Raw genomic sequence first — 55,018 nt, 5'->3', positions numbered from 1 at the left:
TCGATCTCGCAGTCAACGTCCGAACCGGTACTCCGCCGGCCTGGCTGGTCGAGGAGATCGCCGGCAGCCTGACGGACCTCGCGTCGTACCCACGGCAGGAGCCGGCCCTGGCCGCGGTCGCCGCTCGGCACCACTGCGAGCCCGAGCAGGTGCTCCTCACCGCGGGCGCGGCCGAGGCGTTCGTACTGATCGCGCGGGCCTTCAAGACCAAGCACCCGGTCGTCGTTCATCCCCAGTTCACCGAACCCGAGGCCGCCCTGCGGTCGGCCGGGCACCTGGTCGACCGCGTGATCCTGCGGCCCGAGGACAGGTTCGTGCTCGACCCGCGGGCGGTGCCGGCCGACGCGGATCTCGTCGTGATCGGCAATCCGACCAACCCGACCTCGGTGCTGCACCGCGCGGACGACCTGCGGGAACTGGCCCGGCCGGACCGGATCCTGGTGGTCGACGAGGCGTTCATGGACGCGGTACCCGGCGAGCCGGAGTCACTGGTCGGTGCCTCGATCCCGGGGCTGATCGTGATCCGCAGCCTGACGAAGACCTGGGGTCTGGCCGGGTTGCGGGTCGGCTACGTCGTGGCCGCCGCGGGGCTGATCGAGCAACTGGCGGCAGTCCAGCCGCAGTGGCCGGTGTCCACTCCTGCACTCGCGGCGGCAATTGCTTGCAGCAACAAACGCGCGCTCGAGGAATCAGCCCAGGCGGCCCTGGAGATCGACCGGCACCGGGCCTATCTGCTCGACGGCCTCGGCTGCTCGGCGGGACCACCTGGCGGCGCGGCTTCGGAGTACGGCGTCGGGGGTTCGGAGTACGCGGGCGGCAGTTCGGCGTACGGCACCGGCGGCGGTTCGGAGTACGCGAGCGGTGCTTCGGAGTACGCGAGCGGTCCTTCGGAGTACAAGGGGGTGGAGACGTTCGGGGTGGCGCGGGGGCCGTTCGTGCTGGTGCGGGTGGAGGGGGCTGCGATGCTGCGGGAACGGTTGCGGGAGCGGGGATTTGCCGTGCGGAGGGGTGACACATTCCCTGGGCTGGGGCCAGACTGGCTGCGGATCGCTGTGCGGCCGGACAGTGTCACGGACGGCTTCCTCAAGGTCTGGCGCGACCTGCTCGGTTGACACCGGCGATCGCTGCTGAACCGAGTGCTCGCCGTAACCCGCGCAGAGGTTTAACCCCGATCTACTTTGCGCACAGGGAGTCCACTCAGGTACTCCAGGCATTCCCGAAGGGAGCAGCATCATGGGCATCAACGACGACGACATGACGACCTCGTCCGGCGGAGGCGAAGGCCTTGCCGACGGTGGCGCGACACCCGGTGCGCACGACGGGGGCGCCGACGGAGGTGCGGACGGCGGTGCCGGCGGTGGTGAAGGACCCGCGGACGGTGGCGCTGTGAGCGGTGCGACCGACGGTGGTGCCGACGGCGGCGCGGACGGTGGCGCCGACAGCGGCGCGGAGGGTCCTGCGGATGGCGGCGCCTCACCGGGTACGACTGACGGCGGCGCGGATGGTGGCGCCGAAGGACCCGCGGACGGTGGCGCCTCGCCAGGTGTCAGCGATGGCGGCGCCGACGGAGGAGCCGACAGCGGTGCCGAAGGACCTGCCGACGGTGGAGCTTCTCCGGGAGCCACTGACGGTGGGGCGGACGGTGGCGCCGGCGGAAACTCCGGGAGTTGGTGATTCCCGTGCCGGAAGCCGGGCCGCCGCCGGACAGGCACCCGGCTTCCGGTCGCCCGGCTGCTGATCGCCCCGCGCTCCGGCGCTGTGTCGCGGCTGACCTCGATGAGTTCAGTAGCTCGTACTGGGGTTCGCAGGCTCTGCTCTCACCTGCCGAGGAGCTAGCGGGTCCCTTCGACGACCTGTTCACCCTGCAGGCCGCTGACGAGTTGCTGTCCCAGCGCGGACTCCGTACGCCGTTCCTGCGGATCGCCAAGAACGGGGCGGTCGTCGGGGACGGGCAGTTCACCGGGGCTGGTGGAGTGGGCGCCGAGATCGCGGATCAGGTCCGGGACGACAAGGTGGCCGCACTGTTCGCCGGCGGGCACACCGTCGTACTGCAGGCGCTCCACCGCACCTGGCCGCCACTGGTCGACTTCGCCACGCAGTTGTCGTCCGAGGCCGGGCATCCGGTGCAGATCAACGCGTACATCACGCCGGCGGAGTCGCAGGGGTTCTCGGCGCACTACGACGTACACGATGTCTTCGTGCTGCAGGTGGCGGGCGAGAAGCACTGGACGGTGCATGAGCCCGTGCACGTGGATCCGCTGCGCAACCAGCCGTGGACGGACCACTCGTCGGCTGTTGCCGCAGCCGCTCGGGACAAGGCACCGGTGATTGACGCCGTACTGCGCCCGGGTGATGCGCTGTACGTGCCGCGGGGCTTCCTGCACTCGGCCAAGGCACTGGGTGGAGTCAGTGCGCACCTGACGGTCGGCCTGCACACGATGACGCGGTACCTCCTCGTGCAGGAGCTGGCCAACCTCGCTGCGGACGAGGCCGAGCTGCGGACTGCCTTGCCGCTCGGGTTCGACCCTGGCGACCCGGCGCAGGTCGCCCAGGTGCTCGGGAAGGTGTCGTCGCTCTTCGCCGAAAAGATCCAGACCGCCTCGGCCGACGAACTAGCCGCACGGCTCCGGCGCCGTACCTGGTCCGGCAACCGCCCAGCCCCACTGCCACCACTCGCCCACGCCGCAGCAATCGCCGCCCTCGCCCCCGGTACTGCGGTACGCCTGCGCGCGGGCCTTCGGTATCGCCTGGTCGAGGGCGATCCAGTCCGCCTGCAACTCCCGGACCGAACCATCTCGTTGCCAGCAGCAACTTATGCGGCGCTGGCGCGGCTCCTCGCGGGCGACGAGTTCAAGGTTGGCGAGCTACCCGGCCTGGACGAGGCCGACCAACTGGTGGTGGTCCGTCGCCTGATGACCGAAGCAGTGCTCATCGCGAGCACTCCGTGACCCACCCCTCCCCACCCACCCCGCGACCACCCGACCCGGTGTCGCCGTCTGAGGTGCTGAGGTGTGCCGCGTCTGCCGAACTCCGCGGTGACTCTCTGGTCGCCTCGGCTCCGCCGGCAGAACGCTGGTTGCTGATCGAATCCCGCACTCCCTGGCCCCGCCAAGCCCTCAACGCCCTCCGCCCCACTGACCCGACCACCGGCCTCGACCTCGCCGCCGAGGTCGCTCGTCTGTGTGTTGCTCAGCGACGCCGACCTGCTCTGATCAGGCGTTACGGCCGCATCGACCGCAAAGCTCCCCGTCGGTGGGCGATGGTCGACAGCCGGCCCGGCCACGAGTCGATCCGCTGGGGTTACCTCCCCGACGACGACCACGTGCTGAACGTCCTCTCCGGCGCCGATCCAGGAACATCCAGCACCGAACCCGTCTACCTCGTCTGCACCCACGGTCGCCACGACGCCTGCTGTGCCATCCGAGGTCGCCCTGCGGCAGCAGCCCTCTCAACCGCATACCCGGACAACACCTGGGAATGCAGTCACGTAGGCGGCGACCGCTTCGCCGCCAACCTCGTCTTCCTCCCCCACAGCCTCTTCTACGGCCACGTTCCTGCAACCCATGCCGCCACCCTGGCAGCCCAATACAACGAGGGCTTGATCGTCTCCGCCTACTTCCGAGGCTCGGCCGCGGTGTCTCCGCCCGTCCAGGCAGCCCAACACTTCGCCCGAGAAGCAGGCCTCTCCCTCTCGGTAGACGCCCTCCACCCCCTAGCTGTCCACCAACTAGCCCCCGCTCAGTGGCAAGTCCTCCTGGACGACGAGGGCCACTCGCTCGAGGTAGACGTCTCCGCCCACCTCACCACCATCAACGCCGCCCTGACCTGCGCCGCCACCGCCCCCGGCCAAGCCCGAACCTTCACCCTCACCACCCCCATCAAACTCCCCTAACCCGGCAAGCCCGACGCACGCACCACCAGCCTGCGGAGCAGCCCGAGCGGCGGATCAACCGGAGCAGGCCCAAGCAGCCGGAGCAGCCGCGGGCTGAGGAGCCAGCGGCGGCAGGTGGGTGTGCGGCGCCGGCGAGGAGGGGCACCGCAGCGCGGTTAGTCCCGGCTGGGGAGTTGGCGGTCGGAGGTGTGGGCGCCGTAGTACGTGGATTGGCGGGACATGATTTCGGACATAGGGGTGCCTCGGGGGACGCCGTAGACGGTGCCGGGGAAGTCCAGGTCGCGTTGGATCTGCCAGAGGTCGTCGTGGCGGTCGGGGGAGAAGAGTTGGGCTGGGTTGCCGGCGGCGATCCAGCCGATCGGCAGGACCGCGCCGGGGGCCAGGTGGGAGTTGACGTGGAGGACGCTGTTGATGCGGAGCTCGGCGCCTGTGCCAGCCACTGAGCCCGGGAAGAGAGAGGCGCCCGTGGCGATGAAGACTTCATCCTCGACCGTGGCGCCGTTCACGTGGGCATGCGGACCGACCAGGACCGAGTCGCCGATCAGCGCGGGATGGTCCGCCCGGCCGCGGACCAGGGCGTTCTCCATCACGACGCTGTTGACCCCGAGGCGGATCTCGCCGTTCTCCGCGGTCAGTACTGCGCCGTGCAGCACCCGGCTGCCTTCGCCCAGCACGACGGCTCCGCAGAGCACGGCCGAGGGCGCGACGTACGCGGACTCAGGGACGACCGGCTGCCGGCCGCGGTGTTCGAGCAGCATCAGGTAATCCTCTCGTCGGACATCACCTCAGCCATCCTGTCTCAGTTGTACGTTTCGTCGGGCGGATTCTCCACAGCCCGTGCCCCACGCCCTGGGGGCCATCGTCCGATCCCGGCCGTCCACATCGAAGGTGGGAGGTTCGGCCGTTCGAACGAAGGTCTGGGCTGGCAGATGGAGAACCAGCGAGCTACAAAGAGGACATTAGAACATCCGTTCGAACGACGCAAGCATGCCTGACAAGTCAGCGAGCCGCCGTCGCAAACATTGCCGAAGTCCTTACAAATAAGGTCTTACGGCCACTGTCAGGCGTCAGTCCGGACGGCGCACAGCGGCGTTGGGAAGCACTCGCTCCAACCCGACGATCGTCGCAGCAGCCAGCAAGGCAAGAAGAGAGATCGCCAGCCACGGAAACTCGCGCTGGACCTCGAACAACTGCGCGAAGAATGCCGGCACCAGCACGCTCGCGAACGCGAACGAGTACTGCCAGTACGACAGATACTTCCCATGCCCGACGTTAGGAGCTACCGCCGCAGCGAGCGCGTTGCCCGTCGCCGCATGCAAGACATCCGCCGCAGCGAAGACCACCGTCGCCAGAATCAACCCAGGCACCACCAGCTCAGTCGGAACATGCAGCAACCCGGCCATCAGCAAGCCCCAGACCGCCCACAGCACCGCGGCCAGTACAAGCACCTTCGTACGCCGCCGCCGCTCCGTATGCCGCACTACCAACGTCTGCCCAGTAGCTAGCACCACAGACACCGCCGCCAGCAGCACTCCCACGATCCACTTGGGCGCAGGCAGTGCCTCGGACACGTAGACCGGCAGCGCGACGCCCATCAGCATCGTGCACAACGCGAGTACGGTGTTCGCGCCGATCAGTACCAGGAACGCCTTGTCCTTCCGCAGCAACGGCGCAGGGCCGCTGTCGGCCGCCGCGGCCGCCCGGGCCTTGTGCGAGGCGCGCAGCCGCAGCAGCAGGAAACCCGCGACGAAGAAGGTGATGGCATTCACGGCCATCGCGAGCAGGAACGGCCCGTCGCCGCCGATGCTGAGCAGTATTCCGGCCGTCAGCGCGCCGAGCCCGAACCCACCGGCCTGCATCATCCCGGCGAGGCCGAACCAGCGATCCCGGTCGCCCGGATCCGAGATGTCCGACAGCAGGCTGAAGATCGCCGACCAGAACACTCGCTGCCCGGTCGTCGTCACCAGAGCGCAGAGGAAGAGCAGCCACAACGACCGCCCGAAGAAGAACCCGACGAAGGCCAGACCCTGCGCGAACTGAGCCCCGATCACCAGGTTCCGCGGCCCGACCCGGTCGATCACCACCCCGACGGCGGCTGGTGCGGCGATCGAGAACAGCGTGGCGACCGTCAGCATCAGCCCAGCTGTACCGAGCGGGATGTCCGCGACCCGGACGAAGAACAGCAGCAGCAGCGGCCCGGCGCAACCACCGCCGAAGGAGTCGATCGCCAGACCGAACAGCAGGGGCGATCGACCGCGGACGTTCGGCAGTCCGAAAGACGTGGCTGTAGGCATGGAAGGGACAACCTGCTCACAGTTGGGGGGCTTCCGGCCGACGACAGTAACAACGGCCGCCCGGAAGCCTCCACTCTATTTCACCCCTGCGGCGCCGCCTCCCGTACCGACACGTGCCGCAACGGCCGCCAGGCGATCGCGGTCGTCGCCACCATCCCCACGAACGCGAACAGGAACGGCGCAACCAGCCCGTAGTTCTGAGCCAGTACTCCGCCCAGCAGCGCCCCGATCGCGGCACCACCCACAGACGCCAGCGCGTACACGCTGTTCACCCGGCCCATCAGCGCCTCCGGAGTGGCGAGCTGCCGGGCAGTGGTCGACACGATCCCCCACACCACGGCGTGTACTCCGAACACGGTCATCGTCGCGCCGGCCACCCATGGATTCCGGGTCAGCGCCAGGATCAGGTGGACGGTGGTCTCGATGACGAGCCCTGCGCGCAGCAGGGTCAGGCTGCCGACCCGCGGCTCGAGGTAGTGGTACACCGGCATCCCGGCGAGCGCGCCGATCGAGGTCCCCGAGATCAGCAATCCGTACTGCGTATCGCTGAGCCCGAGCCGTTGCTTGGCGAACAACACCCACGTCGCGAAGGCCGCCATGAAGGTGATGTTCATGACGAGGATGGCCAGCGCCAGTGTCCGGACCCCCGCGTGGTTCCACAGCCAGTAAACCCCCTCGCGTACGTCGAGCCACAGCGCAGTACGGGCTGCTCCGTCGGAAACAGGCGGGCGGACGCTGACTCGGGATATCAAGGCCGCGGCGGCCGCGAAGGTGACCGCGTTGAGGAGCAACGGGACGCCGGCGGCCACGGCGAACAGCAGGGCACCGATCGACGGTCCGACCAACTGGTTGCCGATGGTGCCGGTCAGATAGAGCCGGGCGTTCGCCATCCCCAGGTGTTCCTTGGGAACAGCAGTGACAAGCAACGCGCCGGACGCATTGTCGGCCAGCGTCTCGGCGGTGCCCATCAGGAACAAGGCCGCATACACAGCCCACAACGGAGAAGCATCAAGCAGTACTGCGAACCCGAGCGCGCCCAGTACCACGGCACGAAAGGTGTCGGCGGCAACGACCATCAAGCGGCGGTCGAGCCGATCGGCGAGGGCGCCGCTGAACAACGCGAACAGCAGCCAGGGGAGTTGCTGGATGAAGGCGGCCGCACCGACGGCGGCGGGCTCATCGGTGGTGGAGGCGACCAGCAGCGGACCGGCGGCGAGCATGGCTCCGTCGCCGAGATTCGAGATGGCCGTGGCGGGCCAGATCTTGCGGAAGTCCCGCCCGAGTTCGGGTGGGAGAAGAGAAGGACGCATCGACGCTCCAGAGGACTGACGGCAGGCTGGACAGGCGACGCCACTCGACGTCGCGGGTCGCCCGGTCAGGAGGCCTGCGTCAGCGGAAGCTGATCAGTACGCCGACCGGACGGTGCGGGCCACGTCCTCCGATGACCTGGACATCGCTCCCACCTCCTGCCTTCGATGCGGGACGGGCGGTTGCTCCGCGCCATCTCGGCCCAGACCTTACCGCCGCCCACCACCCCACCGGCACCCATTTCTGCCCTCAGCAGCAAGGTCCCGTCCACCCCCGCCGACCAGGAGCGCTATCCTCGACGATCGGCAGCCCGCTCGGTTCCCCGACGGTCCGCCTGGAGGGTTCGCATAGTGGCCGAGTGCGCTGGTCTTGAAAACCGGTATGGCGGGTGACCGTCATCGTGGGTTCGAATCCCACACCCTCCGCCTTGAGCGCGCGAATCGCCTCGTGACCTGCGAAAAGACACAGCTGTAATTCATCGCGTGCCTGTCCGGCTGAGTCTGGATGTGTCCGATTGAGACCGGCTGACTTCGGCTCCTCGTGGAAGTGCTCGTGCATCACGTCGACCAGAACCGGCGGCAGCGCCACTGTTCGGAACCCAGCATCGGACTTCGGCCGGCCGGCGACGCGCTCACCGTTCTGCAGCTCGGCGAACTTCCGCCGCACGTGCACCAGCCGATTCGCCGGGTCGAGATGGGTCAGGCGCAGGGCCCACCAGCTCACCCCACAACGGTGCTGCGCCTTGCTCGATGTAGATCCCAACCCGCCGCTGGCCCAGCGGGCGCTGAAGGCCGAGCGGGACATCGGAATGGTGCTGCCTTGCAACGTGGTCGAGCGCGCCGAGGGTCTGGACACCACCCTGGTGCAGGCATTGGATCCGGAGGTCATGGCGCGCGTGAGCGGCCCGGCCGAGCTAACCGAGGTGGCGGACGACGCCGCCCGCCGGCTGCGGGGTGCGCTGGCAACCTCATCGGATGAGCGCGTGGGGCCCAACCGGTCGCTACCGTCTAATGTGAGTTGACCGGTAGCGCAGGTGCGTCTATATTTGTTTTTTATAAGGGAAACTCAAGACGAGAATGCCCTAGAGCTACCGTCATCACCCAAAACGACGGTGACCTGTCCGAGGGGGCAGCGTGCGAGAACGGTTCGGAAGCAGGTCCGCGATCATCACCCTGATCGCCCTGACCCTGGCGGTATTCAGCTACGTGACGACCGAGTCGCTGCCGATCGGCCTGCTCCCCTTGATCGCGAAGGACCTCGACATCACCGAGTCGGCGGTCGGGCTCCTGGTCACGGGGTATGGCCTGATCATCGTGGCAGTGTCTCTGCCACTCACCCGGCTGACTCGCCGGCTACCTCGACGGCGGCTGCTGTGCATCCTGCTCGCCGTCTTCGTCGTCGCGACCTGTCTGTCTGCTGCCGCCGGAAACTACTGGCTGCTCATGGGCGCCAGGATGGTGACCGCACTGAGCCAGGCGCTGTTCTGGTGTGTCGTGACACCCGCCGCCGCCGGCATGTTCCGGGCCGAGGTGCGCGGCCGGGCCGTGTCGATCCTGTACACCGGCGTCTCCCTCGCCGCGCTGGCTGGCATCCCGGCTGGCACGTGGCTCGGCCAGCAGACCAATTGGCGGGTGGCGTTCGTCGTGCTCAGCGGGCCGGGCCTGCTCGTACTCGTCGCGGTCGCGGCCCTCCTGCCCAACACGCCTGCCGGGCAGGGCGCAGCAGACCGGGGCAGCGCACCCGACCGCGGCCGGTACCTGTCCATCGTGGCCACTACGACCATGGCGGTCACCGGCGGGTTCACTGCCTTCACATACATCAGCCCGTTCCTGACCGGCTTCAGCGGCTTCGCCGCGTCGTCGGTCGGTCCGCTCCTGGTGGTACGCGGGATCGCGGGCCTGGCCGGAGTGGTCGTGGTCGGCTTCCTCGTGGACCGCCACGGCTGGCTCACCATGGTGGGGCTCATGGGCCTGCAGGTCGTTGCGCTCGCCGGGCAGTACGCGTTCGGCGCCTCCTTGGTCGCGAGCGTCATCACGATCTCCCTGTCCGGTTTCACGCTCGCAGGCCTCCCCGCCGTTCTCGGGTCACGGGTGCTCCGGTACGCCCCGGGCGCGTCGGACGTGGCGAGCGCCGGCACCTCCACGGCGTTCAACGCAGGAATCACCGCGGGAGCGTTATTCGGGAGCGTGCTGCTGGCCGGTCCGGGCGTGCGCAGTACGGCACTCGTCGGGGCGCTGCTCAGCGTGGTGGCGTTCGCTGTCGTGCTGGCCGAACCATTCTTCTCCAGCCGGCGGCAGGTCGCGCCGATCACCCGCCGACCATCCGCAGCGCGAGGTCGCCCGGGTCTGGTGGCCGGATGCTCGGCCAGCGGAATGCCGCAACCTCCATCAACGTCTTAGGTGGTGTAACCCGTATGCACCCCGATGTGTCCGAGCTGTCGCTGGTCGGCGGGCACCCCGCACTCGACCTGGTCAACACGCTCGAACGAGGGATACCGCTCCACGGCGAGCCGCCCTACGACCTCCTGTCCGACACTTCAGCATTACTGCTCTGGACGCTCAGGGCGGGCCTGATCAGCGACGCGGAGGCCAACCGAGTGGGTCGGGCCTGGCGCGAGGATCCCGCGGCCGCACACGCCGGGCTGGCCGCCGTGCGGGACCTCCGGGAGGGACTGCACCTCGCGATGCTCGCGGCGATCCCGCCCGCGCACGGCGGGGCGCCGGGTAACCCAGGCGGCCCCACCGAGGGCGAACCGATCGCGGCCGGGGCCGCCCTGGTCGGGCTGCACGAACGGTGGTCCGCGGCGGCCGCCCGAGCGACGCTCGTGCTCGACAAAGGCGACCCGCCACGGGTACGGCTCGCCTACGGCACGGTGCCGGCAATGCTGGTACCCGACAGGATCGCTGAGACCGCACTCGACGTACTGCTGACGGCCGACCTGACCCGGGTACGCCGCTGCCCTGTGGCCGAAGGCGGTTGCGGGTGGCTGTTCCTCGACCAGAGCCGCAACGGTTCCCGCCGCTGGTGCCGCATGGCCGATTGCGGTACCACGGCCAAGGCCCGGCGGCTCACCGAGCGGCGCCGCGCCGCACGGGTCGGCGCGCCATAGTTTCGCGCAATCGGAACTGGTCATGAAACGCTCGTAGGGACCTTCATCTGGATCTCCTCGTTGGCGAGGCGGGGGGAGCATCCGATGAAGACGAGGGCCGCGCCTGGCACGCCCCAGGCCAGGAAGGTCGCGGTGATGCTGGCGGTCAGGGCCTGGTTCTGTGCTTCGGTGGTGACCGTCCAGATCCCGGCCATGAGGTGAGCCGACTCGTTCAGCGCGATGCCGATCAGCACATAGCCGACGATGATCAGAATCCGTCCAGCTCGATCGTGGAAGCCATGCCGCCTCCCCGCGCGCCACAGGTACGCACCCACCGTGACGATGACCGCGCCCCAGACGACAGTGCTCGTGGCGTCGGCGCTGGCCGCCGGACCGCTGACGGCGACCTGGTTCGGCAGTTCCATGGTGTCGAGGACGCGGCGAACGCCCCGCACGATCGTGATCAGGCCAACGGCGATCGTCCCCGCTCCCATGCCCCAGTACAGGGTTTGGGGCTCGGTCGCCCGGCGCGAGCCATCCCCCACCATCTCGATCTACCTGCTCTCCACCAACTCACTGACCCTTCATCTGGCGGAGAAGCCACCACGCCAAGCTGATACAGCCCTATGGCTCGGGAGCGGTGGACTTTACGCCGGTCAGTAGGTGGTTGAGGACAAGGTTGTAGTGAGCGTCGCTGCCGTAGTTGCCCATCGAGGTGGCGACGCTGATCGTCAGGGGGAACTGGTCGGCGGGGAGGGCCGCCAAGGCGGTAGGGAGGGTTGGTTCGGCGGAGTCGTCGCGGGCGACGGTGAAGGCGGACCAGCCGTAGTTGAGGGCGATGATGCCGCTGAAGGTGGCGACAGCGGCGTCGTCCGTGATGCCTCCGCGGGCGAGGATGCGCAGCGCTTCCTCGCCGATCCGTACTGCGTTCAGCCCCGGGCTGGGGTGGCTGAACAGGGGTGCGACGGCCCACGGGTGCATCGTCAGGAGGCGCCTGTGTGAGCGGGCGAAGATTCGCAGGTCCTCGAGCCAGTCGTCGGTGGGCGACGCGCAGTCGAAGCGGCCGAGGACTGTGTCCAGGAGCGCGTCGACCAGCAGTTCCTTGGTGGCGAAATGCCGGTAGAGCGCCATCGCGGACGACTCCAGGTCGGCGGCCACGGCGCGGACGGTGAGCGCCTCGAAGCCTTCGGTCGTCGCCACGCGTTCGGCGGCCTCGACGATGCGGTCGGGGGTCAGCGACCCGCGCGGCCGGCGTTGGCGTTGCCGCGGCGCGGGTGACGTGGTCTGGGGGGTTGACGGCTTCATGTGTACAGCGTACGTTATCTCTCAAGCGTACAAAGTACACAAACTTAGGAGCATCTGATGATCGTTCGCTGGCTTCCCACCTTCCTTGGTTTCCCCGTCGGCGGCTGGCTCGCCGCCCAGGCCGTCGGATCCGTTCGCGGCCCCGGTAGCGCGGCGCTCGCCGGCTTGATCGCCGGCCTGGCCATCGGTGTCGCGCAGTGGCTCGTACTGCGCTCGCGCGGGGCTGATCTCCGCTGGGTGATCTACACCGCCCTCGGCATGACAGTCGGCGGTGCGGCCGCCGCTGTTCTGACCGGCGCAGAGACGGACGTGAAGTCGCTCGTACTCACAGGCATCGTCGCCGGAGCCGCAGTTGGTGCCGCGCAAGCCACCCTGCTCGCATCCAGTCTTCGGGCCGGGATTGCGTGGAGCGCATTGGTGAGCATCGCCTGGGGGCTTGGCTGGCTGACCACGGCCAACGTCATCGTCGACGCCGAGAGTGGCTTCATCATCTTCGGCTCCAGCGGCGCTCTCGTGGTGACCGTACTGACTGGGCTGGGCATGCGGTGGCTCCTGGCTGTCAAAACTCCCGCGAAGGTCGCTCCCGCCGCGCTACCCGTCGCTGAAGCCCACCGATGAGCAGCGCCACGGTGACGGGCGTGACGCTGGTGGCCCTGCCGCTGGCCTTCAACGCTGCCTTCGCCGCACTGGCTGCGAAGTTCGACTACCCCGACATCCTGCGCCGTCCGACCCATGAGGTCCTCGACCGCTTCCGCAGCGGCGGATCGCCCCTGGTCTTGCTGTGGTGGGCCTTCGCCATGACCGCCGTGGCTCTCGCACCTCTTGCTGTTCTCCTTGGCCGCACACTCGACGGAGCCAACGACGACCTGCGCTCCGTCGGCGCCACCATCGGCGTACTGGCCGCGGTCGTGCAGTTCCTCGGGCTGATTCGCTGGCCGTTCCTAGTTCCTTACCTGGCACGCGTTTCGGCCGAGCCCGATGCCGATCCGGCTCGGCGCGAAGCGGTCGACATCGTGTTCCAGTCCTTCAACCGCTACCTCGGTGTCGCAGTCGGGGAGCACCTCGGCTACCTGTTGACCGGCGCCTGGACCGTCCTGGTTGGTGTCGCGCTGACCCAGACGACGGTCGCGCCCGGCTGGCTCGGGATCCCCGGCATCGTCATCGGCGTACTCCTCGCTCTGTGCTCGCTCGAGTTCGTCGGCCCGTTCGAGCAGGCCGGCTGGAAGCTCGCAGGCATCCTCACACCCATCGTGTACATCGCCTGGTCCCTGTGGCTCATCGCCGCCGGCATCGCGCTGCTGCTCTGAAACCTGTGGTGAACTCGCCCATGACCTATGTCGGCTCCACACCTGGGACCTGAGACGCCACCTCGGCAACTGCCTGTTGCTACTCCCCGGAGCCCAGGTGCTGGTGATCGAGGAGACGGGCCTGCAGGTCGACCCGGACGCCCTTGTCCCGTTCGCATCCCTGTCCGAGCCGGAACTCCACGTAGTCGACTACCCGAACGGTGACCGCGTCCACTGCTTCGCCCTCTGCTTCGAGGCGCGCCACTGGACCGGCGAACTCACCCCAGGCGACGACGAGGTCCTGAAAACCCGCTTCTTCGACCCCACGGACGTCCCGGACCCACTCCACCCGCCAACCCTCACCGTCCTGGCCCTCCACCAGACCTTTCTCACCACCGGCGAATTCCAAGCCCGCTGAAGATCCGCGCGCAGTTTCAGTTGTCGAGTGAGGACCAGAAGGCGTTGAGCAAGGGCTCAGGTGGCGGGAGGCACTGGGTTAGGAGGATGGCGGCTGTGTGGCGGTCGGGATAGTTGAACCAGGTGGTGCCTAGGCCGCCGCCCCAGCCGTAGCGCGTGGGGGACACCTGTACTCCGTAGCCCCAGCCGGCGCCATCGAGGAAGATTTCGGCCGAGCTTCCACTGTGCTGGGCAGGTGTCAGCTGATCAGTGGTCATCGCCTGGAACGCCTCAACGGAAAGCAGCCGTTTCCCCTGACGCACCCCGCCGGCCAGCATGAACTCGGCGAAGCGCAGGTAGTCCGAGGCCGTCGACACCAGGCCGCCGCCGGCGTGCGGGAAGAGCGGGGCCGTGGACCAGTCGCTGCCCTTCGCAGGATCGAACACCGCCAGCCCGCCCGACCCATCCGGCGTATAACAAGGCACCAACCGCGCCTGATCCTGTACTGCGAACCCGGTGTCACCCATCCCCAGCGGCGAAAGCATCCGGTCAGCCAGGAGTTCGCCAAGCGGCTGCTTCCCGGCCCGAGCCAGCAGCACCCCGAGTACGGCGTACGCGAGGTCGTAGCGCCACGTCGACCCGGGGTGTTCCATCAACGGGAGTTCACCGAATCGCGCGATCCACTCGTCGGGTCCGACTGCGACAGCAGACGGCAGCGGCGGCCCCATCCCGAGACCGCGGGCGTCGGCGGCTTCGGCGACCGGGCATGACTCGACCTCGAACGCGAATCCGAAGCCCATCCGCATTGTCAGCAAGTCCTCGACAGTGATCGCGCGTTCGGCCCGAACCGTCTCGCTCACCGGCCCATCGAGCCGGCGCAGTACCCGGCGGTCGGCCAGTTCGGTCAGCCACCGGTCGACCGGATCGTTCAAGGCAAGATTGCCTTCGTCCGCGAGCATCAGCATCAGCACAGCCACCAGCGGCTTGGTCATCGAGCTGATCCGGAACACCGCGTCGGTGGTCATCGGCTCGCCTTCGAGCGACGCGCCCCCAACCGCCTCCAGCAGCACCTCGCCGTTGTCGCTCACAGCCAGCACCGCGCCGGGCGCAGTACCAGGGCCGAGCTGCTCACCGACCGCGGCCAGCAAGCGCTCTGAGGATGTGGATGCCATCGGGACCTCCTTGGGCGGCCCATCAAACACCACGCCCCGGACAAACGAGGCAGCGTTGGATCAGGAGCCAGGTAAGGAAAGATGCTGGTGGATCATCTTCCAGCCGTCGTCCAGCCGCTGGAACACCCGTGTCGCCCGCGACCAGTTCTCCTCCGAGCCGTCGACCACGATCCGCGTCAGCCCCCAAGCCACCGCGAGGTCATCCCGCGCCTTCACCGTCAGCTCGGGAATGCTCATCTCCACCTTGTCGGCGGACTCGAGCCCGGCCGCGCAGACCTCCCGGACCGCGTCCTTCCCCACGGACTGCAGTGGACCGCCGTACTCGTAGGACACGACGTCGTCACCGATCGCTTCCATCAGCCCGTCGAGATCCTTGGCGGCCGTACGTTCCGACCACTGGTCATGAATTTCCCGTACTTCGGACTCCGCGACCGCAGGCGGCGTCTCGGTCGACGGGAACGAGTGGTGCTCGTGGGTCACCACCCAGCGGCCGTCCTCCTTGCGGAGACCGAGCGTCAACCGCAGCCGGTTCGGCGAACCCTCCTCGAACACGTCCCGCAGACCGCACTTCAGCAACGCATGGGCGAACGCGACGTCCGCACCCGCGGTCACGTCCAGCGAGACGAGCTCGAAGATCGCCCCCGACGCCTGCCACTCGAAGAACCCGGGCCAGGTCTCGCGGTACGCGTCGAGTCCCCGAACCCCGTCGTACGGCGGTGGTACGTCGAACATCACGATGTCGCCGGAGTGGTCCTGCAGCACGGTGTCCAGCTCGCCTTCGTGGACCGCCGCCGCCCAGCGCTCGATCAGTGCCCGGATCTCCTGCTCGTCGTTGCTCATCAGCCAGTTCCTTCCAGCGGTGAATTTCTCTGTCACCACTAGAACCCAGGCGGGCGCCGAAACTCATCGCAGCGCGCGAACTCATTCCGCCAGCGACGCCGGCAACCCGAAGGAAGGGAAGTCCGCCTCCAGGAACGAGACCACCTCGGCGATCGACGACCCGCGCAGCCGGATCAGGTCGAGCCCGGCGGCCACGTACCGCCCGTCGTTCCACAGGTAGGTGCCGAACGCGAGCTGCCCGTTCGCCCGCGCAGGCAGGAACCGCCACCGGTCCCGCAGCGGCCCGTCGATCAGGAACCCACGGATCCCGTCGTGCCCCTGGAACCACAGCGGCAGCGGCGGCATCGAGTACTTCGCGTCGTCCGTCAGCATCTCCACGATCGCCTCGACGTCCCCCGCCTCCCAGGCAGTCATGTACCGCCGAGCCAGGTCGCGCTGCTCCGCCTCACCGAGCTTCTCCAGCGTCACCTGCTGGGTGGAGTCGGGCACTGCACCAGACACCACTTTGCGAGCACGCAGCAGTGCACTGTTCACGGCAGCCACGGTCGTGTCGAGCAGGTCAGCCACCTCAGCCGCGGCGAACGCCAGTACGTCGCGTAGGAGCAGTACTGCGCGCTGCAGCGCCGACAAGTGCTGTAGTGAGGCGACGAACGCGAGCTCTACGCTCTCCAGCGCAACCACCCGAGCCTCCGGACTCAACTGCGCAGTCCAGGCCAACCGCTGCTCGGGGTACGGCTCTAGCCAGACTGTCTCCGTCTGGGGCGCACTCAGGTCGGTCGGGAGCTCCCGGCGACCCATGCGCTCGATTAGCGTCAGGCAGCGGTTTGTAGCGATCTTGTAGAGCCACGGCCGCAGCGAAGTCCCCTCGAACCTCTCGAGGTTGCTCCACGCGCGTACCAAGGTCTCCTGCACGCAGTCCTCGGCGTCGTGGTCGGACCCGAGCATCCGGTAGCAGTGCGCGTGCAACTCGCCTTGCAGCGGCCCGATCAGCTGACCGAAGGCGGCCTCGTCCCCGGCGCGTGCGGCCTCCAACAGCTCTACGCGTTGATCCACCGCTCCAGTGTGGCGCCTGCCAGGCCACTGTCGACCGCATGAGCACACTGCTTCAGACAACCGGCCAATTGCTCAACCAGAGGTTCACCGGTCAGCCCGACTGTCGCCACAGCCGCAGCAGCATTGAGCAGTACTACGTCGCGCACCGGCCCGGGCTCTCCGCCCAGTACCGACCGGGCGATCCGTGCATTGGTGGCGGCATCACCGCCCCGCAGGCCGGAAGCCGGGCACAGCGGAATTCCCAGCTCACGCGGATCGAGCAGCACCTCAGACGTCGTGCCGCCGCGAACCACCCACACGCGTGAAGCAGTAGTGGTGGTCAGCTTGTCGAGGCCGTCGTCACCCCGGACGACCAAGGCGGAACCACCCCGCGCGGCAAGGACGGACGCGATCACCGGCTGCATCCGCGCGTCCGCGACTCCTACCAACTGGTGCTGCGGATCCGCCGGGTTGATCAACGGGCCGAGCACGTTGAACGCCGTCGGCACGGCCAGCTCACGCCGTACTGCGGCCACGTGCCGCAGGCCCGGGTTGAACCTCGGCGCGAACAGATAGGTGATCCCCGCCGCGGCGACGGTTCGCAGTACGGCTGAGGGGGTGAGGTCGAGCGGGATGCCGAGGTGTTCCACCAGGTCGGCCGAGCCGCCGGTCGTCGACGAGGCGGCCCGGCCTCCGTGCTTGACCACCGTGACACCGGTGGAAGCCGCCACGATCGCGGCCATCGTGGAGATGTTCACTGCGCCGGTCCCGTCGCCACCCGTCCCCACGATGTCGACGAAGGGACCCGGGACGGCGATGGGTGTCGCGTGCCGGCGAACGGCCTCGGCGAGTCCCGCGATCTCCGCCGGGGTCTCGCCCTTGGCGCGCAAGGCGATCAGGAATCCCGACACCTGCGCGGAGGTCGCCGTACCGCTGACCACCTCGTCCATCGCCCACCAGGCATCGCCCATCGAGAGATCACGCCCGCTGAGCAGGGCGGAGATGATCCCGGACCAAGTGCGATCCGCAGTACGGACTGTTGCCATGGGCGATCCTCGGGGTGCTGGGCCCCGACGAGGGTGGTGCGAAAGCAAGGGCCGCCTCGTCGAGGCGGCCGGTTGATTCGCGTGAGCGCAGGAGCAGGGGCCGCCTAGTCGGCGGGCCACCAGCTGCTCAGACGCGTGCTCACAGCCGAACCTTAGCAAGCCCGACGGTAGATGAACCCGGTGGCGAGATCCCAGAGCCGTACGGCGTTCGCCGGGTCGTGTGTATTTCAGCGGTAGCCGCGGATGTAGTCGATGACGAACTCCGGGGTCGGCGGTTCGCCGATCGACCCGTCCGGGAAGTCGAAGGCTGCCACCATCAGCTGCAGCGGATACGCCGGCGGCTGTGGACAACTGCGGATCAGCCGGCCGTCGACGAAGAAGTCGGCGCGCTCGGCGGACCACTCCACGGCGTACAGGTGGAAGTCGGTGATGTCGATGGGCAGCGGGACGGCCTCGAAGTTCTCCTTGACCGCAGGGTCGCGGAACGCGTGCAGGCCCATCCCGACGGCCGTCGACTCGCCGGGGACGACCGCGTTGCCGAACATCTCGGTCACGCAGATCTCGGCGCAGCGCTCCGGGCGGTCCTCCAGCCCGACCATCCACAGCGCGACCATCGAGCGCGGTGAGACGACGCCGCGTGCACGGAGCTCAAGGTAACCGCCGTCCGGGGTCCAGCCCCCGAAGGGCTCTTGCTCCTCGCGGACGACCAGCCCTTCGCGGTACGGCTGCTGACCGATCGTGCTGCCGACCGGTCCGGAGAAGTTGCCCGACTGGATCCCCGACACCCGCATCGCCGGCGAGTGGTCGTTCTCGCACCACAGCCCGTGGCCGGGCGGGATCGTCAGGTGCAGGCAGGAGTCTCGCAGTTCGTACTGCGCTGCCGTGGCCGCGCGCGAACTCCACTGCGGCAGGTAGTTCGGCAGCCAGACGGCGGGGTCCAGGTCCGGACCGTCGAAGTCGTCCTCGAAGACCAGTCGGCGTTCGGCCATGGACCCATCATCGGCGCGCGCACCCGGGCTGTCACATGATGGGGCTCAGAACCGTCAAGCTAGTGACGGATCGCGACGGGAGATTGTGACCAGTGGACCAGCACGACCAACTCGCGGAGAAGTTCGAGGAGAACCGCACCCAGTTGCGCTCGGTGGCGTACCGGATGCTCGGCTCGGTCAACGAGGCCGAGGACGCGGTGCAGGAGGCCTGGTTGCGGCTGAGTAGGTCCGACGTCAGCGAGGTCGCGAACCTCAGCGCCTGGCTGACCACGGTGGTTTCCCGGGTCTGCCTCGACATGCTGCGCACCCGCAAGTCCCGGCGCGAGGACCCGCTGGACATCTTCGTCCCCGACCCGATCGTGAGTCCGTTGGATCCTGAGGAAGAGGCAGTCCGCGCCGACTCGGTCGGGCTGGCGATGCTGGTCGTGCTGGAGACGCTGGCGCCGGCGGAGCGACTCGCCTTCGTGCTGCACGACATGTTCGCGCTGAGCTTCGATGAGATCGCCGAGATCGTCGACAAGTCCCCGGCCGCGACCCGCCAGCTCGCCTCCCGAGCGCGCCGCCGCGTCCAGGGCGTCCCGGTCAGCGACGGCGATGTCGGCCGGCAGCGTGAGGTCGTCGACGCGTTTCTCGCCGCCTCCCGCAGCGGCGACTTCGAGGCCCTGCTCTCCCTCCTCGACCCCGACGTCGTACTCCGCGCCGACGCCGGTACGACGCCTGCCGACCCCACCGGGCCGGCCGTCTCCAAGCTGGTACGCGGAGCCCTCGCGGTCGTCGAGCAGGCCCTCATGTTCACCAGGCTCGCCCCCTACTCCCGCCCAGCCCTGGTCAACGGAACCCCCGGCGTCATCACCGTCGTCAACGACCAACTCCTGGGCGTCATGGCCGTCACCGCCCACAACGGCAAAATCACCGAAATCAACATCCTCGCCGACATCCCCCGCCTCCAATCCCTCCCCATCCCCGCCTGACCCAGGTACTCCGACCCCACGCGCCTCCACCGTCGCCGCTCCCACCCACCCCTGGCCCGGCGCTCCTGCGGCGCGCCTCATCAAAGCAGCCGTGGCGGCGGTGTCCTGAAGCCAGCGGCTCCGGCTCCCTCTGTCGCCCACCCCACTCCCGTTGGGCGAGCAGTGCCCGGCCCGCACGACGCCACACCCCGACCCAGCATGGCGGGCGGGCGTCAAGCTCTCCTTGACGCTGCTACGAAGCGTCGCGTCGGCGCGCTTGAGTGCAATCCGGGGGTTCTGCGTCAAGAGGAGCTTGACGAGATGAGGTGACTGATGGGACTATCCGAACGTTGCGAAAGTAACTTCGTTTCGTTCGTACGGAGGTTGTCATGACTGCCGAACTCCTCGAGTCGCAGACCTACCTGCCCGAAGAGCAGGAGCAGATGGCGACGATCGCGAGCTTCCTTGACGCCCATCACAGTAAGACAGGCGAACGGCCCGAGCGCCGGTACTTCCTGGCGGGTGCTGAGGAGCACGACCAGATCGAGGTTCCCGAGGCGCTTCACAGGGTGCTTGTTCACGCCGTGGCGGCACTCCGCGCGGGGAGAGCTATAACGATCTCGCCGACAATGCCGAAGCTCACGACTCAGCAGGTTGCGGATCTGCTCGGCGTCAGCCGGCCCACGGTGGTTCGCCTGATCGATAACGGCGAGCTCGCCTCCGAGAGGATCGGAAACCGTCGAAAGGTGTTGCTCAAGGACGCCCTGACTTACCGCGACGCTCGCCGGCAGCGGCAATACCAGGCGATTGCCGACACATCAGTCGACGTGAGCGAGGACGAGGATGCCGCGGTAGTGAACGACAGGCTCAAGAGGATCCGGAAGCAGCGTGCCGAGCAGCGGCGGCGAAGCGCCAATCTCTGACAGGATCGAGGAGTGTTCCCCGCACTCCTCGATACCTGCGTCCTGTGGCCCAGCAAGCAGCGAGACTTCCTGCTCAGCCTGGCCGTCGTAAACCTCTATCGGCCGCTATGGAGCGCCGCGATCCTCGAGGAACTGCAGTACTGCGAGATCGACAAGCTCACTGGCAAATATGGGATCCCGCAAGACGAGGCGGAGTCCCGGGCTGCTCGCCTCATCGAAACGATGCGCGACCACTTTGACGACGCCGAGGTTCAGAACTGGGAGTCCTACGACGGTACGTTCGGGCTCACAGATCCCAATGACGAGCACGTGATCGCTGCCGCGGTAGCAGGTCACGCCGGCGCCATCGTGACCGACAATCTGAAGCACTTCCCACCCGACAAGGTCCCGCCGGGCATCCAGGTCATCGCACCTAGCGAGTTCGCCGCTAACACCGTCGCCGTCGCGCCACAACTCGCGCTTCAGGCAGTGACCACCCTCACCGCGCGGTTTAAAAAGCCGCCTATGTCGGTGGACGAGTTCCTATCCGTCCTCCGCGAGAGGTACGGGATGGATGAAGCGGTCGAGCTGATCAACGACGTCCGCTAGGTGAAGGATCCCAGGCCGAGTCGCCTCGAGTCGGAACGGCGTGGCTACCGAGTCGGATCAGCGTGCCTGGCGAGTCGGCCAGTCGTTGCACAGCGTTAGCAACTCTATCGGCCAACACTCGCGCTGGACCCTAGCTAGTTTCCTCCAGGAGTCCCCAGAACTTGCGCTCGGCCGCTAGGCGGCCGCCTGGGAGGCGAATCGTCGTCAGCGTCGGCTGGGCCGGTGACAGGCTCAGTGGGTGGGGCCCCGGTCGGGAGCGCTGCGGCGATCGTCTGGAGGGCGGCCCACTCCCTGGTGGGCTCGTTGCGGGACCAGGAGGCGTAGGTCTTGGTGACCACCTGGTCGTTCGTGGACAGGTGGTGGGTGTGGGTCACGAGAAAAGTTTGGCGGGTGTGTCCATCTGGGGCGGTCTCCTTCGACGTGTTGGTAGAGACCAGACACGGCTAGGGAGTTCGAGATGACCACGCAGGCGATTTTCACCCCCGACGTCACCGGTTGCGATGTCGTCGCCGGGCTGCTTGGGGCCGGGTTCAACGGGTCGATCCACCGGCCTGGCGACGCGGCGTACGACGTGCAGCGGCGGGCGGTGATTCCGACGGTCGACTCACGGCCGTTGGTGGTTGCCGAGGCGCACCACCGGACCGACGTACAGGCGGCGGTGCGGACGGCCCGGGAGTACGGGTTGCCGCTCGCGGTGCAGGCGACCGGGCATGGGACCCGGACCCCGGCGGACGGCGGGATCCTGCTCAAGACCTCGGCGATGACGTCCGTGCTGGTCGATCCGCAGCGCATGGTCGCGAAGGTCGGCCCCGGCACCCGCTGGGGCGCCGTGATCGACGCGGCGGGCGAGTTCGGCCTGGCGCCGCTCGCGGGGTCGTCGCGGGACGTCGGCGTCACCGGCTACACCCTGGGCGGCGGACTCGGCTGGCTAGCCCGCAAGTACGGGTTCGCGGCGGACAGCGTGATCCGCGCCGAGGTCGTCACCGCCGACGGCCGGATCGTCACCGCCAGCGCGGACGAGCACCCCGACCTGTTCTGGGCGATCCGCGGCGGCAGCGGCAACTTCGGCATCGTCACCTCGCTCGAGTTCCGCCTGTACCCCGTCCCGGTGGTGCACGCCGGCATCGTGTACTTCGGGATCGACCGCGCGGCCGAGACGCTGAAGTTCTACCGCGACTGGTCAGCCACCATCCCGAACGAGCTGAGCACCGCGATGGTCCTGACCCCGATCCCCGACGCGCCGGCGTTCCCCGAGGCCGTCCGGGGCACCCGCGCCCTGGCGATCAAGGCTCTGTACTCCGGTGAGGCCGACCTGGCTGAGCACCTTCTCAAGCCGTTGTTCGAGGTGGCCGGGCCTGTGCTGGCCGGCGAACTCCGGTCGATGCCGTTCGGGGAGTCCGCGATGGGCGGCACCCCGGCGCGGTACCTGGACCTGGTCGACGCGCTCCCGGACGACCTGATCGACGAACTCGCCCAGCTCACCGGTGACTCGGCACCGACCGTGGAGATCCGCCACTGGGCCGGAGCGATGGCGCACCCCGGCCCGGGCGCGGGACCGGTCGGACACCGCGACGCGACGTACTCCGTGATCATCGACCAGGAGGTCCCGGACCTGGCGCCGGTGCTCCGGACGACCGGCCGGACCTTCGTGAACTTCCTGGCGGACCCGGCGCGCGCCACGACGGCGTACGCGCCGGCCGATCTCGACCGGCTCCGGTCCGTCAAGCGGGCCTACGACCCCGACAACTTCTTCCACCTGAACCACAACATCCGCCCAGCCTGACGAGACCTGCTGACGACGCGGAACGGCCCGGACTCGAAGATCGAGGCCGGGCCGTTCCGCGGGCGATACTCAGGTGGTGGGGAGGTACTGCTCAGGCGGTGCCGGAGTTGCCGTAGACCGTGACGTGCACGTGGTCGTAATGGTTGGCCGTCGTGCTGCCCCGGTCCTCCATCGCGCGCCAGCCTTCGCTGCTGCGCTGGACCGTCCAGATGTGCTGCTGCCAGATCAGTTGGCTGACGCCCATGGCCTTGCTGTTGGCCTTGAGCCAGTCGGCGATCTCCTGGCCGGTCTGGCCGGTGACCATGATGTCGAGCGCGTGGCCGCTGGAGTGCTCGCTGCCGCTGTCGCCACTGCGGAGCCCACCGTACGAGGTGACGGAGGGGAACATGTGGCAGATCGCGCGGTGCACCCGGATCGCGTCGGCCGTCAGGCCGGACTCGACGCTGGAGCCTGACGCGCAGGCGGCCTGGGAGGGGGTACCGGCGGAGCTGGTCGCCGCCGGCTTGGTCGCCGACAGGTACTGCGCCTTGACCCAGCGGGAGACGCCGTCGCGGACGATCTGCGCCCAGATGCCGTCGATCTCGCCGGTGACGGAGACCTTGCTGCCCTTGTCCAGCACCGTCAGCAGGGTGCCGGTTCCACCGGCCGTCGACCAGACGTTCACGTCGGTAGTGGTGTATTTGCTGCCGATGATTTTCAGCGGCTTGACCACTGCCGCGGCGCGGGTCTTCGCGGAGGTCGGCTTGGGGATCGGTGCTTGTTTCTTGAGGTGCTTCGCGACCGGCGGCGCCTTGGGCTTAGGAGCCGGCGCCGGGGTCGGGGAGAGGTCGAGCGAGGGGCGGAGGGCGTCCCGGCTGGTTTGCGTCTCACGCTGCAGCTGCAGGGGCGAGCTGGCGGTAGGCGCATCCGTCGCGGGGGCCTGATCGGCGGAGAACGCTCCTGCCGACCCGGTGGCCAGGAGAGCCACCGCCGCACCGGGTATCGCAACCTTCACGATGCCGGGGCGGATCACCTTCGGGCGCGGTTGACGGTGCCGCGCCTGTCTATGCCGTCCTTCAGCCACTTGGAGAACCACCCAATCTGCCGAGATCAAAACGTTATCGACGCGGAGGAGTCAAGCACACATCCCGGCGGGTCTCACAACTGGCGCCCACTTTTAACGTATTGCGAACATGGCGCACGCTCAGCGGCAGGTGCTCCGCCCACTGAGCGTGCGGAGGTCGGCACGCTCACCATGGGTGCTTCGCACGCTCAGCGCGATGACTGTGCACGCTCAGCCGGATGGGTCCGGACACTCGCCCGGGTTGGTCCGCGCGCTGAGCGTGATCGGTCCGCATGTTGGGCGTCGTGTGATCTCGGCAGCGGCGCGGGCGGCCGCGCTCTGCTTGACTGCGGCTCATGAACGACCTCGGATTCAGCGTCGACGCAGGTCCCGTGGCGACGCTGGTGATCGACCGGGTGGACAAGCGCAACGCGCTCACCCGGGCGATGTGGGAGGCGCTGCCGGACCTGCTCGCCGACCTCGCCGCCGACCCGCAGGTCAAGGTGCTGCTGGTCTCCGGAGCCGGGCCGTCGTTCTCCGCGGGCGCGGACATCGGGGATCTCGTCTCCGGCGCCGATCCGGCCGACCCGATGGCCGAGATCCGCGCACACAACCTCCACGCCCAGGCGGCGTTGCGCGAGTTCCAGAAGCCGACGATCGCGGTGGTCCGCGGCCACTGCATCGGCGGCGGCCTCGAGATCGCGGTGAACTGCGACTTCCGCTTCGCCGCCGAGGGTTCCACCTTCGGCGTGACGCCCGCCCGGATAGGAGTGGTCTACCCGCCGGCCGCGATCAACGTGCTGCTCGACCTCGTCGGCCCGGCGACCACGAAGTACCTGCTCTTCAGCGGCGAACTGCTCACCGCCGCCGAGGCGTTGTCCAAGGGCCTGGTCGACCGCGTCTTCCCGGCCGCCGACCTCGACGCCGAGGTAACCGCCTTCGCCAGCACCCTGGTCTCCCGCTCCCAGTTGACGATCCGCTCGGCCAAGGAGACCGTCAACGCCCTCTTGGCAGGCGAAGACGCTAACCCCGCCGCTCTCAAGCGTTACCAGGAAACGATCACCACCGGCGAACTCCACGAAGGCACCAGAGCCTTCACCGAGAAACGCCCTCCCGCGTTCCCCTGGGGCAACTGAGAACCAGGATCGCGGAGCGGTTTCAGAGAGCTACCCAGGTGGTGGTTCGGTCGCCGGCGCGAATCGCGCCGAGGCGTTGGCGCAGCGCGGCCGCGTGTGGAGGGTTGGAAGCTCGGCGCAGCGGTCCCGGCAGTTGCGCGAGATCGCGCATCTCCAGCAGGGTCGGATAACCGGCCCAGTCCCGCAGGTCGTACCCGTACTGATTGATGAAGTCCTGGATCCACGTCTCGTCGCGGCCATAGCGGACTGCTGCGTGCCAGGTGGGGATCAGGTCGACTTCGCGAGGTCCCCAGCTGACCCGGTCCCAGTCACACAACACGGCCCTCGGCGGTGTTGTGGAGTTGTCCCACAGAAGGTTGCCGGCCCAGGCGTCGCCGTGGATCAGCCCTTGGCCGAGGGGCCAGTCGAGTTCGCTGATCTGGGCGCGCACGTCGTGAACACGGTCGAGCAGCCATTCCCGTTCCTCCACCGAGATGGCGCCGCTGCCCGCGGGTGATGCGAGTGTCCGCTCAAGGGATTCGAGCGGTGTCCAGATCGGCAGACTGATCGGTGGCCGGCCCGCGTGGTGGAGTGCCTGGAGCAGTTGGCCCAGGTGGGCGGAGTTGAGTGATGCGCCGGAGCCGCGGTGTGGCTGCGGGTAGTAGGTCCAGAAGGTCACGGTGGTGACCGCATCGACTTCGACAAGGCCGACGTCGGGTAGCGGGGTGGTTGCTGCGAAGCCGTAGTCGCGACTGAGCCAGCTGGTGATGGTCTGGGTTGCTCGGAGACGCTCGGGGCTTTCGCTGCCGGTGGCGATCCTGGCGATCGCCGGTTCGCTGGGCAGGAGGTAGACGGCGTTGCTGTAGTGGTGGATGAGTTCCGCGCCGGCGACGTCGAGCTGCCGTTGCTCGCAGGCGATGCGGAGAGCTTCGTCGAGGGCGGTGACCACGGCGAGCACTCTAGGCCGTGGCCCCAACGAACTGCTGGAAGTCCTCCTCTACCCGCTGCACAGCAGGCGAGCTGCGGAACGGGACAAGCTGACGACGTACGGCGTTGATCGCGGCGAGGCCGCGGGCGCTGGTGAGGCGGCCGCCGATGGCAGTGCATCGGTCAACACCTTGCAGGCCATGTCGACGTCGGCACGCCCGCTGCTGGGATTGCGCTTGGTCGGCAGGTAGGAGGCGGCGAGTGTTGAGGTCGCGAGGACCTCCCGTCGCTGCATCCCGGCTGAGCTCTGCAGCACGGTGGGTGCGTGGAGCTGAACCTCGGCGGTCTGTCCTAGGTCGTGCGCGGTGTACATGAACTCCGCGGCCAGCTGCTCCTCGGTGAAGAACCGGATCCAGAATGGTTCGTCGTCCAGATCGGCCTGATTCAGCTCACGCTCAGCGGCTTTCATCGCGCGGGCGGTGGCGGCCTGGTCGCCGGCCAAACCGTGAGCTCGCGCTTGCAGCGCGCTACACCGAGCGGCGGTCGACGGCGAGCCACAGTCGCGGGCGGTGCAATGGCCGGCCTCGGCGAGGGCCAATGCTTCACTGGGCCGACCGAGGTCGTAGGCCTGCAGCGACATGTCGCCGAGGATGTGTGCACCGAGCGTGCGATCGCCGCTGGCCTTCGCGAGGCGAAGGGCCTGGATGTAGTAGCGCTGGCCGAGGCCCTGACGCGACGAGTCGAAGCACATGAAGCCGCCGAGGTCACACAGCCGTGCAGCCGCGGTAAAGAGTTGACGGCCGGTTTCGGCGTCGTAGGTACCCGCTAGCATCGGCGATACCCGTTGATCCATGAACTGGATCAGGGTCGATCGGGCATAACCGCCGCCGAGGTGGTGATCGGCGTCGGCGAACGAGCGGCACATCGACCACATCACCTCGACCTCGCTGCGCCCGATCCGTCGGCCACCGTTGTGTGAGGTGTCGCGGTCGACGGCGTCCGTCAGCCAGCGTCGGGCTGGATCGACGAGCGCGGCCGCGGCCCACGCGGCGTCGACGATGACCTGGCGACGCTGCATGTCTGCCCTCCACAAGCCGGCGACGGTGCCCACAGTGGACGCGGTGGTCGGGCTCCACTCAAGGCCGAGACTGTCGTCGACAGTGTCCGAGGCTTCGGACTGCGCAGCCAGGCCCCGCTTCGCCTGTTCTCGCTCGATCTGGACCCAGATTCGATGTAACGCACCTCCGGTGTCGAGGACCCGATCCAGACGGTGCGCCATGCTCGAGGATGGGATGCGCTCGCCCTTCTCGACCTTGGCGATCAGGGACCTGGAGTCGTGGCTGAGGTCACCGAGCCGCTGCTGGGACAGCCCGCGCACGTCTCGCCAATGGCGCAGTTCGGCGCCGAAGAACAGGCGGGCTGACTCCAACGCAGCTAGGTGCCGTGGTTCTTGACCCAAGCGGCCTCCCTCACCTTGTCCCCTGCGTACCTGTCGTCGCAGCGTCACAGACCGTGGTCGAAGGTTCATGGTCGCACGTCTGGCATGGGTACAGCCGCGTTGTACCCATGGGAAGTCTCGACCGGTCCTCACCGCACATCCAGACTCAGTCACGTAGCGCGACGATTCGCCTACTTCCACGGTCTGGGGACAACCTCACGACCCCTGATCGTGGACCTGCCAAGAGGCCACGACCGGGAGTTGACCGCGATGAGTGAGACGTCGTCGTGATCGGCCAACCGATGCCACTCGTCCTCGGCTACATGCGTCGATACCCGTTCATGCCCGACCACGAGGTCGGCCAGATGCAGCAGCACCTCGCGGCGATCGCAAGGGAGAACGGCTACACGCTCGGGACCGTGCATGTCGAAGAGCTCCCGACCGACCCACTCGCCTTCGAGACACTGCTCGCCGCGATAAGGGACCTCCGCGCGCCGGCCGTGATCGTTCCAACAAGCGCCCACCTCGGCCGGGCCGACGATCCCGGATCCAGATGGAGACTGCTCCAGCACGAGACCGAGGTCCGCATCCTCGTGGCTGGGGAACCACTGGTTATCTCCGCACGGCAATGCGGTGGTTGCTGTAGGTGCTCGGAGATCCGCTGCGAATACTGACGAATACGGCTGGGCACTGGAGTTGATGGCCGCCAATCCCGCCCGGCGGCGTACTCAGAAGGAGGGCTTCATGCTCATTCTCGGACTGATCCTGCTGTTGCTGGGATTCCTGTTGGGTGTCCCGGTCCTGTGGACCATCGGCATCGTCCTGCTCATCATCGGTGCTGTGCTGTTCCTGTTGGGATCGACCGGTCGTGCTGTCGGGGGACGCCGACACTGGTTCTGATCGTCTGAGGAGACGGGCCCCGCGAGCTTCCGGCTCGCGGGGCCCTGTTCTGTCGGAGGGGCTGGTTACGATGCGCCGGTATGAAGTACCTCGTGATGATCTTCGGCAATGCCGACGACTCCTGGACCGGTTCCGAGCAGGACCGGCAGGGGTTGCGTGACCTGATGACGTTGAAGGACGAGCTCGCCGCGACCGGCGAACTGGTCAGCGCGGAAGGCCTCACCTTTCCCAGCGAAGGCAGGATCGTGCAGATCCGCGACGACGTGCGGGTCGTCACCGACGGGCCGTTCGGCGAGGCCAAGGAACAGATCGCTGGCTTCTTCATGATCGATACCCCCGACGACGAACGGGCCCAGCAGATCGCCGCCAAGGTCTCCGCCCTGGTCGGCGACCGCGTCGAACTCCGCGGCACCGTCCTCACCGCGCCCTAGCGAGCGCACCGCAGAGCTCAGCACAAGCGAGGCCTCAACACCCGCAGGGATTCAGCACCAGCGGAGGATCACCTCGGCTAGCGCGTCCGGCCGGGTGATCATCGGCCAGTGCCCGCTGGCGATCGTGTCGACGTCGAAGCCAGGCGTCTCCGCCGTCACCGCCGGCTCACCAGGATCGTTGGCGCACACCACGTACGTGCGTGCTACCTTCTCCACCCCGCTGAGATCGGCCGGCGCCGGATCGGTGTACATGCCGATCGGCTGCGCTGTCCCGCGCGCCCGCAGATACTCGCGGTCCTCCGGGCTCAGCCCGTGGTCGCCGAACACCAAATCCAGCAAGAGGTCCGTCATCACCGGGATCTGCTCGTCCACGACGGTCTGCCGGATCGCGCCCTCCGTCTCCGGTCCCGCCACCTCGAACAGCGTCTTCCCCGCCACCGGAAGCACCCCGCCGATGTAGACCACTCGCCCGATCCGCTCCGGGATCCGGCTCGCCGCGATCGTCGCGGGAGCACCCGCGTACGAATGCGCCACCAGCACGACGTCCCGCAGGTCGGCGTACTCGATCGCGTGCACGATGTCGTCCGCGTTCAGGTTGAGCGTGGTCTCAGCCGAAGCCAGGTGATACCTGTCGCCGGTCCCGGTCAAGGTCAGCGGCAGCACCCGCTGCCCGGCCGCCTCGAGCAGCGGCGTCACCTTCTCCCACGCCCAACCGCCGAGGAACGAACCACCTATGAGGACGATCATCTGCTTGCTCCTTGTTTCGTTCGGTGCCTTACACCAAGCAAGCTACTGAGGATTGTGGACAGGTTTTGCCCTGTTTATGCTCGAGTTTGTGTCCAGACCCGCAACCCGCGTTCTAGCGCTCCTCGAGTTGCTGCAGGACCGCGGCCTGGTCTCCGCCGAAGAACTGGCCGACCGGCTCCGCACGGACGCCCGCACAGTGCGCCGCTACGTCACCGCCCTCCGCGAGATGGACATCCCCGTCGAGGCGGAACGAGGCCGGTACGGCGGCTACCGCCTGGCGCGCAGCTACCGCCTGCCACCGCTCATGCTGGGCGACGACGAGGCCGTAGCCGTCGCTGTAGCCCTGGCGGCTGTAGGTGATGCCGAGGACGTGACGGAGCCGTCCCCGACAGCCCGAGCCCTCGTGAAGCTCAACCGCGTCCTCCCGACCGCGCTACGCGAGCGTGTGAACGCCCTGATCTCCGGCACATCGGTAGTCGCCGACCGCAGGCCATCCGCGCAGCCAGAGCCCGAGGTGGCCCTCACCCTCGCCGCAGCCGTCCGGGCCAGGCACAGGATGCGCATAGAACACCGCTCGTACTCCGGGGAGCCGGTCGTGCGCGACGTGGACCCGCACGGGCTCGTGGTCCACGGCAAGCGCTGGTACCTCGTCGGGCACGACCACCTGCGCCAGGAAGTCCGTACGTTCCGTGTGGACCGGATCGGCCGGGCCACGGAGCTCGCCACTCGGTTCACCCCGCCTGACGGGTTCGACGTCGTGGCCCACGTGATGCACGGGCTCACCTTCGGAGCCTGGTCGCACCGCACCGAGATCTGGCTCGACACCGACCTGCAGACGGCGCGTGCAAGTCTCCCGCTGACTGCGGGAGATCTGCACGAAGACCCGGATGGTGGCGTCGTTCTGATGAGCGGTGCGGAGGACCTTGCCGCCATGGCGAGGATGCTGTCGGGCCTGCCGTGGCACTTCGCAGTACGGCAACCGATGGAGTTGGCGGAGGCAGTCAAGGAGCACTACGAGTGGCTGGCGACCTCCGTGGCCAACTGCGGGCGATCGGCGGAACGCTTGCCCAGCAAGGCGGTTCCGAGCAGGCCGACTGCGATGAAGGCACAGCAAGCGGTGAACGCGACCTTGTATCCGTGGACGAGTTCGGCAGGGGACGAGCCGGGCGTGTGAGCGACGGCCACCGCGGAGAGCGCCGCGATCCCGACGGCGCCGCCGATCTGGAACGTCGCGTTCTGCAGACCCGAGGCGACTCCGGAGTCCTCGCCGGCGACATCGCTCAGCGCGGCGATGGCTCCGGCCACCGAACCGGCACCAAGTCCTGCCCCGAAGATCGTCAGCCCCCAGAACGCCGTCTCGAAGTAGCCCGAGTCGGCAGTCATCCGGCTCATCACCGTGCTGCCGATGCCGGCGACCACGAGTGCCGCGGCCGCGACCGGGCGGGGGCCGATCCGGGTCACCAGGTTCTGCCCCAGGATGGAACCGCCGACCGCGGCAGCCGCCAGTACCGATGACATCAGGCCGTACCGGATCGCCGAAGTACCGAGCGCCAACTGGGCGTACTGCGTGTAGATGAAGTTCAACCCGAACGCCGCCAGGCCCCAGGTCATCCCGATCAGGTTGCCGCCGACTACTGCACGCGAGCGGAAGAGCCGCAGCGGTACGAGCGGTGCGGACGACCTCTGCTCGACCAGGACGAACAACGCGAACAGCGTGGCCGAGAGGAGCGCCAGCAGCGTGGTGCGTCCCGCCGACGAGGTCGGCGCCTCGATCACGGCGTACACGAGAACGATCAGGGCGGCGGTCACGGTCACAGCGCCGGTGACGTCGAACCCGCGCCGGCCCGGGCCGCGGCTGTCCTTCAGCAGGGTGGGTGCCAGCACCGCCACGAGCAGGCAGACCGGCACGTTGATGAAGAAGATCCACTCCCAGCCGAGTCCGTCCGTGACCGGCCCGCCGATCAGCGACCCCGCAGTACCGCCGACGCCGCTGGTGGCTCCCCAAATGCCGAGCGCCTTGTTGCGCTCTGCCCCGTCTGGGAACGTCGTCATCACGATCGACAACGCACTGGGAGCCAGTACTGCGGCCGCGATGCCCTGCAGCCCTCGGGCGAACACCAGCGCGTCGCCGGTCCAGGCGAACCCGCAGAGCAGCGAGGAAGCGGCGAAGAGCAGCAGTCCGGCGATGAACACCCGGCGGCGCCCGAGCAGGTCGGAGATGCGCCCGCCGAGCAGGAGCAACCCGCCGAACATCAGCGCGTAGCCGCTCGGCACCCACTGCACGCCGCCGGTGGAGAAGGTCAGTTCGCGCTCGATCGACGGCACCGCGACGAGGACGATCGACGCGTCCAGGATGATCATGAACCCGGCCAGGCACAGCAGGGCCAGCGCGAACCAGCGCTTCGGATCAGGAGCGTTCTGCATGGTGGTCGTCCTCCAGTACTCCGGACGCCCGGGCTGGGCGTCTCACACCGGGGACGTCGGCTCCGTCCGGACCACCTCGACATTTCGATCAGGAACCGTTTCTGTCGAGATCAGGGGGTCCGGTTCCGACGTACCGGGTGAGAGGGGGTCACAACGGCCTCCGCGACCGTCAGGATGGTGCCCGTGAAGTACATGCTGCTGATCTACAGCAACCCGGAGAGCTGGGCGGGTCTGTCCGCCGAGCAGCGCGAAGCTCTGGGCCGCTCGCACGAGGAGCTGAGCCGGGAACTCACCGAGCACGGCCTGTTGGTCAGCTCGGCCGGTCTCGCCGACCCGATCACCACCCGGACGGTCTCGGTGCGCGACGACATCCCCACCACCACCGACGGCCCGTACGCCGAGGCCAAGGAACACCTGGCCGGCTTCTACCTGGTGGAGTGCGAGAACATCGACCAGGCGATCGACTACGCCGCCCGAATGCCGGACGCGAAGTACGTCGCCGTGGAGGTGCGGCCGGTGATGGACAGTTCCGGGCTGGAGATGTGAGCGGGTTCGAGCTGCTGCTGCGGGAAGAGACCCCGCAGGTGCTCAGTGCGCTGGTGCGGCACTACGGCCACTTCGACCTGGCCGAGGAGGCCGTCCAGGAGGCGCTGCTCGCGGCTGCCCAGCAGTGGCCGGAGGAGGGGGTCCCGGACAACCCGCGCGGCTGGTTGATCCGCGTCGGCTCGCGGCGGTTGACCGACCTGCTGCGGAGCGAGTCCGCTCGCCGCAAGCGTGAGGAGAACGCCGCCAATCTGGCCGCGCCGGAAGAGTTCGTTGCCGCAGGCCCTGAAATCGACGATCCGGGTGGTCAGGACGACACCCTCACTCTCTTGTTCCTGTGTTGCCATCCGGCGCTGTCTCCGGCCTCTCAGATCGCTTTGACCTTAAGGGCTGTCGGCGGTTTGAGCACGGCGCAGATCGCTGCCGCTTTTCTGGTGCCCGAGTCAACGATGGCGCAGCGGATCAGTCGCGCGAAGCGCAGTATCAAGCAGGCGGGCAGCTCCTTCGAGATGCCACCCGAGGCTGAGCGCGACGCCCGGATGGGTGCTGTGCTGCATGTCCTCTACCTGATCTTCAACGAGGGCTACACCGCCTCGTCCGGCACCGATCTGCACAGTGCAGAGCTGACGACCGAGGCCATCCGGCTGGTTCGCGGTGTCCGCCGGCTGCTGCCCGATGACGGTGAGGTCGCCGGACTGCTGGCGTTGATGCTGCTGACCGATGCGCGCCGGCCTGCTCGTACCGAGCCTGACGGCCGGCTGATCCCGCTGGCCGAGCAGGACCGCTCGCGCTGGAACAAGGCTGCCATCGAGGAGGGCGACGCGCTCGTCACCGACGCGCTCTCTCGGACCCAGCTGGGGCCGTACCAGGTGCAGGCCGCGATCGCCGCCGTGCACGGGACCGCGGAGCGGGCCGAGGACACCGACTGGCCGCAGATCGTCGCGCTCTACCAGGTGCTGGAACAGATCTCCGACAACCCGATGGTGCGGCTCAACCACGCCGTCGCGGTGTCGATGGCGACCGGCCCGAAGGAAGGCCTGGCGCTGCTCGAGCCGCTCGAGTCCGACCACCGGATGACCGACCACCACCGCCTCGAGGCCGTCCGCGCGCACCTGCTGGAGATGTCGGGTGACCTCGACGGCGCCCGGGCGGGCTACCTGCTGGCGGCCCGTCGTACGACGTCCATTCCCGAGCGCCACTACCTGCAGTCCAAGGCGGACCGGCTCAACCCTTCCTGAGCCCTCGTACCCCGAGTCGCGCTGTCCGGGGAGTTGTGTCAGTTTTGAGGGGTGGACCTCACCAAGGCGTCGCTGCTCCGCGAGATGCTGACCGGCACCGAGCTCGGCAGCCGGACCACCGAGTTCGCCCACTCGCTGCGCAGGTTCACCACCCGCACCGGCGGGCTGATGCTGTTCGGCCCACCTGAGGACGAGCCGTGGCACCTGACCGCGCACCTCGACGACGAACTCCACGGCGCGGGCATCGAAGACATCCGCCCGGCCCTGGTCCGCTGGGCGCCACCGCCGGACGCGCCGCCGCACCTGTCGATCGGCCTCGACCGGCTCCGCGAGGCAGGCCGGGGCGAGTCGCTCCTGGTCGTCGCCGAGAACGCCCCGGCGGACACCCTGCTCGAACGGATCGACGACGTACGCCGCCGCGGTACGACCATCTTCAGCATCGACAACGGCAACAAGGACCTGGCCTCGCTCTCGCACGAGTCGCTCGTGCCGGAACTGCTGGTGCCGAACAGCTTCGGCGCCGGCTGGGTGAGCCACCCGGTGGGCCAGGACCACGACGAGCCGGACGACGGGCGGCACGCAGTACCGGAGGAGACGCTGACTGCTTTGCGCGACGCGGTCGCCGGCTTCGAGATGACCCAGCACCTGGTCAGCCTGGCCGTGGCCGACGATGACGTCCTCCAATCCCGGTGGCGCCTCCGCCTCCGGAACTTCATCGAACGCATCAGCGGCGAACCCGCCTGACTTTCCCTGGTTGGGAGTCCGATCAGTCGGTGAGGAATAGGGCCGCGAGCAGCGGGTAGCGAGTCCTCATCTCGCTGTGGTCGTCGAAGTCGAAGTTCTCGCCCATCGGCACGTCCGGGGTGTCGATGCCGGCCGCCTCGACCGCTTCCCAGTAGCCCTTGTCCGAGCCGGTCGAGGACTCGTAGGCGTTCACCGCGACACTGAGCATGCCCTCGCCGTCGAAGCCCTCGAACTCCTCACCCAGGTCCTCGTCGACCACATCGGCGAGCGAGTCCGCGTCGGCCAGCGCGGCATCCCAGACCTCCTGCCCCTGGGCGACCAGCCAGCCGCGGAAGTAGTCGAACCCGTCGTCCGACGCCCCGCCGTTGATCAGGTACGCCGCGCCCCAGAGCTCCTGGCGGTACGCATCGGCCTGCAGACGCTCGAACTCGACCCCGAACCCGGCGATCTCCTCAGCCGCCAGCTGACCGAGCGCCTTCGTCAACGAGTCGGCGACCCCGTCAGGATCCGCGACCGTGTCATCCACCTCAGCCCGAGCCGACTCGACAAGCTCCCAGAACCCATCCCTGTCCACCCCGAAATCGTGTCACGAAACCCGGTCCACCAGCAGCCCGAGGTCTCCAGTTTCGGACATCGGTGGTGGATCCGGTTTCGTGCGCCTGGGTTCACCAGGCTTCGTCCAGGAGGGTTCTGAGGTTGGTGGGGAGTGTGAGGTGGGCACCAGCGAGGGCGGTTCGGAGGTAGGTGGGGGTGCTCATGCCGACGATGGGGGTGACGGCGGGGGAGCCGCCGGCGAGCCAGGCGATGACCACCTCGCTGCGGGTGACGCCCAGTTCGGCGGCGACCTTGGACAGGACCTCCAGGCGCCGCGTCGTACCGGGGTGGTCGAAGGCTTCCTGGATCGGGCGGTCCTCGCGTTCGTAGCCGCCGGACATCAGCGGGCTGTAGGCGAACAACTCCTGCTCCGGGTTGCGGTCGGCGTAGTCGAGCACCTCGTCGGTGATCCAGCCGAACCGGTGGTCGTGCGCGTTGTCCCGGACGAACGGCCTCGGCTGCAGGTACGAGTACCGCAGTTGCAGGGCAGTCGGGCCTTCGACGCCCTGCGCGAGGGCCAGTCCGCGCATCCGCTCGACCCGCCACAGCGCGTAGTTCGACAGCCCGATCCGGCCGATCGTGCCGGCCTTCGCGTGCTTGCCGAAGGCGGCGACGGTCTCCTCCAGCGGGGTGGTGAGGTCGTCGCGGTGGGCCCAGTACAGGTCGATGTGGTCGATGCCGAGCCGGCGAAGCGAGGTCTCCAGCGCGGCGTCGATCACCTTCTCGCTCAACCCCTCCGTGTGGTCGGGGAAGCTGCCCGGCCACAGCGGCTCGCAGCCGACCTTCGTGGCGAGCTTGACCCGGTCGCGAACACCGGGCCGGGCCGCGAACCAGCGGCCGAGCAGTTCCTCGCTCTGACCGCCGCGGCCGCTCGGGACCTGCCAGAACGAATAGCAGTTGGCCGTGTCGATCCAGACGCCGCCGGCGTCGACGTACGCATCCAGCAGGGCGAACGAGGTCTTCTCGTCGATCCGGCTGCCGAACTCCATCGCTCCGAGAGCGATCTTCATCTCTGTCATGTGCTGCACCCTCTGAACTGGAGTCCACTCAAGGTCAATAGGCATATCCGAGAAATGAGACGATCGGTTTCGCATCATGGACATTCATGTCAGACTGAGCGCATGGAGGAGTACCTGGCCGAAGACGACGTGATCGACGTTTCGCATCCCGCCATCACCGCGCTCGCCGCCCGCCTCCGCCGCGACAACCCCGGTACTACGGACTTCGCGCGCGCCGCCTTCGACTTCACCCGCGACGAGGTGAACCACTCGATGGACGTCGGTGATCCGCGCGTCACGGTCAAGGCGTCGGAGGTCCTCGAGCACCGCACCGGGTTGTGCTTCGCCAAGTCCCACCTGCCGACGGCTGTGCTGAGAGCCGGGGGAGTTCCCGCGGGACTTTGCTACCAGCGGCTCTCCAACGGCAAGGGCGGCCACTTCCTGCACGGCATGGTCGCGGTCAACCTCGACGGCACCTGGTACCGGCAGGACCCGCGCGGCGACAAGCCCGGCGTGACCAGCGAGTTCTCCCTCGACGAGGAGCGCCTCGCCTACCAGCCGGACCCGGCGCTCGACGAAGCCGATCTCGACGAGATCCTCACCGCACCGGATCCAGGCGTCGTCGCAGCCCTCCGCGGCGCCGACAACGTCGTCGACCTGGTCCGCAACGACGGGCTCCCGGCGCACCTCGCGTAGCGGTCTGGTTTCCCTCGGCCTCGGGCCGGCTTCCCATACCGCCGTCCGCAGGGGTACGACGGTCAGCAGGCCGGCCTGAGCCCAAGGGAAACCAAACCGGAGCGCTTGCCTGTACGGCGCGCGCGGGGTGCCTGGGTTGTCAGGTGGTGCCGCGGGTTGAGGTGCGGACGATGAGTTCGGGGGTGAAGGTGACCCGTTGGTGCTCGTGGTCCGGGTTGCTCGACTCGTCGAGGAGCAGTTCGGCGGCCCGGCGGCCGAGGAGTTGGCGGGGCTGGCGGACCGAGGTGAGCGGCACCGCGGCGGCCGCGGCGAACTCGATGTCGTCGTAGCCCACGATGGCCAGATCCTCCGGTACCCGCAGTCCCAGGCTCACGCACTGCTGCAGCAAACCCAAGGCCAGCAGGTCATTCGCGCAGAATGCGGCGGTCGGGCGGCGATCCGCCCGCAGCCCGGCAAGTCGTTGCCCAGCGCCCCTACCCTCAGCGACCGTCAGAGCGCCGGTGAGTACGTCGACCAGGCTGTCTGCCGGCAGGCCCGCGTCCTCGACCGCTCGCCTGGCACCCTCGCGGCGGTCCGTCACCTGGCCGATCGTGTTCGGTCCACCGACGAACGCGACCCGCTGATGGCCGAGCTCGATCAGGTGGGACAGGGCGATCTCGCCGCCGAGTACGTCGTCCACCGCGACCGAGCAGTGCTCGTCGTCGTCGATCGCCCGGTCCACCAGGACCACGGGCGTGCCGCGGGAGGGGAGTTTGCGCAGCCGCGAGGAGTCGGGGTCGATCGGCGTGATCAGCACGCCCTGGACCCGTTGCTGCTCGAGCAGGTCGAGGTAGTCCGCCTCGCGTGCCGCGTCCTCGTTGCTGTTGCAGAGGAAGACCGATAGACCGGCTGCCTGAGCAGCCTCCTCCACGCCGCGGGCGACGTCGGTGAAGAACGGGTTGCCGGCGTCGAGCATCAGGTAGGCGAGGATCCGGCTGCTGCCGGCGCGCAGTTGCCGGGCCGACTCGTTCCGGACGAAGCCGAGTGACGCCATCGCGGCCTCGACCTTCGCACGCGTCGTCGGGCTGACCATCTCCGGCCGGTTCAGCACGTTCGACACCGTGCCCAGCGACACCCCGGCCGCCGCCGCGACATCCTTCACACCCGCCGCCGCGCGGGTCACCCGCCCGGGCCGCAGTCGCCGCGCCTGCCGCCGCACACTCGGACTGACCGCCCGCTCAGCGCGCTCCGCCCGCCCCGCCGGATCCGCCGTTCGCCCGGGACGATCGCCCCGCCCCGCGGGGTCTGTCGCTCGCCCGGAGCGACCGCCGGCCGCGTCCGCAGTACGGGGTGGGCGGCCGGTGCCGGGATCAGGAGTCTTGCGGGCACGGTCCGCTGCGCCACTCGGTGTCACGCGGCCTCCCCGGTTTGAAACGTGATAGGGGACGAAGCGTACCCCCGCCCTGTGGTGTTCCTCAGTCTCATCCTGTGGTTTCCCACCCGATTCGGCCCGAACCCTTGACGACCGGATGCGGCCAAGCTTACTTTCTTGCAATCTCGTTGAAACCTTTCAGCAATCCACTCACCCAGCAGCCAGTGATCACCCAGGGGCGACCCCCGAGCGACCGGAGGCGGACATGCCGGACCAGGCGCCGTTGCTGCGTGTGCGTGAGGTGTCGAAGTCGTTCGGCGCCGTCGCCGCGGTGCAGAAGGTCTCGTTCGACCTGTACGGCGGCGAGGCGCACGCGCTGGTCGGCGAGAACGGCGCAGGCAAGTCCACCATCGTGAAAATGCTCGCCGGGGTGCATCGCCCGGACGCCGGCACGTTCGAGCTGGACGGCTTCCCGGTCGAATTGCACACCCCGGCCGACGCCAAGGCGGCCGGCATCGCGGTGATCTACCAGGAGCCGACGCTGTTCCCCGACCTGACCGTCGCGGAGAACATCGCGATGGGCCGCCAGCCACTGGGTCGTTTCAAAACCATCGACCGGACGGCGATGCTGCGTGAGGCCGCGCAGCTCTTCACCCGGCTCGGGGTGTCGATCGAGCCGAACCGTCCGGCGCGAGGTCTGTCGATCGCCGACCAGCAACTCGTCGAGATCGCCAAGGCGATCTCCGCGGACGCCCGGGTGGTCGTGATGGACGAGCCGACCCGGGCGCTCACCGGCGTCGAGGTCGAGCGGTTGTTCGCGGTCGCGAGGTCGCTGCGGGACGACGGCGCCGCGCTGGTGTTCATCGACCGAGTTCACCGCCGCCAACATCGACCAGTTCGACTTCTGAGCCCGGGGATCTCGTGAACCGCTACTGCTTCTGCCTCCAGGTCAAGCCGGACCGGCTGGACGAGTACGTCGAACGGCACCGCGACGTGTGGCCCGACATGCAGGCCGCGCTCCGCGACTCCGGCTGGCACAACTACTCGCTCTTCCTCCGCGACGACGGACTGCTGATCGGGTACGTCGAGGCCGACGACCTGGAGGCGGCGCAGAAGGCGATGGCGGCCACCGAGGTGAACACCCGCTGGCAGGCCGAGATGACCGAGTTCTTCACCGGCCAAGAAGAAGGCACCGAAGGCCGCCCGCCGGACGAGTCGTTCGTGCTGCTGCCCGAGATCTTCCATCTGACCCCGAATACCGAGGATTGACATGACCAGCGTGACTGAAGCCCTCAGCCGTCAGGAGATCGAACTCCCCTCGTGGGCGTTCGGCAACTCGGGGACCCGGTTCAAGGTGTTCAGCCAGCCCGGCGTGCCCCGCTCCCCGCAGGAGAAGATCGCCGACGCCGCGGTGGTGCACAAGCACACCGGGGTGGCGCCGAGCGTCGCGCTGCACATCCCGTGGGACAAGGTCGACGACTACGCCGAGCTGGCGGCCTATGCCAAGGAGCAGGGCGTCCGGCTGGGGGCGATCAACAGCAACGTCTTCCAGGACGACGACTACAAGCTCGGTAGCGTCACCAACCCGGACCCGCGGATCCGGCGGAAGGCGACCGACCACCTGCTCGAGTGCATCGACATCATGGACGCCACCGGGTCGCGCGACCTGAAGCTGTGGTTCTCCGACGGCACGAACTATCCCGGGCAGGACGACCTGTGGGACCGGCAGGACCGGCTCTCGGAAGCGCTGCACGAGGTGTACGAGCGGCTCGGCGACGACCAGCGGCTGCTGCTCGAGTACAAGTTCTTCGAGCCGGCCTTCTACGCGACGGACGTGCCGGACTGGGGCACGTCGTACGCGCACTGCCTGGAGCTCGGGCCGAAGGCGACCGTGTGCATCGACACCGGGCACCACGCGCCGGGCACGAACATCGAGTTCATCGTCGCGTTCCTGCTCCGGGCCGGCAAGCTCGGCGCGTTCGACTTCAACAGCCGGTTCTACGCCGACGACGACCTGATGGTGGGTGCGGCGGACCCGTTCCAGCTTTTCCGGATCATGAACGAGATCGTCCGCGGTGACGCGCTCGACCCGGACCGCGGGATCGCCTTCATGCTCGACCAGTGCCACAACATCGAGGCGAAGATCCCGGCGATCATCCGCTCGGTGATGAACGTCCAGGAGGCAACCGCGAAGGCGCTGCTGGTCGACCGCGACGCACTTCGCAAGGCCCAGCAGGAAGGTGACGTGCTGGCCGCGAACGCGGCGCTGATGGACGCCTTCAACACCGACGTCCGGCCGCTGCTGGCCGACCTGCGGACCGCGCAGGGTTTGGACCCGGACCCGGTCGCGGCCTACCACCGCACCGGCTACTTCGAGCAGATCAGCAAGGACCGAGCCGACGGCCAGCAGGCCGGATGGGGAGCATGAGAGTGAGCGAGACCGCAGCCGAGCTTGTTGCTAGGAGCAACAGACTGGGCGCCGACCCGCGCAACACCAACTACGCGGGTGGCAACACGTCCGCGAAAGGCACGGCCACCGACCCGGTGACCCAGCAGCCAGTCGACCTCGTCTGGGTCAAGGGCTCCGGCGGCGACCTCGGAACGCTCACCGCCGCAGGCTTGGCCGTACTGCGTCAGGACCGGCTGAACGCGCTCGTCGAGGTCTACCCCGGGGTGGACCGTGAGGACGAGATGGTCGCGGCGTTCGACTACTGCCTGCACGGCAAGGGAGGAGCCGCGCCCTCGATCGACACCGCCATGCATGGTCTGGTGGACGCGCCGCACGTGGACCACCTGCACCCGGACTCCGGGATCGCGCTGGCCACCGCGGCCGACGGCGAGAAGCTGACGGCCGAGTGCTTCGGCGATCGGGTCGTCTGGGTGCCCTGGCGGCGGCCCGGGTTCCAGCTCGGCCTGGACATCGCCCAGGTGAAGAAGGACAACCCGCAGGCGATCGGCGTCATCCTCGGCGGTCACGGCATCACCGCCTGGGGTGACACCTCCGCGGAGTGCGAGGCGAACTCGCTGGAGATCATCCGCACCGCCGAGCTTTTCCTCGCGCAGAACGGAAAGCCCGACCCGTTCGGACCTGTGGTACCTGGGTTCGAGGCGTTGCCGCCGGCCGAGCGGAAGCAACGGGCTGCTGCGTTGGCGCCGCTGATTCGCGGGCTGGCTTCGACGGACAACCCGCAGGTCGGGCACTTCACTGACTCCGACGTGGTGCTGGAATTCACGGCGCGGGAACGCCTGGCGGAGTTGGCCGCGCTCGGCACGTCTTGCCCGGACCACTTCCTCCGGACCAAGGTGCGCCCGCTCGTCCTGGACCTGCCGCCCTCGGCCTCGATCGAGGAGGCGTCCACCAGACTGCGGGAGCTGCACCTGCTCTACCGCGAGGACTACGCGGCCTACTACGACCGGCACTCGACGCCGGACAGTCCGCCGATGCGCGGCGCCGACCCGGCGATCGTGCTCGTCCCCGGGGTCGGCATGTTCAGCTTCGGCAAGGACAAGCAGACCGCCCGCGTCGCCGGTGAGTTCTACGTCAACGCCATCAACGTGATGCGCGGCGCCGAGGCCGTCTCGACGTACGCGCCGATCGACGAGAGCGAGAAGTTCCGGATCGAGTACTGGGCGCTCGAGGAGGCCAAGCTGCAGCGGATGCCCAAGCCGAAGCCACTGGCCACCCGGGTCGCGTTCGTGACGGGCGGTGGTTCCGGTATCGGCAAGGCCATCGCCCACCGGCTCGCCGCGGAGGGCGCATGCGTGGTCGTCGCCGACCTTGACGCGGCCGCGGCCGAAGCGGTCGCCAAGGAGATCGGCAGCACCGATCAGGCCGTTGCCGTGAGCGCCGACGTGTCGAACGGCGACGCTGTCGACCGCGCGATGCAGGAGGCCGTGCTGGCCTTCGGTGGCGTCGACCTGGTCGTCAACAACGCCGGTCTCTCGATCTCCAAGCCGCTGCTGGAGACGACCGAGAAGGACTGGGACCTGCAGCACGACGTGATGGCGAAGGGGTCGTTCCTCGTCTCCCGCGCGGCCGCGAAGGTTCTGATCGACCAGGGCATCGGCGGTGACATCGTCTACATCTCCAGCAAGAACGCGGTGTTCGCCGGGCCGAACAACGTCGCGTACGGCGCCGCCAAGGCGGACCAGGCGCACCAGGTCCGGCTGCTCGCGGCCGAGCTCGGGGAGCACGGGATCCGCGTCAACGGCGTGAACCCCGACGGCGTCGTCCGCGGTTCGGGCATCTTCGCCAAGGGCTGGGGCGCCCAGCGCGCCGCGGTGTACGGCGTACCGGAGTCGGAGCTGGGCGCGTTCTACGCGCAGCGCACGCTGCTCAAGCGCGAGGTGCTGCCGGAGCACGTGGCCGCGGCCGTCTTCGCTCTGGCCGCTGGGGACCTGTCCCACACCACCGGCCTGCACGTACCCGTCGACGCCGGCGTTGCCGCCGCCTTCCTGCGCTGAGGAGGAATCACCATGTGGAGCAGTGACCCGAGTCGCTCGGTCGACGGGAGCGGCGACCTGCCGTGGGTCGAACCGCGTAAGACCCGGATCGGCCTCGTCGCTGGGGGGCTGGGCGCGTACTGGCCGCAGTTCCCCGACTTGTTGCCGCAGTTGCAGGCCTCGGCGCGGCGGGTGTCGGAGCGGTTCTCCGAGCTCGACTGCGAGGTGGTGGACGTCGGGTTCATCTCCGACGCTTCCGAGGGATCCGCAGCAGCCGAGAAGCTGAGGTTGGCCGACTGCGACCTGATCGTCGGGTTCCTGACCACCTATATGACCGCGTCGATGCTGGTCCCGGTCGCTCAGCGCAGCGGTGCTCCGGTCCTACTGCTCAACCTGCAGCCGACCGAGGCGATGGACCACGCGTCGTTCGACACCGGCGCCTGGCTCGCGTACTGCGGCGCCTGCCCACTGCCGGAGATGGCGAACGCCTTCGAGCGCTGCGGCATCGACTTCCGCTCGGTCTCCGGGTACGTCGAGGACGAGCGCGCGTGGGCCCGGATCGAGCGGTGGCTCAAGGCGGCGGGAGTCCGGGCTGCGCTGCGGCACGGCCGACACGGCCTGCTCGGGCATCTCTACCCCGGCATGATGGACGTGATCACCGACCCGACCCTGGTCTCCGCGCAGCTCGGCGGGCACGTCGAGATCTTGGAGATCGACGACTTGCGGGTCCGGGTGGAGAAGGTCACCGAGGCCGAGACCGAGGCCCGGATGAAAGTCGCCCAGGACGTCTTCACGCTGGACGACTCCGTGGTCGAGGACGACTTCCGCTGGGGTGCCACCGTCTCGGTCGCGCTGGACCGGCTGGTCGAGGACTTCGAGCTCGACACGCTCGCCTACTACCACCGCGGACTCGACGGCGAGGCGCACGAACGGGTCGCCGCCGGGATGATCCTCGGCGCCTCGCTGCTGACGGCCCGGGGAGTCCCGGCCGCGGGTGAGTACGAGCTGCGCACTTCGTTGGCGATGCTGGTGATGGACAAGCTCGGCGGCGGTGGTTCGTTCACCGAGCTGCAGGCGCTCAACTTCAACGACAACGTGGTCGAGATGGGGCACGATGGCCCGGCCCACCTCGCCATCAGCGCGAAGAAACCCTTGCTGCGAGGGCTCGGGGTGTACCACGGCAAGCGTGGCTGGGGTGTCTCCGTCGAGTTCGACGTGAAGCACGGACCGGTGACCGCGCTCGGGCTCGGGCAGCTCCGGGACGGGTCGTTCAAGCTGATCGCGTCCGAGGGCACGGTCGTTCCGGGGCCGTTGCTGCAGATCGGGAACACCACCTCCCGCGTCGACTTCGGGTGCGACCCCGGTGAGTGGACCGACGCGTGGTCGGCCTCCGGGGTGGCGCACCACTGGGCGCTCGGCACCGGTCATCGCGTGGCCGAGCTGAAAGCGGTCGCTGACCTGCTCCACCTCGATCTCACCGTCGTCGACCCGCGGTGAGCAGGAGGAGAAGCACGTGACTCTGAGACTCGCTGCGGTAGACCTGGGCGCTTCGAGCGGCCGGGTGATGCTCGGCCGCGTCGGCCCGGACGAGCTGGAGCTGACAGAGGTCCACCGCTTCTGGAACGGCCCGGTCCGCCTGGGCAACACCCTGCACTGGGATGTCCTCCACCTGTACCGCGAGACGCTGGTCGGCCTCCGCAAGGCGGCTGCCGTCGCGGGCGGCGCTGGAGGTGGGCTGGATGGGCTCGGGATCGACTCCTGGGCGGTCGACTACGGGTTGCTCGACGGGGCTGGCAGGCTGCTCGGGAACCCCGCGCACTACCGGGACGCGCGGACCAACGGTGTGATGGAGCGGGTCCTGCAGACCATTCCCGCCGACGAGTTGTACGCCGTGACCGGGCTGCAGCAGCTTCCGTTCAACACGATCTACCAGTTGGTCGCGGAAGGGGATCTGGATCGCGCGGAGACGCTGCTGATGATCCCGGACCTATTGGCCTACTGGCTGACTGGCAAGCTCGGCGGGGAGGCGACGAACGCCTCGACCACACAGCTGTACGACGTCCGCGCGCACGAATGGAGCGAGACGCTCGCCGCGCGGGCCGGAGTACCGGTGAGGTTGTTGCCGGACCTGCGGGAGGCCGGGGACGTGATCGGGCCGCTGCTGCCTGCGGTGGCCGAGGACGCCGGACTGGATCCGGCGACTCCCGTGATCGCGGTGGGATCGCACGACACCGCGTCGTCGGTGGTCGCCGTGCCTGCGGCGGAGGGGGAGCGGTTCGCCTACATCTCCTCGGGGACCTGGTCGTTGGCGGGGTTGGAGCTGGACGAACCGATCCTCAGCGACGAAGCGCAGCAGGCGAACTTCACCAACGAAGGCGGCGTCGACGGCCGGATCAGGTTCCTCAAGAACGTGATGGGCCTGTGGATCCTGCAGGAGTGCCTGCGGGTCTGGGGGACCGACGATCTGCCCGGGCTGTTGGGCGAGGCCGCGGCCGCGTCGGCGTACGCAGTACTGATCGATCCGGACGATCCGAGTTTCCTTGCCCCAGGCAACATGCCGGCTCGGATCGCGGAGTTCTGTGCGAAGTCCGGGCAGGAGCCGCCGCCATCGAAGGCGGCCACCGTCCGGTGCATTCTCGAGAGTCTGGCGCTCGCCTACCGCCGCACGCTCCGGCTGGCGCAGACCGTGGCCGACCGTGAGATCGACGTGGTGCACGTGATCGGCGGGGGTTCCCGCAACGAACTGCTCTGCCAACTGACCGCTGACGCTTGCGGCCTGCCGGTTCTCGCGGGACCGGTGGAGGCGTCCGCCCTGGGTAACGTGCTCGTCCAGGCACGCGCCCTCGGCGCTCCGCTGCCCGACCTGACCGCGATGCGCGCGCTGGTGCGCGCCACCCACGAACTGCGGCGCTACGAGCCGCAGGGCAAACCGGCCGACTGGGACGCCGCCGAGTCCCGGGTGTTCGGAGGTTCCGGATGACCGTCCTTCACAGCGAGACCCTGCCCAGCACGCGACGGGCCCTCCACCGCGAGACCCGCCACCGCGAGATCAGCCACGACGACCTCCAGCTCCTCCGACTGCTCGCGACCGGGTTGCCGGTGGAGTCGGTCGCGCGCCGGCTCGACCTGTCCGAGCGGACCGTCCGCCGCCGGACCCGCGCCGCCTGCGACCGCCTCGGCTTCGGCACCGCGATGGAAGCCATCGTCTGGGCTGCCCGCCGCGGCCTCCTCTGACCCCTCCCTCCCGACCCGAAGTACGACACATCCCCTGTTCTCCCCCAGCAGATCCGCCCGTCTCTGTGAGGAGTCAGCCCCGATGTCGCTTCGCTCCCGCCTGACCTGCCTGCTGGCAGCCGGCCTGCTCCTGACCCCGTTGCTGCCTGCCACCGCGGCACCGCCTGCTCACCCAAGATCCCCCGTGCCCCAGAACCTGAAGGCGAACAACCTCACCAACCTCCTCGGTATCGCCCCCGGTGCGCCCCGCCTGAGCTGGCAGCTCGACGGCAGCCGCCGGGGGACCAGCCAAACCCGCTACGAGATCCGGGTCCAGCACAACGCGACTGCTTCCGGCTATGACCCTTCCCTCGTTGACGTCTGGTCGCTGCCGATGCCCTGAAATGCAGGACGCTGCTGGTCGGCGTCAGATCAGGTAGCGGAACTCGGCGGAGTCGGGCTTGATCCGTTCGATGTCCAGCGGCGCGGCGTCCATCCGGTCCAGCAGGACGGAGAGGTCGCCGGGCCGGCCGATCTCGATGCCGACCAGCGCGACACCAGTCTCGCGGTTGTTGCGCTTCACGTACTCGAACAGGGTGATGTCGTCGTCCGGGCCGAGCACCCCGTCGAGGAACTGCCGCAGCGCGCCCGGCTCCTGGGGGAACGTCACCAGGAAGTAGTGCTTCAGGCCCTCGTGCACCAGTGAGCGTTCGAGGATCTCGCCGTACCGGCTGACGTCGTTGTTGCCACCCGACAGCAGGCAGACCACCGTCTCACCGGGCTTCACCTCGACGCTGTGGCCCAGAGCCGCGGCGGATAAGGCTCCAGCGGGCTCGGCGATCAACCCGTCGGTCTGGTAGAGCTCCAGCATCTCGGAGCACACCAGGCCTTCGGGCACCGAGGTCATCTCCACGCCCGCCGCCGAGACCAACGGCAATGTCACCTCGCCTACCCGCCGAACCGCGGCGCCATCGACGAAGCTGTCCAGGTGCGGCAAGGTCACCGGTTCCCCTGCAGCCAAAGCCGCAGCCATACTCGCCGCCCCACCAGGCTCGACCCCAACAACCCGTACTCCGGGGTGGCGCTCCGCCAGCCACGTCGCAACGCCCGCGATCAACCCGCCACCACCAACGGGTACCACCAGTACGTCTGGCGTCTGGCCGAGCTGATCCACCAGTTCGACCGCGAGAGTCCCTTGTCCTGCGACGGTTCGGGGATCGTCGAAGGCGGGAACCAGCGTCGCGCCGGTCTCGGTCGCCTCGGCGAGAGCAGCCGCGGCGGCATCGTCATACGAGTCGCCGGTGACGATCACCTCGACCTGGCTGCCACCGAGCGCGGCAATGCGGTCCCGCTTCTGCCGTGGCGTCGTTCTGGGCACGTAGACGCGGCCGTGCACGTCGAGGATGTGGCACGAATACGCCAGGCCCTGGCCGTGATTGCCTGCGCTGGCACAGATGACGCCGGCCTTCTTCGCCGTGTCGTCCAGTTGGGCGATCAGGTTGTAGGCGCCGCGAAGCTTGTAGGAACGGCCGATCTGCAGGTCTTCCCGCTTCAGCCAGACATCGGCGCCGGTGCGTGCGGAGAGTCGCAGGTTGCGTTGCAACGGGGTGCGCACCGCGACCCCGTCCAAACGCTTGACCGCGTCCTCGATCCGCTCCGCGTCGACGGTGTAACGAGCGACTGAATCACTGCCCTGCATGGCGTTCCTTCCCGTGCATCTGCACGATCTCCAACGATTTGCTCGCAGCACAAGACACGCTACGTCCAGAGTCCGGACCGACGGACACCGTTCCACAACACGGTCATGGTTCCATGCGTGAAACAGCTATGGTTTGGGCAGTCTAGTTCTCATACGCTCACTCGGTGTAACGGCCAGGGTCCTGGACGGGATGAGCCGAGTAAACCGGTCAACGGGGACTGGAGGGCACAGATGGAATCGATTCCGTTCAGTCTGTGGGGAGATGCCTTGTGGTGTGGTCAGGAGGTCGTGCGGGAGGCTCCGCACGAGCAGGCGATCCGTCGTCTCTTTCCCGATCCCATCCCGGCTCGAGGTGCAGACCTGGACACCACTGCGGAGCTCGTCCCGGAACCGCAGAACCGCTTCGACCCGCGCTCGATCGCCGTTCGGGTGCAGGGCAAGGTGGTCGGCTACCTGCCTAGGGACGATGCGCATCGGTACCACCCGGTGTTGTCAGAACTGGTGGCGCAAGGCCTGCAACCGCAGGTGCCGTGCCACTTGTGGGTCAGTGAATGGGAACCGGCGGACTGGGAAGGCAAGGACGCCCAGGGCACCGAGTTCCACGCCAGCGTGGCAGTAGCGCTGGGCCAGCCGCACATGCTGGTCCCGGTCAACCTGCCACCGCCGGGCAGCTATCACCTGCTCCCGCCCGGCAGCGGGATCGTGGTGCCCGGCGGCGAAGTGCATCCGGACGTGCTGGCGCCGTTCTTCCGGCCGGAAGGCGAGTGCTGGGCCTACGGGACCATGCACGCGGTCGAGGAGGAGGACGGGTTCTCCGAAAGACCTCGGATGGTGGTGGAGGTCAGGCTGGACGACGATCCTGTCGGCCGGCTCAGCCCTCGCCTCAGTGCCGAGTTCCTGCCGGCGATCCATTACCTGGCGGACATGCGGGCCGAGACAGCCGCCAGGGTCGCCGTGCGAGGGGACCGAACAGCATCGGAGGTGGTTCTGTACGCGGCTCGGAGTCACGACCTGCCGGCCACCTGGCCGGACGGTCTGACCCGGTCACCAGTGGCGTCACCACCCTGGCACTACTGGGTCGGCAAGGAAGCGAACTGAACAATCCCAAGGCGGCCGCGCAGTACTCACCAATCATCAGGTGGTGGCGGGTACTGCGGGGCTACCGAGGGGATTACAGCGTCAGAGCCTCTGGCTGAAGGTCTGGAAGATCTCGTCGAAGGCGCCGGGCAGGTCGTCGTGGCCGAAATCCGGGTAGACGCGGAGCTGCTTGGCCGTCGTCAGCTTGTTGTAGGCCGCGTACTGCGTCGACGGCGGGCAGACCTGATCCTCGAGGCCGACGTACAGCGTCACCTCGGCCTGGATCCGCGGCGCGAGGTGCTGCAGGTCGATGTAGCCGAGGGTCGTGAACACTTCCTGCTCGCGCAGGTGCCGGGGATCGCGCTTCTTGAACCAGGTGGTGATCTCGTCGTACGGCGCCTTCTCCAGGTTGAGCTCCCACGCGCGCTGGTAGTCGGTCAGGAACGGGTACACGCTCGCCGTGTACTTGATCCCCGGCGTGAGCGCGGCGCAGACCAGGCTGAGCCCGCCACCCTGGCTCCAGCCGGTGGTGCCGATCCGGGTGGCGTCCACCTCGGGCAGGCCGCCGATGATGTCCGCGAGCCGCCGCGTGTCCAGGAATACGTGCCGGTACAGCAGGCTCTCCGGACCGCCGTCGAGGCCTTCGACCAGGTGGTTGCGCAGTGAGAAGCTGTTGGCCTGCTGTGAATCCGTCCGGAACGCGACCTGCTCGCGGACATCCAGCGCGGCCACGGTGAACCCGCGGGCGGCGTACGGAAGCAGGTCGACCCACTTCGGCTGCTCACCGCCGTACCCGTGGAAGATCAGGACTGCGGGCCCTTCGGCCTGATGCGGGCGAATCACCTTCGCGTGCACCCGGTAGCCGCCGGTGCCGGTGAAGTACAGGTGCTCGGTCCGCGCGAACGGCAACGGGAAGTCCGTCGCCTCGGTGAACTCGGTCTCCGGGTCGGTCGCGGCCAGCTCCGCCAGCGCCTTCTCCCAGAACTGGTCGAAATCCGCGGGCCTGGGGTTCGTCCCCTGGTAGGCGAGCAGTTCCTCGGACGACATCTCGAACGACAACACGGCTTCGGTGCTCCCTTGTCAGCGCAACTGTCAGCTCAATCGAATGAGCTCATTCTGCGCGGTCGTCCGGCTCACCGGCAGTCCCGTCCCAGATGGTGTAGCCGTGGGCCTTGTTGAGCCGCTCGCGCAGTTCCGTCTCGAGCTTCCCGGCCTGCGCCGGTGCAAGCCAGCGCAGCGGGACCAGGACCGAGTGCTCGGGCTCCTTCGTCCGGAGCGCGACCGCCACGCCCTGGGTGCTGTCGACCCGGCCGACCTCGGTGATGTCCGTCCAGGAGGTGCGCAGTCCGCGTACCTCGACCTCGTCGTCGCTCAACTTCAGCAGCACCGGCGGCCGGAGCAGGATCCACAACCCGGCGAGCACGATCAGCCCGCCCAGGGTGACGAACACCGCCACCGCGGCGGCCGGCGCCCCGAACGCCCAGAGCACCGCCGCCACGCCAAGGATGATCAACCCGGCGGCCGGGATCCCCAGGAACCGCCCGGGCCGCATCCGGTACGTCGTACGCATCGGGCAAGGATCTCATCGCGGCGATGGACCGGCTGACCCCGGTCCGGCTCAGAAGGCGGGGACCGCGCCGGTGAGGGCGTTGCCGCTCTCGGTCTTGGCCAGGCTGATCTTCCAGTTGTCGCCCGAATCCGCTCGCGCCGGCAGTCTCCCGTGCGTGGGATCACTCACACTCCGGCCACAGCTTCCTGCCGCGTACTGCGAACCACCCCGGCCGCGGGCGGTTCGCAGTACGGGTCAGTTGCCGGTCTGGGAGGGGTCGTAGGCGCAGGCGTCGTTCAGGTTCTGCGGGGTGCCGGCCTCGGGCTTGGGTGGGGTGGAGGTCTGCTTGCCCGGCTTCTTGGTCGTCGTGCTGGACGGCGTCTTGGACGGGGTCGAGGCGACCGGCTTCGTCTTCGGCTCGATCGCCTTCTGCACGATCTCGCGCATCGCCTCGTAGTCAGGGTTCTTGCCGGTCGGGAAGTTCTTGCTCTTGTCCAGGTCGACGTTGGAGACGCTGGCGTTCTTCACCTTCAGGCCGAGCTCGATGAACGCCGGCAGGATCTCCTGCGGGATGTCGGTGCGCAGCAACTGCTTGCTGGCCGAGGCGATCGCCTGGTACTTCGTCACCAGGGTCTTGGGGTTCGCGCTGTTCACGATCGCGTGGATCGTGCAGCGTTGCCGCTCCTGCCGGGACGGGTCGCTCAGGCCGTAGCGGCCGCGGGCGAACCAGAGCGCGTCGTGCCCGTTCAGCTTCTGGTTCGGGCCGGGCTCCAGGTAACCGGACGGCTTGCGCTCGCTGTTCGACCCCGGGCCCTCGCCGTAGTCGCCGCCGATCGGGACCTTGTAGTTGATGTTGACGGTGATCCCGCCGAGCGCGTCGACGATCTGCTCGAAGCCCTTGAGGTTGACCTGCATGTAGTAGTCGATGTCGAGGCCCATCGCCTCTCCCACCGACACCTTCATCACGTCCGCGCCCTCGTTGTCGGACGGTCCCAGGATGTGGGGGTACTTCTTCGGGATGTTGTCGTACATCGAGTCCAGGTAGAACTCCGGCTGCTCGACGTTGCCGAGGCTCGGATCCCAGTAGCCGTCAGGGAACTTCTTGTGCAGCGGGGAGTCCTCGGGGAACGGCATCCGCATGAAGTTCCGGCTCAGCGAGATCAGCGAGGTGTCACCGGTCTTGGTGTCGATGCTCGCCACGATCACCGTGTCGGTGCGGGTGCCCTCGCGGCCGACGCCGTCGTCCGCGCCGAGGAGCAGCAGGTTCAGCCGGGGGGTGTCCGCCCACGGGTCCTTCTTGTCCTCGACCTTGGGCCGGGTGGCGCTCTTGGAGTTGCCCTCCGACTGGAACACGCTGCCGACCAGGTCGCGCTGCGCCATCACGGTCTGCGCGGCGACGGTGGTCGGTACGGCGATGCCGAAGCACAGCAGCCCGACGAACATGGAGCCCGCCAGCCGGCCGGTCGCGGTCAGGCTGACCGGGCGGAGCAGCTTGTGCGAGGAGACCACGATGCAGATCCAGAAGAAGCCGAGCAGCACCACCCCGGAGGTGGCGATCAGCAACTGGCTCGGGTCCACCGCCAGGGCAAGGATCGAGTCGCGCTTGGTCAGGCCGATGTAGGCACCGATCGCGAGCAACCCGACGCTCAGCGTCATGATGAACGCGCCCAGCTTCACCCGGCCGCCCATCACGAAGCCCAGGCCCGGGATCAGCGCGCTGACCAGCGTGAGGCCCATCGCCTTCGAGGTGGTTCTGGCTCGATGTGACCGGTGACGGGCTCGGGTGGCTCTAGGCGCGGACCTGCGTCCTGCTGCGCGAGTACTCCGCGACATGGCTCCGTTCCCTGATCGACGACGTGACGGCGTGCCGGGCCGTGATCACGGCCCTCGATTGTTCAGACGCCGGCACGGCCTCCTTGGTTGACGTTCATTCGTTTCCTGACGCTACCGACCCCGTCGATTCGGCCAGATTACAGGGGTGGTGGTCGACACACCCAAGGCGACTGCCACCCGCTTTGCCCACGACCCACCTCTCCGGATAGTCTTGGCCGTCGTCGCGTCCCCACGGGGACCGTCGGAGGAGGCGTCGCCTAGTCCGGTCGATGGCGCCCGCCTGCTAAGCGGGTTGAGGGTAATCCCCTCTCGGGGGTTCAAATCCCCCCGCCTCCGCAGTACAGAGAGCCGCCAGCGCCAACGCGCAGGCGGCTCTCGCCGTTTCCGCGGGTACTGCGGCCCCGGGCGGCTCCTCCGTCGCCGCGCCGCGAATCTACTTCCTGTTTTTCCGTACGCCACTCGCGCGATCTCAGCAATTGCCAGGCACACGGCTTCACACAGCCGCTCCACTCACCCGGCGGAAGCCACCTCCGGCCTCTCCGCCGCGTGGGCGGAGTACGGGGTCAGGCGGTGGCCAGGCGCTTGGCTTCGGCTAGGCGTTCTACTGAGCGGGGGCTCATTGGCTCCATGCCGACGATGAGGTGCTCGACGCCGAGGGACTCGTAGTCCTTGAAGAGGGTGGCGAGGTCTTCGACGGTGCCGGCGAAGGCGTGGTCGTCCGGCTCTGGGACCGCGGGCTGGTTGGGGTCGCGGACGCTGAGGCCGACAGTTTTCGTCACCTCGTTCTCCGGTCGCCCCGCCGTGGCGAGCGCCGACTGGAACTCGCGCAGCCTGCCCTTGACCCGATCGTCGACCGTGCCGAACCACGCCGTGTTCCAGGAGTCGGCCCAGCGCGCGGTCAGGTCCAGCATGCGCGGCTGCCGGGCCGCGACCAGGATCGGGATCCGCCGGGGTGCGGGCGGCTCGAGTGCGGCCTCGTGGACCTGGTGATACTTCCCGTCGAAGGTGACGGTCTCGCCGCGGACCAGTCGCGCGACGATCTCCAGCCACTCCGCGAACCGGCCGACGCGGTGATCGGTCGGCAACCCGTTGGCCTCGTACTCCGGGTCGTGCCAGCCGGCGCCGACTCCGAGGATCAGGCGGCCGTCGGAGACCTCGTCGATCGTCGCGGCCATCTTCGCGACCAGCCCGGGGTCGCGGAACGACGCGCACAGCACCATCGTGCCGAGCTCCACCCGGTCCGTCACTGCGGCCACCGCACTGAGCAACGTCCACGCCTCGTGCATGCCGTACGTCGTACCGTCGGGGGCCCGGTAGAAGAAGTGGTCAGCGAGCCAGACCGAGTCGAGCCCGGCCTCCTCCGCCGACTCCGCTATCCGGCGAACGTCATCCCATTCAGGCATCCGCCCGCCAGGTCCGTCCGAACCACCCACCGGAAGCATCACGCCAACCTTCATCAGGCCAACCTAGTGCCGGGTGACGCCTGACGGGAGGTTCTTCGTAACGCTTCCGTGGCAACTTCGCGGTGCGCAGAAGGCCGCGCGAGCGGCATCGGTCTGGGTAGTGTCGGGGACGCCCGGTTCGTGAGGCCGCGGTTCGGAGAACGGGGTGCCGGTTCTATTCGAAGGCCTCACGAGAGGGTGTGGTGGTGATGACGGACTCGGCCGTCCGGCCGCAGCTGGACCTCCGATCGATCCTGGGACTGGAACTTCCCGCGCACGTCGTCGCGCTGGCTGACGACGACTGGCGCTCCGCCTGGCTGATCGGCCGCCTGCATTGCGGCAACGGCTGGATCGCCCTGATCCAGTACACAGACGCAGGAGGGCACGAACTGACTCGCCGAGTCCCCTTCGACCAACTCGGCCCCCACTGCTGAGCGCGGCAGCCAACAGTTCGCTGAGGGCCGCAGTCCATCGGCTTGCTCAACGCGGCCGGTGAAACTAACCCGCCACCAGCCCCCGCGGTACTGCGAAGCGCACTGCGCCTGGCCTCGCCATTCGGACCGGCCAGGGCCCGACCGTCACCGCGATCCAGCGCCGGCTTGCGTGCCGTGTACGAGCTACGGCATCCGATGGGTCGCTGGTCGATTCGTCGCGAACGGGTGAACACCTAACGATCCAAGGCGTCCCCGGAATCGGCTTCAAGGTTCGCCGGCGGTTCCTCGCGATGCTCTATCAAGAGTCGCGGCAGCTCTATCAAGACCCTCGCCAGGCGGGTCAGGGGAGCGGGCGGCCGGCGTACGCAGGACGGGAACAGCGAAGCGCCCCGGCTGGGCCGGGGCGCTTCGCTTGCAGTCCGACGGGCTGGCTTCCGGGTCAGCTGTCGGAGTACTGAGGGCTCAGCCCAGGCGGGCCTTCAGGCCGTCGAGCTCAAGCTTGAGTGCGGCCGGGACCTTGTCGCCGAGCTTGTCGAACCACTCCTCGATCAGCGGGATCTCGGCCTTCCACTCCTCGTCGTCCACGTTCAGCGCGACCTGCAGGGCCTCGACGCTGAGGTCCAGCCCGGTGACGTCGAGCGCGTCGGTGGTCGGCACGCGGCCGATCGGGGTCTCGACCGCGGCCGCCTGGCCCTCGAGGCGCTCGATCACCCACTTGAGCACCCGGCCGTTCTCGCTGAAGCCCGGCCAGACGAACTTGCCGGCCTCGTCCTTGCGGAACCAGTTCACGTAGAAGATCTTCGGCAGCTTGGACGCGTCGTTGTCCTTGCCGACGGTCAGCCAGTGGTTCAGGTAGTCACCGGCGTTGTAGCCGAGGAACGGCAGCATCGCCATCGGGTCGCGCCGTACGACGCCCACCTCGCCGACCGCCGCGGCGGTCGTCTCGGACGACAGCGTCGCGCCCATGAAGACGCCGTGGTCCCAGTCCCGCGACTCGGTCACCAGCGGCACCGTGGTCGCGCGCCGGCCGCCGAAGATGATCGCCGAGATCGGTACGCCGTTCGGGTCCTCGTACTCGTCGGCGATGATCGGGCACTGCTTGATCGGGGTGCAGAACCGGCTGTTCGGGTGGGACGAGAGCTCGTCTGACTCCGGCGTCCACTCCCGGCCCTTCCAGTCGGTCAGGTGGTTCGGCGGGGTCTGCGAGTAGCCCTCCCACCAGACGTCACCGTCGTCGGTCAGCGCCAC

The 55,018-nt window shown here is 68.3% G+C and carries 56 protein-coding genes, 2 tRNA genes and 1 pseudogene (2 of these 59 only partly in view); 35 read left to right on the top strand and 24 right to left on the bottom strand.

The features are described 5' to 3' along the window. The 4 genes from cobC to EV648_RS10960 all read left to right on the top strand — a co-directional run. On the top strand, positions 1-1,112 hold the 3' portion of the coding sequence (gene cobC / locus EV648_RS10975; protein ID WP_132288798.1) for an Rv2231c family pyridoxal phosphate-dependent protein CobC. 64 nt of this gene lie to the left of the window's left edge; only the last 1,112 of its 1,176 coding nucleotides appear in the window; its start codon lies off the left edge, out of view; the stop codon is at positions 1,110-1,112. 121 nt (positions 1,113-1,233) lie between these two features. Then, entirely contained in the window at positions 1,234-1,674 is a 441-nt protein-coding gene (locus EV648_RS10970) for a BatC protein (RefSeq protein ID WP_132288516.1), read from the top strand. Beyond that, positions 1,671-2,948: a cupin domain-containing protein gene (locus EV648_RS10965; RefSeq protein WP_241995043.1), complete on the top strand. Its 1,278-nt coding sequence runs from the start codon at positions 1,671-1,673 to the stop codon at positions 2,946-2,948. Before EV648_RS10970 ends, EV648_RS10965 begins: the two co-directional genes overlap by 4 nt. Before the next feature lie 38 nt (positions 2,949-2,986). Beyond that, positions 2,987-3,892: a sucrase ferredoxin gene (locus EV648_RS10960; protein ID WP_206751936.1), complete on the top strand. Its 906-nt coding sequence runs from the start codon at positions 2,987-2,989 to the stop codon at positions 3,890-3,892. A gap of 155 nt (positions 3,893-4,047) precedes the next feature. Here the strand turns inward: EV648_RS10960 and EV648_RS10955 are convergent, their stop codons facing one another. The 3 genes from EV648_RS10955 to EV648_RS10945 all read right to left on the bottom strand — a co-directional run bounded on the left by EV648_RS10955 (position 4,048) and on the right by EV648_RS10945 (position 7,496). Beyond that, positions 4,048-4,650, bottom strand: coding sequence for a gamma carbonic anhydrase family protein (locus EV648_RS10955; protein WP_132288510.1), 603 nt, complete (start codon positions 4,648-4,650; stop codon positions 4,048-4,050). Between the two features lie 309 nt (positions 4,651-4,959). Next, positions 4,960-6,186, bottom strand: coding sequence for an MFS transporter (locus EV648_RS10950; protein ID WP_132288507.1), 1,227 nt, complete (start codon positions 6,184-6,186; stop codon positions 4,960-4,962). An 80-nt stretch (positions 6,187-6,266) separates the two neighbouring features. Then, the gene (locus tag EV648_RS10945) at positions 6,267-7,496 is read right to left on the bottom strand and encodes an MFS transporter (RefSeq protein ID WP_132288504.1); all 1,230 of its coding nucleotides are present in this window, start codon (positions 7,494-7,496) and stop codon (positions 6,267-6,269) included. A 334-nt stretch (positions 7,497-7,830) separates the two neighbouring features. Between EV648_RS10945 and EV648_RS10940 the strand changes: the two genes are divergently transcribed. The 4 genes from EV648_RS10940 (at position 7,831) to EV648_RS10925 (ending at position 10,603) form a co-directional block, all read left to right on the top strand. Beyond that, positions 7,831-7,919 (top strand) — tRNA-Ser (locus EV648_RS10940). 317 nt (positions 7,920-8,236) lie between these two features. Beyond that, positions 8,237-8,515, top strand: a complete 279-nt coding sequence (locus EV648_RS10935; protein WP_132288501.1) for a DUF302 domain-containing protein — start codon at positions 8,237-8,239, stop codon at positions 8,513-8,515. Between the two features lie 112 nt (positions 8,516-8,627). Beyond that, complete coding sequence (locus EV648_RS10930) at positions 8,628-9,893, top strand: MFS transporter (protein WP_132288498.1); 1,266 nt, start codon at positions 8,628-8,630, stop codon at positions 9,891-9,893. A gap of 14 nt (positions 9,894-9,907) precedes the next feature. Further along, entirely contained in the window at positions 9,908-10,603 is a 696-nt protein-coding gene (locus EV648_RS10925; RefSeq protein ID WP_158293961.1) for a CGNR zinc finger domain-containing protein, read from the top strand. 20 nt (positions 10,604-10,623) lie between these two features. Here the strand turns inward: EV648_RS10925 and EV648_RS10920 are convergent, their stop codons facing one another. Then, on the bottom strand, positions 10,624-11,130 hold the full coding sequence (locus tag EV648_RS10920) for a hypothetical protein (protein ID WP_132288492.1): 507 nt from the start codon (positions 11,128-11,130) through the stop codon (positions 10,624-10,626). Positions 11,131-11,206: 76 nt separating this feature from the next. Next, positions 11,207-11,887, bottom strand: coding sequence for a TetR/AcrR family transcriptional regulator (locus EV648_RS10915; RefSeq protein ID WP_132288489.1), 681 nt, complete (start codon positions 11,885-11,887; stop codon positions 11,207-11,209). 57 nt (positions 11,888-11,944) lie between these two features. Between EV648_RS10915 and EV648_RS10910 the strand changes: the two genes are divergently transcribed. From EV648_RS10910 to EV648_RS10900, 3 genes are all read left to right on the top strand, one after another. Next, positions 11,945-12,505, top strand: coding sequence for a hypothetical protein (locus EV648_RS10910; RefSeq protein WP_132288485.1), 561 nt, complete (start codon positions 11,945-11,947; stop codon positions 12,503-12,505). Beyond that, the gene (locus EV648_RS10905) at positions 12,502-13,194 is read left to right on the top strand and encodes a DUF4386 domain-containing protein (protein ID WP_132288482.1); all 693 of its coding nucleotides are present in this window, start codon (positions 12,502-12,504) and stop codon (positions 13,192-13,194) included. Before EV648_RS10910 ends, EV648_RS10905 begins: the two co-directional genes overlap by 4 nt. 97 nt (positions 13,195-13,291) lie before the next feature. Beyond that, on the top strand, positions 13,292-13,591 hold the full coding sequence (locus EV648_RS10900; RefSeq protein WP_241995033.1) for an NUDIX domain-containing protein: 300 nt from the start codon (positions 13,292-13,294) through the stop codon (positions 13,589-13,591). A 16-nt stretch (positions 13,592-13,607) separates the two neighbouring features. Here the strand turns inward: EV648_RS10900 and EV648_RS10895 are convergent, their stop codons facing one another. The 5 genes from EV648_RS10895 to EV648_RS10875 all read right to left on the bottom strand — a co-directional run bounded on the left by EV648_RS10895 (position 13,608) and on the right by EV648_RS10875 (position 18,648). Beyond that, a complete protein-coding gene (locus EV648_RS10895; RefSeq protein ID WP_132288476.1) occupies positions 13,608-14,741 on the bottom strand; it encodes a serine hydrolase in 1,134 nt (377 codons plus the stop codon). Positions 14,742-14,801: 60 nt separating this feature from the next. Further along, the gene (locus EV648_RS10890) at positions 14,802-15,581 is read right to left on the bottom strand and encodes a nuclear transport factor 2 family protein (RefSeq protein ID WP_132288473.1); all 780 of its coding nucleotides are present in this window, start codon (positions 15,579-15,581) and stop codon (positions 14,802-14,804) included. An 81-nt stretch (positions 15,582-15,662) separates the two neighbouring features. Continuing rightward, positions 15,663-16,634, bottom strand: a complete 972-nt coding sequence (locus EV648_RS10885) for a sigma-70 family RNA polymerase sigma factor (RefSeq protein ID WP_132288470.1) — start codon at positions 16,632-16,634, stop codon at positions 15,663-15,665. Further along, positions 16,619-17,659 carry an anthranilate phosphoribosyltransferase gene (gene trpD, locus EV648_RS10880; protein WP_132288467.1) on the bottom strand — a complete coding sequence of 347 codons (1,041 nt, stop codon included), beginning with the start codon at positions 17,657-17,659 and terminating at the stop codon, positions 16,619-16,621. The genes EV648_RS10885 and trpD overlap by 16 nt, the downstream gene beginning before the upstream one ends. A gap of 227 nt (positions 17,660-17,886) precedes the next feature. Beyond that, complete coding sequence (locus tag EV648_RS10875) at positions 17,887-18,648, bottom strand: glycoside hydrolase family 16 protein (RefSeq protein WP_132288464.1); 762 nt, start codon at positions 18,646-18,648, stop codon at positions 17,887-17,889. A gap of 92 nt (positions 18,649-18,740) precedes the next feature. On the opposite strand from EV648_RS10875, the gene sigJ reads away from it, so the two are divergent. From sigJ to EV648_RS10850, 4 genes are all read left to right on the top strand, one after another. Continuing rightward, positions 18,741-19,619 (top strand): RNA polymerase sigma factor SigJ, encoded by an 879-nt coding sequence (gene sigJ, locus EV648_RS10870; protein WP_132288461.1) that lies wholly within the window; start codon positions 18,741-18,743, stop codon positions 19,617-19,619. A 368-nt stretch (positions 19,620-19,987) separates the two neighbouring features. Then, positions 19,988-20,521 (top strand): helix-turn-helix domain-containing protein, encoded by a 534-nt coding sequence (locus EV648_RS10860; protein ID WP_132288458.1) that lies wholly within the window; start codon positions 19,988-19,990, stop codon positions 20,519-20,521. Between the two features lie 12 nt (positions 20,522-20,533). Then, the gene (locus tag EV648_RS10855) at positions 20,534-21,109 is read left to right on the top strand and encodes a PIN domain-containing protein (protein ID WP_132288455.1); all 576 of its coding nucleotides are present in this window, start codon (positions 20,534-20,536) and stop codon (positions 21,107-21,109) included. A 457-nt stretch (positions 21,110-21,566) separates the two neighbouring features. Then, complete coding sequence (locus EV648_RS10850; RefSeq protein ID WP_132288452.1) at positions 21,567-22,892, top strand: FAD-binding oxidoreductase; 1,326 nt, start codon at positions 21,567-21,569, stop codon at positions 22,890-22,892. Between the two features lie 91 nt (positions 22,893-22,983). Here the strand turns inward: EV648_RS10850 and EV648_RS10845 are convergent, their stop codons facing one another. After that, positions 22,984-23,955 (bottom strand): SH3 domain-containing protein, encoded by a 972-nt coding sequence (locus EV648_RS10845; RefSeq protein ID WP_241995032.1) that lies wholly within the window; start codon positions 23,953-23,955, stop codon positions 22,984-22,986. Positions 23,956-24,290: 335 nt separating this feature from the next. Between EV648_RS10845 and EV648_RS10840 the strand changes: the two genes are divergently transcribed. Next, complete coding sequence (locus tag EV648_RS10840) at positions 24,291-25,070, top strand: enoyl-CoA hydratase/isomerase family protein (RefSeq protein ID WP_132288449.1); 780 nt, start codon at positions 24,291-24,293, stop codon at positions 25,068-25,070. 22 nt (positions 25,071-25,092) lie between these two features. Here EV648_RS10840 and EV648_RS10835 read toward each other — a convergent pair whose 3' ends face one another. Both EV648_RS10835 and EV648_RS10830 read right to left on the bottom strand, forming a co-directional pair. Beyond that, entirely contained in the window at positions 25,093-25,998 is a 906-nt protein-coding gene (locus EV648_RS10835) for a phosphotransferase family protein (RefSeq protein ID WP_158293960.1), read from the bottom strand. A 48-nt stretch (positions 25,999-26,046) separates the two neighbouring features. After that, positions 26,047-27,435 carry a helix-turn-helix domain-containing protein gene (locus EV648_RS10830; RefSeq protein ID WP_158293959.1) on the bottom strand — a complete coding sequence of 463 codons (1,389 nt, stop codon included), beginning with the start codon at positions 27,433-27,435 and terminating at the stop codon, positions 26,047-26,049. A 266-nt stretch (positions 27,436-27,701) separates the two neighbouring features. On the opposite strand from EV648_RS10830, the gene EV648_RS10825 reads away from it, so the two are divergent. The 3 genes from EV648_RS10825 to EV648_RS10820 all read left to right on the top strand — a co-directional run bounded on the left by EV648_RS10825 (position 27,702) and on the right by EV648_RS10820 (position 28,745). Then, positions 27,702-28,088, top strand: coding sequence for a hypothetical protein (locus EV648_RS10825; RefSeq protein WP_132288440.1), 387 nt, complete (start codon positions 27,702-27,704; stop codon positions 28,086-28,088). 70 nt (positions 28,089-28,158) lie between these two features. Then, the gene (locus tag EV648_RS43130; protein ID WP_199234527.1) at positions 28,159-28,314 is read left to right on the top strand and encodes a DUF6131 family protein; all 156 of its coding nucleotides are present in this window, start codon (positions 28,159-28,161) and stop codon (positions 28,312-28,314) included. An 80-nt stretch (positions 28,315-28,394) separates the two neighbouring features. Then, a complete protein-coding gene (locus tag EV648_RS10820; protein WP_132288437.1) occupies positions 28,395-28,745 on the top strand; it encodes a YciI family protein in 351 nt (116 codons plus the stop codon). A 51-nt stretch (positions 28,746-28,796) separates the two neighbouring features. Here the strand turns inward: EV648_RS10820 and EV648_RS10815 are convergent, their stop codons facing one another. Beyond that, a complete protein-coding gene (locus EV648_RS10815) occupies positions 28,797-29,492 on the bottom strand; it encodes an alpha/beta fold hydrolase (protein ID WP_132288434.1) in 696 nt (231 codons plus the stop codon). 76 nt (positions 29,493-29,568) lie between these two features. Here EV648_RS10815 and EV648_RS10810 point away from each other — a divergent pair. Beyond that, positions 29,569-30,456: pseudogene (locus EV648_RS10810) on the top strand (helix-turn-helix transcriptional regulator); the annotation flags it as partial. Positions 30,457-30,503: 47 nt separating this feature from the next. Here the strand turns inward: EV648_RS10810 and EV648_RS43980 are convergent. Then, a complete protein-coding gene (locus EV648_RS43980; protein WP_132288428.1) occupies positions 30,504-31,916 on the bottom strand; it encodes an MFS transporter in 1,413 nt (470 codons plus the stop codon). Positions 31,917-32,108: 192 nt separating this feature from the next. Between EV648_RS43980 and EV648_RS10800 the strand changes: the two genes are divergently transcribed. The 3 genes from EV648_RS10800 to EV648_RS10790 are packed head-to-tail and all read left to right on the top strand — an operon-like array spanning position 32,109 to position 34,441. Then, a complete protein-coding gene (locus EV648_RS10800) occupies positions 32,109-32,462 on the top strand; it encodes a YciI family protein (RefSeq protein WP_241995042.1) in 354 nt (117 codons plus the stop codon). Beyond that, positions 32,459-33,697, top strand: coding sequence for an RNA polymerase sigma factor (locus tag EV648_RS10795; RefSeq protein ID WP_132288422.1), 1,239 nt, complete (start codon positions 32,459-32,461; stop codon positions 33,695-33,697). The genes EV648_RS10800 and EV648_RS10795 overlap by 4 nt, the downstream gene beginning before the upstream one ends. Before the next feature lie 51 nt (positions 33,698-33,748). Beyond that, positions 33,749-34,441: a hypothetical protein gene (locus EV648_RS10790; protein WP_132288419.1), complete on the top strand. Its 693-nt coding sequence runs from the start codon at positions 33,749-33,751 to the stop codon at positions 34,439-34,441. A gap of 22 nt (positions 34,442-34,463) precedes the next feature. Here the strand turns inward: EV648_RS10790 and EV648_RS10785 are convergent, their stop codons facing one another. Then, a complete protein-coding gene (locus tag EV648_RS10785; RefSeq protein ID WP_132288416.1) occupies positions 34,464-35,015 on the bottom strand; it encodes a DUF4240 domain-containing protein in 552 nt (183 codons plus the stop codon). Positions 35,016-35,106: 91 nt separating this feature from the next. Further along, complete coding sequence (locus EV648_RS10780; protein WP_132288413.1) at positions 35,107-36,054, bottom strand: aldo/keto reductase; 948 nt, start codon at positions 36,052-36,054, stop codon at positions 35,107-35,109. A 102-nt stretch (positions 36,055-36,156) separates the two neighbouring features. On the opposite strand from EV648_RS10780, the gene EV648_RS10775 reads away from it, so the two are divergent. After that, complete coding sequence (locus EV648_RS10775; RefSeq protein WP_132288410.1) at positions 36,157-36,729, top strand: transglutaminase family protein; 573 nt, start codon at positions 36,157-36,159, stop codon at positions 36,727-36,729. A gap of 139 nt (positions 36,730-36,868) precedes the next feature. On the opposite strand, the gene EV648_RS10770 is transcribed toward EV648_RS10775, so the two are convergent. Beyond that, complete coding sequence (locus EV648_RS10770; RefSeq protein ID WP_241995031.1) at positions 36,869-38,122, bottom strand: LacI family DNA-binding transcriptional regulator; 1,254 nt, start codon at positions 38,120-38,122, stop codon at positions 36,869-36,871. A 223-nt stretch (positions 38,123-38,345) separates the two neighbouring features. Here EV648_RS10770 and EV648_RS10765 point away from each other — a divergent pair, with 223 nt between their 5' ends. From EV648_RS10765 to EV648_RS10730, 8 genes are all read left to right on the top strand, one after another. Then, entirely contained in the window at positions 38,346-39,005 is a 660-nt protein-coding gene (locus tag EV648_RS10765) for an ATP-binding cassette domain-containing protein (protein ID WP_241995030.1), read from the top strand. Beyond that, positions 39,002-39,349, top strand: coding sequence for an L-rhamnose mutarotase (locus EV648_RS10760; RefSeq protein ID WP_132288407.1), 348 nt, complete (start codon positions 39,002-39,004; stop codon positions 39,347-39,349). The genes EV648_RS10765 and EV648_RS10760 overlap by 4 nt, the downstream gene beginning before the upstream one ends. A 1-nt stretch (position 39,350) precedes the next feature. Continuing rightward, positions 39,351-40,508: an L-rhamnose isomerase gene (gene rhaI / locus EV648_RS10755; RefSeq protein ID WP_132288404.1), complete on the top strand. Its 1,158-nt coding sequence runs from the start codon at positions 39,351-39,353 to the stop codon at positions 40,506-40,508. Further along, on the top strand, positions 40,505-42,544 hold the full coding sequence (locus EV648_RS10750; RefSeq protein ID WP_132288401.1) for a bifunctional aldolase/short-chain dehydrogenase: 2,040 nt from the start codon (positions 40,505-40,507) through the stop codon (positions 42,542-42,544). The genes rhaI and EV648_RS10750 overlap by 4 nt, the downstream gene beginning before the upstream one ends. Before the next feature lie 12 nt (positions 42,545-42,556). Continuing rightward, a complete protein-coding gene (locus EV648_RS10745; RefSeq protein ID WP_132288398.1) occupies positions 42,557-44,020 on the top strand; it encodes an L-fucose/L-arabinose isomerase family protein in 1,464 nt (487 codons plus the stop codon). Positions 44,021-44,036: 16 nt separating this feature from the next. Next, positions 44,037-45,503, top strand: coding sequence for a rhamnulokinase family protein (locus EV648_RS10740; RefSeq protein ID WP_132288395.1), 1,467 nt, complete (start codon positions 44,037-44,039; stop codon positions 45,501-45,503). Then, positions 45,500-45,757 (top strand): LuxR C-terminal-related transcriptional regulator, encoded by a 258-nt coding sequence (locus tag EV648_RS10735; RefSeq protein ID WP_132190199.1) that lies wholly within the window; start codon positions 45,500-45,502, stop codon positions 45,755-45,757. Before EV648_RS10740 ends, EV648_RS10735 begins: the two co-directional genes overlap by 4 nt. A gap of 82 nt (positions 45,758-45,839) precedes the next feature. After that, on the top strand, positions 45,840-46,139 hold the full coding sequence (locus tag EV648_RS10730; RefSeq protein ID WP_199234526.1) for a hypothetical protein: 300 nt from the start codon (positions 45,840-45,842) through the stop codon (positions 46,137-46,139). Positions 46,140-46,163: 24 nt separating this feature from the next. Here the strand turns inward: EV648_RS10730 and ilvA are convergent, their stop codons facing one another. Then, positions 46,164-47,435, bottom strand: coding sequence for a threonine ammonia-lyase IlvA (gene ilvA / locus EV648_RS10725; RefSeq protein ID WP_132288392.1), 1,272 nt, complete (start codon positions 47,433-47,435; stop codon positions 46,164-46,166). Between the two features lie 231 nt (positions 47,436-47,666). On the opposite strand from ilvA, the gene EV648_RS10720 reads away from it, so the two are divergent. Further along, entirely contained in the window at positions 47,667-48,533 is an 867-nt protein-coding gene (locus tag EV648_RS10720; RefSeq protein WP_132288389.1) for an HIRAN domain-containing protein, read from the top strand. An 81-nt stretch (positions 48,534-48,614) separates the two neighbouring features. Here EV648_RS10720 and EV648_RS10715 read toward each other — a convergent pair whose 3' ends face one another. The 3 genes from EV648_RS10715 to EV648_RS10705 form a co-directional block, all read right to left on the bottom strand. Further along, on the bottom strand, positions 48,615-49,574 hold the full coding sequence (locus EV648_RS10715; RefSeq protein WP_132288386.1) for an acetylxylan esterase: 960 nt from the start codon (positions 49,572-49,574) through the stop codon (positions 48,615-48,617). A gap of 49 nt (positions 49,575-49,623) precedes the next feature. Continuing rightward, a complete protein-coding gene (locus EV648_RS10710) occupies positions 49,624-50,082 on the bottom strand; it encodes a hypothetical protein (protein WP_241995029.1) in 459 nt (152 codons plus the stop codon). A 234-nt stretch (positions 50,083-50,316) separates the two neighbouring features. Then, positions 50,317-51,798 (bottom strand): LCP family protein, encoded by a 1,482-nt coding sequence (locus EV648_RS10705; RefSeq protein ID WP_241995028.1) that lies wholly within the window; start codon positions 51,796-51,798, stop codon positions 50,317-50,319. A gap of 342 nt (positions 51,799-52,140) precedes the next feature. Between EV648_RS10705 and EV648_RS10700 the strand changes: the two genes are divergently transcribed. Further along, positions 52,141-52,230: transfer RNA gene (locus EV648_RS10700), tRNA-Ser, on the top strand. Between the two features lie 227 nt (positions 52,231-52,457). Here the strand turns inward: EV648_RS10700 and EV648_RS10695 are convergent. After that, a complete protein-coding gene (locus EV648_RS10695; RefSeq protein ID WP_132288380.1) occupies positions 52,458-53,351 on the bottom strand; it encodes an LLM class flavin-dependent oxidoreductase in 894 nt (297 codons plus the stop codon). A gap of 194 nt (positions 53,352-53,545) precedes the next feature. Here EV648_RS10695 and EV648_RS10690 point away from each other — a divergent pair, with 194 nt between their 5' ends. Next, positions 53,546-53,770 carry a hypothetical protein gene (locus EV648_RS10690; protein WP_132288377.1) on the top strand — a complete coding sequence of 75 codons (225 nt, stop codon included), beginning with the start codon at positions 53,546-53,548 and terminating at the stop codon, positions 53,768-53,770. A gap of 462 nt (positions 53,771-54,232) precedes the next feature. Here EV648_RS10690 and EV648_RS10685 read toward each other — a convergent pair whose 3' ends face one another. Then, positions 54,233-55,018 carry the 3' end of a phosphoenolpyruvate carboxykinase (GTP) gene (locus EV648_RS10685; protein WP_241995027.1) on the bottom strand. The gene runs 1,107 nt beyond the window's last position, so 786 of the gene's 1,893 nt are visible here — the last part of the coding sequence; its start codon lies beyond the right edge, outside the window — the gene reads right to left on this strand; the stop codon is at positions 54,233-54,235.

Origin of the sequence: Kribbella sp. VKM Ac-2568, from assembly GCF_004345365.1 — a bacterium.
GTDB lineage: Bacteria > Actinomycetota > Actinomycetes > Propionibacteriales > Kribbellaceae > Kribbella > Kribbella orskensis.
The sequence above is the reverse complement of the archived record's forward strand: the minus strand, read 5'-3'. Positions and strand labels throughout refer to the sequence as shown.

Excerpts from the sequence above, each read along its gene's own strand:
- EV648_RS10705 (WP_241995028.1), bottom strand. The coding sequence starts at position 51,798 with ATGGGCCTCACGCTGGTCAGCGCGCTGATCCCGGGCCTGGGCTTCGTG.
- EV648_RS10910 (WP_132288485.1), top strand. The coding sequence starts at position 11,945 with ATGATCGTTCGCTGGCTTCCCACCTTCCTTGGTTTCCCCGTCGGCGGC.
- rhaI (WP_132288404.1), top strand. The coding sequence starts at position 39,351 with ATGACCAGCGTGACTGAAGCCCTCAGCCGTCAGGAGATCGAACTCCCC.
- EV648_RS10945 (WP_132288504.1), bottom strand. The coding sequence starts at position 7,496 with ATGCGTCCTTCTCTTCTCCCACCCGAACTCGGGCGGGACTTCCGCAAG.
- EV648_RS10815 (WP_132288434.1), bottom strand. The coding sequence starts at position 29,492 with ATGATCGTCCTCATAGGTGGTTCGTTCCTCGGCGGTTGGGCGTGGGAG.
- EV648_RS10800 (WP_241995042.1), top strand. The coding sequence starts at position 32,109 with ATGCTGCTGATCTACAGCAACCCGGAGAGCTGGGCGGGTCTGTCCGCC.
- EV648_RS10915 (WP_132288489.1), bottom strand. The coding sequence starts at position 11,887 with ATGAAGCCGTCAACCCCCCAGACCACGTCACCCGCGCCGCGGCAACGC.
- EV648_RS10750 (WP_132288401.1), top strand. The coding sequence starts at position 40,505 with ATGAGAGTGAGCGAGACCGCAGCCGAGCTTGTTGCTAGGAGCAACAGA.
- EV648_RS10765 (WP_241995030.1), top strand. The coding sequence starts at position 38,346 with ATGCCGGACCAGGCGCCGTTGCTGCGTGTGCGTGAGGTGTCGAAGTCG.
- EV648_RS10780 (WP_132288413.1), bottom strand. The coding sequence starts at position 36,054 with ATGACAGAGATGAAGATCGCTCTCGGAGCGATGGAGTTCGGCAGCCGG.
- EV648_RS10895 (WP_132288476.1), bottom strand. The coding sequence starts at position 14,741 with ATGGCATCCACATCCTCAGAGCGCTTGCTGGCCGCGGTCGGTGAGCAG.
- EV648_RS10905 (WP_132288482.1), top strand. The coding sequence starts at position 12,502 with ATGAGCAGCGCCACGGTGACGGGCGTGACGCTGGTGGCCCTGCCGCTG.
- EV648_RS10710 (WP_241995029.1), bottom strand. The coding sequence starts at position 50,082 with ATGCGTACGACGTACCGGATGCGGCCCGGGCGGTTCCTGGGGATCCCG.
- EV648_RS10875 (WP_132288464.1), bottom strand. The coding sequence starts at position 18,648 with ATGGCCGAACGCCGACTGGTCTTCGAGGACGACTTCGACGGTCCGGAC.
- EV648_RS10925 (WP_158293961.1), top strand. The coding sequence starts at position 9,908 with ATGCACCCCGATGTGTCCGAGCTGTCGCTGGTCGGCGGGCACCCCGCA.
- ilvA (WP_132288392.1), bottom strand. The coding sequence starts at position 47,435 with ATGCAGGGCAGTGATTCAGTCGCTCGTTACACCGTCGACGCGGAGCGG.
- trpD (WP_132288467.1), bottom strand. The coding sequence starts at position 17,659 with ATGGCAACAGTCCGTACTGCGGATCGCACTTGGTCCGGGATCATCTCC.
- EV648_RS10720 (WP_132288389.1), top strand. The coding sequence starts at position 47,667 with ATGGAATCGATTCCGTTCAGTCTGTGGGGAGATGCCTTGTGGTGTGGT.
- EV648_RS10695 (WP_132288380.1), bottom strand. The coding sequence starts at position 53,351 with ATGAAGGTTGGCGTGATGCTTCCGGTGGGTGGTTCGGACGGACCTGGC.
- EV648_RS43980 (WP_132288428.1), bottom strand. The coding sequence starts at position 31,916 with ATGCAGAACGCTCCTGATCCGAAGCGCTGGTTCGCGCTGGCCCTGCTG.
- EV648_RS43130 (WP_199234527.1), top strand. The coding sequence starts at position 28,159 with ATGCTCATTCTCGGACTGATCCTGCTGTTGCTGGGATTCCTGTTGGGT.
- EV648_RS10860 (WP_132288458.1), top strand. The coding sequence starts at position 19,988 with ATGACTGCCGAACTCCTCGAGTCGCAGACCTACCTGCCCGAAGAGCAG.
- EV648_RS10775 (WP_132288410.1), top strand. The coding sequence starts at position 36,157 with ATGGAGGAGTACCTGGCCGAAGACGACGTGATCGACGTTTCGCATCCC.
- EV648_RS10970 (WP_132288516.1), top strand. The coding sequence starts at position 1,234 with ATGGGCATCAACGACGACGACATGACGACCTCGTCCGGCGGAGGCGAA.
- EV648_RS10820 (WP_132288437.1), top strand. The coding sequence starts at position 28,395 with ATGAAGTACCTCGTGATGATCTTCGGCAATGCCGACGACTCCTGGACC.
- EV648_RS10730 (WP_199234526.1), top strand. The coding sequence starts at position 45,840 with ATGTCGCTTCGCTCCCGCCTGACCTGCCTGCTGGCAGCCGGCCTGCTC.
- EV648_RS10955 (WP_132288510.1), bottom strand. The coding sequence starts at position 4,650 with ATGCTGCTCGAACACCGCGGCCGGCAGCCGGTCGTCCCTGAGTCCGCG.
- EV648_RS10920 (WP_132288492.1), bottom strand. The coding sequence starts at position 11,130 with ATGGTGGGGGATGGCTCGCGCCGGGCGACCGAGCCCCAAACCCTGTAC.
- EV648_RS10735 (WP_132190199.1), top strand. The coding sequence starts at position 45,500 with ATGACCGTCCTTCACAGCGAGACCCTGCCCAGCACGCGACGGGCCCTC.
- EV648_RS10745 (WP_132288398.1), top strand. The coding sequence starts at position 42,557 with ATGTGGAGCAGTGACCCGAGTCGCTCGGTCGACGGGAGCGGCGACCTG.
- EV648_RS10840 (WP_132288449.1), top strand. The coding sequence starts at position 24,291 with ATGAACGACCTCGGATTCAGCGTCGACGCAGGTCCCGTGGCGACGCTG.
- EV648_RS10690 (WP_132288377.1), top strand. The coding sequence starts at position 53,546 with ATGACGGACTCGGCCGTCCGGCCGCAGCTGGACCTCCGATCGATCCTG.
- EV648_RS10850 (WP_132288452.1), top strand. The coding sequence starts at position 21,567 with ATGACCACGCAGGCGATTTTCACCCCCGACGTCACCGGTTGCGATGTC.
- EV648_RS10890 (WP_132288473.1), bottom strand. The coding sequence starts at position 15,581 with ATGAGCAACGACGAGCAGGAGATCCGGGCACTGATCGAGCGCTGGGCG.
- EV648_RS10950 (WP_132288507.1), bottom strand. The coding sequence starts at position 6,186 with ATGCCTACAGCCACGTCTTTCGGACTGCCGAACGTCCGCGGTCGATCG.